Origin of the sequence: Streptomyces sp. NPDC091287, from assembly GCF_044768525.1 — a bacterium.
In the GTDB taxonomy this organism is placed as follows: Bacteria; Actinomycetota; Actinomycetes; order Streptomycetales; family Streptomycetaceae; genus Streptomyces.
The window spans coordinates 56,770-114,046 of record NZ_JBIVUV010000003.1; the positions used below are offsets into that span (position 1 = coordinate 56,770).

A 57,277-nucleotide genomic window follows, 5' to 3' on the forward strand; every position below is an offset into this window, starting at 1 on the left:
GCCGGCACGGACGAGGCGGCCGGGCTCGCCCACGACCTCCTGCGCGGCTTCCCCGGGGAGATCGGCGGCCGGGAGCGGGCCGGCCTCCTGCTGCTGGACCTCGTCCGCGAACTGCGCACGGGCGCCCCGGAACCCGGCTGGGCTGAGCGCGTCCGCACGCTGTGCGCGCAGGCCGAGCCGGTCGAGCCGGCGCTCCGGGAACGGGCGTACGCGGCCTTGGTCGAACGCCTGCTGGCCCCCGACCGCCCGGGGGCCGAGCTGTACGACTTCGTCCACGGCGACGACGCCGAGCTCATCGCCGCGTACGACCGGTCTGCCCGGACGGAGACCGTACGGGCGAGGCTGCGCGCCCAGCCCGCCTACGCGGCGGACTGCTTCACCGTCTGGACGGCCCACCCGCACGCGGGCTCCGCCTGGCCCCCGGTGGCCGCCGCCCTCCTCGACGACGTCCTGCGCCCCGCCGTACGCGGCATGTCGGCCGAGGACGTCGCGGAGGTTGAGGCGACGGTGGGCCGCACGGGCAGCAGCGGCCGGGCCGACGCCTTCCGCGACTGGAACCGGGTCAGCGCCCTGGGGCGGCTGGGCCGCCGGATCGCGGGGCGGGTGCGGCGGGGGTGAGCCCCGCCCCCCGCCCCATCGACGCTGTGCGGCTCGGCGCCGATGGGGCCTGGAGGGTGGGATCAGGGCAGGAAGCCCGTTACCCGAACCGCACTTCCGAAGGTGTGCTCGTCCGCCCTTTCCGCCTGGAAACCCGCCGAGGCGAGGATTCCCAGAAGAGCGTCCCGCATGCAGGTCTGCACGGTTTCGTAGTGGCGGATCGCGTGGGGCAGATTCGAAGGATCAACCCCACTCTCCAGAAGGTTCACAGCCGCGGTCGCCAGTTCCTCCCGGGTGTTCCATTCCACCAGCACACCGCCGTCGGCGAGCGGGTCCACTTGGACATCCGCCCCCGGTCTGTCTGCGGAGTCCTCTCCGAGGTCCCCTCGGTGAGCGGGAATTCCCGCCCGGTCCAGCGCGAGACAGGCCTCATCGGCCAGTGCCTCGCGCCGGCCGATGACATCCGGCGGGGCTTTCGGCGGCACATCGAATCCGTGCTCGCTCACGCGTCCCTCACTCCCCTTCCTGCTTCTGACCTGCCGACGAGAGCGCCGAGCGTCCGCCGCCGGCTTGCTTGACGTACTTTGCCAGCAGTTGTTTCGCCGCACTTTCGATGCCGGCGTAGTAGGGAACCGACCAGGTGACCGGCGTGCCCCCCTTGAGAGCGCCGGCCAGTTCGGAGGCACAGGCCGCACACGGTTGCCGCTCCGTGTAGAGAGCAGTGATTTCGCTGGGGTCGATCTTCTTCGCCTTCAGCATGTCCAGGATCGCCGTCTCCGAGTGGCCCGCGAAGCTGCTGCTCGCCACCACCAGATCCCCGGTCTTCGGGTCGTTCCATCCCGGCACCCTGGCGACAGCGACATTGTGCTGTGCCCCGAAGAATCCAGATTCGGTCCTGAACTGGTAAGCCATGCGGCTCAGGTCGTCGCTGTTGTAGCGGATCAGACCGCCGCACCCGTCGGCGGCCGCGGACGCCCGTACGGCGAAGCCCTTACTGCTGCGCGTGCAGAACTCGACGAACTCGTCCATCGCCCGGTACCCGATGCGAGCGACGACGTCGTCGGCCAGACCCAGGGCACGGAGCCCGTTCAGTGCGTCGAAGAAGCCGATGCCGGTCCTGGCTGCGGCGTCAGCCGCCCTGACGGCGTCCGCGATGGGACGAAGGATCTTGCCGGCGAACAGGGTCGCCACATCCACCGCGGCCCAGGCGCAGCCGCCCCAGCTCCCGTTCTCACCACCGGGGGTGAGTTTCTGGGCGCATCGGATCCAGCTGCCGAAGAGGATGTCGATGGGGTCGACGCCCTGCTGGTACTCCCCGATCGTGATGGTGTGCGTGACCTCGGTGTACAGAGTGTCCGTCTTGTGCTCGCCCAGATGCAGCGTGTCAGCCGAGGGGCACGAGTTCGCCCACACCTCGCTGGTGCACAGGTACAGGTCGAGGTCGGCCTTGTACCCGATCTTCTGGGTCATCGTGCAGTCGCCGTCGTAGGCGAGCTGGTCCCACCAGCCGTCGCAGCCGTCGGTCTTCTTCAGGACCTGGGGCTTGCCGACCTGCTCGATGCGGTCGACGACGTAGAAGACGCCACCGATGGGACCGCCGGCCCCGTCCGGGACCGTCCCGGTCTCGATCTGCTCGGTGTTCCCCGCGTTCTCGGCCTGCGTCGCGGCTTCCTGGGCGGACTCGGCGTACGCCTGGGCGTCCTTGGCGGCTTCCTCCGCGGCCGTGGCGGCGACGTCGGCCCGCTCGGCGGCGGCTCGGGCCTGGCTGGCGGACTCCTCCGCCTGCGTGGCGGCCGTGCGGGCGGCGTCGGCGTCGAGAGCTGCGGCGTCCGCGGAGGTCCGGGCCGACTCGGCGTAGCCTTCGGCCCGGCCGGCTGCCGCGTCGGCGGCCGCCGCGTCGGCGGTGGCCTGGGACTGGTAGCCGATGGTGCGGGCCAGCGACTGCTGCGCCTTCGCCGCCGCGGTCGCCGCGGCGGCCGCGTAGGTCAGTGCCTCCTTCGAGTAGCCGCGCGCGTCCGCGGCGTGCTTGGCGGCGTTCGCCGCGTGCTGGTAGGCGGCCTTGGCGTCGCCCTGTGCCTGGTTGGCGATGATCTGGGCGGCCGCGGCCTCCTCCGCCGCGTTGGCGGCGTGGGCGTCCGCGACGGCCTTCTGCTGCTCGGCGATGGTCTTCGCCGCCTGGCCGGACAGAACCACGAGAGAAGCGGCCGAGTCCTTGGTGACGTACGGCGAGCCGAGCTGGATCGCGTCGTTCGCGGGAGCCGCGACCTGCGCCGCTGAGTTCCCGGCGTCCACCGCCGCCTGCGCGGTGACATAGGCGAACCCCGCCGCCTTCGCCGCGGCGACGGTGGCCTTGTTGGCCTCGGCCCGTGCCGCGTCCGCCTGGGCCTTGGCCGTCTTCGCCTGAGCCTCTGCCTCGTTGGCCGCCTCGACCGACAACGCGGCCTCGGCAGAGGCGTGCTCGGAGGCGTCGATGGCGTCGGCGGCGGAGCTGGTCGCGGTGCGCACCGCGGCGTCCGCCCGCAGCTTCGCGGCCTGCGCTCCGTCCGAGGCTGCACGGGAACGCTTGGCTGCTGCCTCCGCGCGGGTCGCCGCCGCGTCCGCGTCCGCTGCCGCCTGGGTGGCCGCGTCGGCCGCGGTCCGAGCCCGGCCGGCCGCCGCCTCGGCGTCGTCCGCGTGCCGGTCGGCGTCGTTGGCCGCCGTCCGCGCGGCGTCCGCCGCGTCCCCTGCATCCAGGGATTCGGCGTAGGCCTCCTTGGCGTCCGCCTTGGCGCGCGACGCGTCCGCCTTCTGCTGCGCGTCCCAGGCGTCGTCGCGCAGTTCCTTGGCCCGGTCCCGGGCGCTCTCGGCGTCGTTCTTCCGGGCCACCGCCGTGGCCTCCGACGCCTCGGCCTTGCCCTTGGCGGTCTCGGCGTTGGCGGCTTCGGCCTCCGCCGTCTGCCGGTGCTGTGCCGCCTCCGCCTTCTTGAGGTCGGCGGTCCCCTTCTCCTTCTTGGCCGTGGCCTCTTCGGCCTCGGCCTTCAGCCGCTTGGCGTGCGCGTCGGCCGCCGCTGCCTTCGCGTCCGCCTCCGCGACCAGGGTCGCGGCGAGCTTGGCCTCGGCCAGCTCCTTGTCCTTCTTGGCGTTGTCGCGGTGCAGCTTCGCCGCGTCCGAGGCCGCCTTGGCCTGTAGTTCGGCCCGGTAGGCCGCCTGCTTGCGGAACTCCGCCTTGGACTGCGCTGCCTGCGCCAGCGCCCGCTGGGCGATCGTGTCGCTGTCCGCGGCGGCGGCCCGGGTGGCCGCCTCGGCGGTCTCACCGGCCTTCACCAATGCGGCGACCGCGGCCGCGGAACCCTGGGTGACCTGTGCCTTCTGCTGGCCCACCAGCAGACCGCGTCCCCGCGGAGCCCCGTTGGCGTCCGCGATCGCGTACGCCGCCTGCTCGGCGGTGACGCTGGCGCTCTGGGCGGCCGTCGCGGCCGTCGCCTGGCGCTTCAGCTCGGCCAGCTCGGCCTTCGCCCCCGTACGTGCCGCGGTCAGCCGCTGCGACGCCTTGGTGAACTCCGCCGCCGGCGGAACGGTGCCGTTGTGCGCGGAGACCTTGAACAGCACCTTCTGCGTGGCAGCGGTGCTACAGGTGGCCGCGAGCGCGTCCTGTCCCGCGGTGTACGCGGGGAAGTTCAGGCACTTGGCCGCCCCCAGGTTCTCCAGGGTGGCGCCGGCCCGGACGCTGAACTTCCACACCTGCATGGGCGTGCCGTTGCAGGTGTAGATCTGGATCTTCGTCCGGTTGGTGGCGACGTCGAGGCACTTCTGCGAGTTGACGTTCTGCAGGCTGTAGCCCTCGCCGTAGCCCCCGTTGACCCTCCACTGCTGAGCGGCGGAGGAGGAGCAGGCGACGACCTCGACAGCCGTGCCGTTCGCGGTGCCGGAACCCTGCACGCCCAGGCACTTGCCGGTCGCGCCCGGGATCTGGACGGCCATCGGCGAGGAGCCGATCCAGCCGATGCCGCCCGAGGACCAGTAGTCCTGCCAGCGGGTGATGTGGTCGGCGACCCACGAGTGGCCGAGCATCTTGCCCATCGACTCGGAGGCCGCGGTCAGCGCCTGAACGGCGTTCTTGTTCGCGGTCAGGATCTCGTTGCGCTTGGCGGCCTGCGAGCCGATCTCCTGCTGCCACTCCGCGGCGGCGGTCGCGGAGACCTCGCCCAGGACCTTCTCCGGGTCCATCGGATCACGCCACGCGCAGGCGGCGAAGCGGGACTTGAGATCCTCGACCGCGACCCTGTGCTCGGCGGTACCCGGTTCGGGCGCTTTGTTCGGGAAGCCGCCCGAGCTCAGGAAGAGGCGGGCGTTGTCCGCTCCGGTCGGCTCCAGGCTCCAGTCCGTCAGGTGCTCGTAGGCGTCGTTCAGGGTGACCTGTCGGTTCCAGTCCGGCAGGGACGGGTCCGGGTCACTGCCGTACAACGGCTGCCCCAGAGCCTTGACCGCCGCGACGGTCTCGGCGTCGGCCGGCGGAGTCGCGTCCTCGTAGAAGTCGCTCTCCCCCTTCCAGAACCGGTCGGCGATCCACCCCGTGAGGCCGGTCTGGGAATGGAAGTCCTCACCGTCGTCACCGCTGGTCCCGGGCGGCCACTCGAAGTCGGCGACAGAGCCGAAGCCGCCCGGCGTCTCCAGTCCGGATATCTTCCAGCTGTCGTGGAGCGCGTGGAGCCGGTCCAGCTCCGTGCTGGCGGCATCCTTGTCCGACGTGTACGCGGCGGCGAGCGGCGTGTCCTCCCAGAAGTCCCGGTCGGCCAGCTCCCGCAGCCGCTCAGGAGTCTGGTTGAGCCCGTCCTTCGCGGTGGTGGCCATGGTCGGCCCGCCCAACCGCAGGACGTCGCTCATCAGGCACTGGTCCTGCCGCAATTCCTCGGCGGGAGTGTCCTCGTACCAGTCGTAGTCGCTGACCGGCGCGGTGGCCGGCGTGGCGTACCGGTCGATCAGTTCCGGGCTGACGCCGATGCCGGCCAGAAGGGCCGCGGCGAGCAGGGGCGGGAGGGTTCGGGCGGACAGCCGTGACAGTGGTGACAGGGATCTGGGCAACACCCATGGTCTGGAACGCACGTGCGCATCCTCTGCGTGATGGTGAAGAAGAGTGGAGAGTGGAGAACAGCCGGTAGCGGCAGCCGAGATGACAGAAAGGGCCACTCGGCCCGTCGCTGCGTCAGGAGCGACGGGGCCTGGCTGAAATGGGATGCACGGAGTGCGGACACCGCACCATGACGATGCGCCTTCTTCCCCCGACGAAAACTGCTGCCCCGGCCACTCAGTTGACGTACGCAAGCTCGGAGCAGTCAGTATCCGGTCCAGCGCGGCGTCATCTTAGAGAGACATCTGCGCAGGTGAACAGAGGGCGAGACCCTCAATGCGCAAGTTGACGGAAAGTCTCCCCGTCCAGGGCCGGCCGAGTAGATGCCCTCACCATCCGGGTCGGCCCGCACTTTCCAGGGGATTCCTGTGTGCGAGATGTGTTCAAGCGGTGAGAGCGGGGCCTGAGACGTGCACCCGGATGGCTGAAACTCGTCGGTAGCTTCAGCCTTTCAGTACAGCAGGTCCAGCTCCACCCGGACCGTCTTGCCCGGGCTGCGGTCGAGGACCGCCCAGCGGTCGGCCAGGGCATCCACGATCAGCAGCCCGCGCCCGGTGTCGGAACCGTCGGTGGGCGCGGTGATCTCGCCGGGACCCGGCGGCCGGCACTCGCCCCGGGTGTCGGACACCTCGATCCGCAGGAGGCCGGGTGTTTCCCGGTCGCCGGGCAGGTGCGACAGGCGCAGTTCGAAGTCGCGGCCGGGAACGCGGCCGTGGGTCGCCGCATTGGCCGTCAGCTCACCGATGATCAGGGCCGCCGACTCCGAGGCGTCACTGAGGTACGGGATGCCCCAGGTGTGCAGCTTGTGGAGCCCGACGCGGCGGGCGAGCCGGGCACCGCGTGGATCCGCGTCGAATTGACGCTTGAACACACGTACGGTTACCTCGGGTTGGGGCTTCGTGAGTGCTTCCATGCCCCCAGATTCCGGGCTTCACCGCTCTCCCCACCAGGTCAGCTACCCGTACGCTGAGTCAGCGTACGGGTGCGAAGGGTAGACGGTACGGGTCACGTTCCGTGAGCATGGACGGGTCGCGGACCAGGACAGGCGCATGGGGAGGTGGCCGTACATGACGCACGGCACGGACGGCATCGACAGCATCACGTACGGGACTTTCGGCAACGGCGGCGCACGCAGCGCCGAGCCCGAACCGCAGTACAGCCTCAAGATGTTCGGAGAAGTCGTCAAGACCTTCCGCAAGCGGTCGCGGCTGACGCAGGAGCAGTTCGCCCCGCTCGTCGGGTACTCCCCCGAGACCGTCGCCTCCATCGAGCAGGGCCGCCGCCTCCCGCCGCCGGACTTCGCGGAGCGCGCGGACAGCGTGCTCGACGCGTTCGGCGTGATCCTGGCGGCGGCAAAGCATCTGACGCGGCGGAAGGGGCTGGCGAGTTGGTTCCGGCAGTGGGCGGAACTGGAGCTGACCGCACTGAGCCTGTACACGTACGAGTGCCGGTTGATTCCGGGGCTGTTGCAGACGGCGGCGTACGCGCGGACGCTGTTCACCGACCAGTTGCCGCCGCTCGCCGACGAGCAGATCGAGGCACAGCTCGCAGCCCGCCTGGAGCGCCAGCAACTCCTGCGGAGCCGGCCGAACACCGCGTTCACCTTCATCCTCGAAGAGCACCTATTCCTCAGGGACTTGGGTGGCGAAGAGGTCACCAGGGAGCTGATCGACCACATCCTCGCCCTGTCCGAGCTGCGCAACGTGGACATCCAGATCATGCCGCTGGTACGGCATCACCACGCGGGTCTGCACGGGCCGATGCAGCTGCTGGAGACGCAGGATCACCAGTGGTTCGGCTATCTGGAAGGGCAGGAGCACGGGCAGTTCGTCTCCGACCCCAAAGTGCTCAGCGCCCTCCAGATGCGGTGTGCCAGTATGCGTTCACAGGCTCTCTCGTTGGACGACTCCAAGGGCCTGATGCGGCGGATGCGAGGAGCGAGATGAGCACCACACCCCTGGCCTGGTTCAAGAGCAGCTACAGCAGCGGCGACGGCGACTCCTGTGTCGAGGTCGCCCTGGAGTGGCACAAGTCGAGCTACAGCAGCGGCTCCGGCGACTCCTGTGTCGAGGTCGCCGCCTGCCCCTCCACCGTCCACGTCCGCGACTCCAAGCTCGACGAGAGCCCGCAGCTCGCCCTCGCCCCGACCGCCTGGACCCGCTTCCTCGCGTACGCCGCGCAGGACTGATCGGCCACGGGACCGACGATCGGTCTCTGTACTCGGCGCGGCTGGTCCAGGACCTGGAGCTGTCCCCCGCATCGGTGGTCGGCATGCTGGCCGGGGACGAAGAGGCCTGCCTGCGGGCCTGCGAGGTCCTGGAGCTGCTGGCTCTCGCCGGTTCCGACGAGGCCAGGGAGGGGCTTCGGGCGTACGTCCGGAACGGCGAGCACTGGGTCCGCGTGCTGGAGTCGATAGCGACCGGCTGGCCGCCCGAGTGGTGGGACGACCTCGGTGACGTCGCGCGCACCCGGATCGGTGCGGAGCCGGAACTTCCGTGCTTCTTCGAGCCATGGACGCGGTTCGGGATCGAGACGCGGGGCCGCCCCTTCGTTCCCCGGCCGTCACTGGCCGGGCTCGGCACCGGGGAGCTCCTCGTCCTGCTCGCCGACGCCCGTACGGAGCGGGCCACGAAATTCGACGCGCTGCGTGCTCTGAACGGGCGAGAGCCCGCCGAAGGGCTGATCCCGCTGGTCCCCTCGCTGGCCGCGCTGGGTGCGGACGTGCTGGCCGATCATTCCGGCCCGGAGGCTCTGCCGGGGCTGGTGGACGAACTCGTCGAGCAGTGGTCGGCCCGGGAGTGGTGCGGGCCCGACCGGACGGCCCGGCGGCTGGCCCGGTTCGGCCCCGACGCCGCGGGGCGGCGCCCTGCCTGCGGCGCTTCTGGCTGCACACCCCGCACTCGTACGAACGGACCGCCTATCTCCAGGCACTCGCCGCGATCGACCGGGACGGCCTGGAGCACCTGTACGCCGAATCCCTCTGGGACTGCGAGGAGACGACGCGGCTGCTGGGGATCGCCTCGGCGCCCACGAGTCCGGAAACCCTGGGGCGGATCGCCATCCTGCGCGACGATCCGATGGAGACGCCGGAGGTACGGGCCGCGGCCCGGGATCGGCTGCTGGCCCCCACCGGCCCCACCTGAAACCCTCCCGGTCCGTGCGCCGGTGCCGGGCGGGTAACGTAAAGAGGTACTGACTGATTGACTCATGGGCCTCCTGGCGGGCTGCGTGAACCCAGGAGGAGCAACATGACGACCAACCGTGGACGCAAGGACGTCATCCGTGACCGGATGGCCGCCACCGGCGAGTCGTACAACGTCGCCGCCCGCAACCTCAAGGCCATGAAGGACATGGGCGCGACCCGCGAGGCCGTCCTCGTGCAGCGCTGGACGCCCGCCGACAGCTTCGACGTGCCGTGTCCGTGCGGCGGGACCTGCGAGCCGGGCGAGACCTGCGATCACTGCCACGCCCGCCACCGGCACGTGAAGCGCTACCCGGGCTCCACCACCGAGGTCGAGACCTGGGCCGACCGCTACGAGTGCACCGGCTGCTCCTCCTCGTACACCCTGACCATCCACCTGACCGGGCGGCCCTGGGGCGTCGCCGAGACCGTCGTCCAGGGCGGGTCGGCCGAGGAGGTCGTGCGGGCCCGGGTCTTCCCCGGCGTGATTCACCCGCTGCTGCGGTCCGAGGCGTCCGACAGCGGGGACGACGACGAGCAGTGATCCACTGTCCGTAAAGGGCACGTGCGTACGGTCCCTCTGCTGCTTGGATGAGCCGTATGAGAATCGACCAGTCCGTAGAGACACCCTGGGGCATATCCGTCTTCGGCGCGGCGAGCATCGACGCCGCCCCTGATGTGGCGCGACTCCGGGTGGCGATCAAAGAGACCCGGCAGCAGGCCGGCGAGGCGTTCGAGGTCACCCGGCGCGGCGTCAACCAGGTCCGGGAGGTCGTACGTGGCCACGGCGTGCCGGACCGGCACGTCTCCACGTCCCGGCTGAACCTGGAGTCCTCCTACGTCTACGGCGGCGAGCGCAAGTTCGTCGGCTACGAGTGCACGGCGTCGTTCGTGATCGAGCTGCGTGCTCTGGACACACTGGAAGCCGTACTGGTCGACGTCGTGGAGGCCGGGGCGAACGAGGTCGGCGGCGTCGAGTTCGACGTGAAGACGAAGAAGGAGCTCCGTGCCGATGCGCGCAGGGCCGCCGTGGCCGCCGCTCGTGAGAAGGCGGCGCTCTACGCGGAGGCCGCCGGGGTCCGGCTCGGTGCGGTCGTCCACATCAAGGACGTGGACTCCGAGCAGCTGCAGAACAGCTACCGCTCGCACGGCACGAGCGCGGGGGGCGGCGGCGAGGGAGACCTCACGCCCGGCAGGGTCACGGTGACTGCTGGGGTGGTCATCGGCTTCTCGATCATCGAGAGCTGAGACGCCCAGGTCCGGACGGCACCGCCGGAGCCCTCAGCCCCACAGAGCGGGGCTCGGGCTCCGGGCGGCCGTCCGGCAGCGTCAGCTCTCGTCCGGCGCCAGGGTCAGCGAGATCGAGTTGATGCAGTAGCGCTGGTCCGTGGGGGTCGGGTAGCCCTCGCCCTCGAAGACGTGGCCCAGGTGCGAGCCGCAGCGGGAGCAGCGCACCTCGGTGCGGACCATTCCGTGGGCGCGGTCCTCGACCAGCTCGACCGCGTCGGTGTCCTTCGGGTCGTAGAAGGACGGCCAGCCGCAGTGCGACTCGAACTTGGTGTCGGAGCGGAACAGCTCCGCCCCGCAGGCCCGGCAGGAGTAGACACCCGCCGTCTTGGTGTCGGTGTACTCACCCACGAAGGCGGGTTCGGTGCCGGCCTTGCGCAGCACCGCGTACTCGGCGGGGGTCAGCTCTTCCCGCCACTGTTCGTCCGGCTTCTCGACGTCGTACGACACGTCCCGCTCCTCAGCTCGACAGGTGGTCGTTCGTTCCGGTCGCCACTCGGCTACCGGCCGCTCGACAGGTGGTCCAGGATGCGCGGGCCGAGGTCGGTGACATCGCCCGCTCCCATGGTGAGAACCAGATCGCCGGGCTTCGCCATTCCCGCGACGGCGGCGGGGACGTCGGCCTGGTCGTGGACGGCGGTGACCTCGGCGCCGGCCTCCTTCGCCGCGTCGATGATCAGGGCGCTGGTGATGCCCGGGATCGGGTCCTCGCGGGCCGGGTAGATGTCCAGGACCACGGAGGCGTCGGCCAGGGCGAGGGCCTGGCCCATCTCGGTGCCCAGCTCCTGCGTCCGGGAGAACAGGTGCGGCTGGAAGACGACCAGGATGCGGGCGTCGGCGGCCGCGCCGCGCATGGCCTCCAGGTCGGCGGTCATCTCGGTGGGGTGGTGCGCGTACGAGTCGATGACCTGCACGCCCGCCGCCTCGCCCTTGAGCTGGAGGCGGCGCTTGACCCCGGTGTAGCTGCCGAGCGCGGAGGCCAGGTTGTGCGCGGGGATGCCGAGGGCGACCCCGGCAGCGAGGGCGGCCACCGCGTTGTGGGCGTAGTGGCTGCCGGGGACCGAGACGGTGAAGGTCAGGAACTTGCCGTTGAGCAGGACCGTGACCTCGCTGGTCAGGCCGCGCGGGGTGACCTTGTGGACGCGTACGTCGGCGCTCGCGGCGGAGCCGTAGGTGACGACCTTGAGGTCGGAGAGGTCGCGGACCCGGCGGGTCAGCTCGATGGCGCCGGGCTGGTCGGCGGAGATGACCAGGGTGCCGCCGGGGACGACCTTGCCGACGAACGTCTCGAAGGAGTCGTAGATCTCGTCCATCGAGGCGTAGTTCGCGTGGTGGTCCAGCTCGACGTTGAGGACGATCGCGACCTCGGGGTCGTACTTCTGGAAGCTCCGGTCGCTCTCGTCCGCCTCGGCGACGAAGATGTCCCCCTCGCCGTGCGTGGCGTTGGTGCCGGGGCCCTCCAGGTCGCCGCCGATGGCGTACGAGGGGGCCAGGCTCAGCGAGGAGAGGGCTACGGCCAGCATCGACGTCGTGGTCGTCTTGCCGTGGGTGCCGGCGACCGCGATGGCGCGCAGGCCGTTCATCAGGGAGGCCAGTGCGTCCGAGCGGTGCACCACGGGGATCGACAGCTCGTTCGCGCGGAGCAGCTCCGGGTTGTCGGCGCGGATGGCGCTGGAGACGACCACACAGGACGCGTCGTCGGCCAGATGGCCCGCCGCGTGTCCGATGTGCACGGTCGCCCCCAGCGCCCGCAGGGACTCGGCGGTGGCGGACTCCTTCGCGTCGCTGCCCGCCACCTTCGCCCCGCGCTGGGCGAGGATCTTCGCGATGCCCGACATTCCGGCGCCGCCGATGCCGATGAAGTGGGGTCGTTCCATGGCGGCGGGAATGCCGGGTGCCATCTGTGCTCCTGCGTGGTCGCTGCGGTTCGGACGGCGGCCGGGGGCCGACCCGGACCGCGGGGCCAGCCTATTCGCTGTGCGCGAAGAGCTTGAGCACCGGGACGCCCACCTTGTGCCGGGCGCGGGAGGCCCAGTCGCGGTGGAAGAACTCCTCCACGTAGTGCGGGGCGGTCAGGACGATGACCTCGTCCGCGCCCGCCTCCTCGACGACGGTCGTCAGTTTGTCCAGGGGGTGATTCTCGATCACTTGCCCGACCGCTGCGGAGCCCGCGTCGCGCAGGGCCCGGAGGGAGTACTCCAGGCCGATCTGGGCGGTCTCGCGGGCCTCGTCGCCCTCCGGCTCCTCGCCCTCGCGGACCGCTTCCTTCAGCTCCCCCATCGCCACGTCGTCGATCGCGCGCAGCAGGACATCGGCCTGGTCACCGCGCGGCTGCAACAGAACGACGAACGAGATCCGCTCCTCGCCGTGGAGGGTGGTGACGAATTCCACGTCCTCGGGAGTGAGCGGCTTCTCGATCATCAAAACGCTTGTGAACACGACAGGCGCCCTTCCGCTTCTTCGTCTCGTCGACTGCCGACTCGACCGTCGACGGTCGTTTGCTGAAACCATCCTTCCCCGTGCTTCCACGGGGACTGCAGGGGTAAGTGTGCCCAGCCGGAGCTAAGCGGAACGGTAAATTCCGCTATCTGTCGGTCCGACGGTACCGAGTGAAGAGGAACCCGGCCTCTTCCAGTAGCGATGCCAGGAAAAAACGTTCCGGCACGGTGACCCCGGGGCCGCCCGCGATCCGCTGGGCGTCACCGGCGGTCAGCATCGGGGACACCGTCAGGCACAGCTCGTCCAGCACACCGGCCGCCACGAACTGGCCGAGCAGCCGGGGCCCGCCCTCGGTGAGCTGCCGGGTCAGCCCCCGGTCGGCCAGCTCGCGCACGGCACGGGCCGGGTCCACCCGGGCGCCCTCGCCCGCGATCACCACCTCGGCGCCCGCCGTCCGGGCCGCGGCGATCCGGTCGGCCGAGGCCCCGGCCCCGGTCACCACGAGCGTCGGGACGAGCGGCTCGGTGAACAGCGGCAGCGAGAAGTCCAGGTCCAGGGAGCCGGTCACCACCGCGACGGCGGTAGCGGGGCCCTGTCCGGCGGCAGCCCGCCGCGCGGCGAACGCCTCCCGGGCGCGGGCCGGACGGTACCCCTCCAGGCGTACGGTCTCGGCACCGGCGATCACCACGTCGGCCAGGCCCCGCAGGGTGCCGAAGATCCGCATGTCCGCCGTGCAGGAGATGGGCTGCGAGCGGCCGTCGTGCTGGGCGGCCCCGTCGAGGGTGGAGACCATGTTGGCGCGCAGCCAGGGGGTTGCGGACCCTTCGGCCGAGGGGTCGGCGGGGTAGGCGTAGGCGTCCGCCAGCTCGTCGAGGCTCCACTCGCGGTCGATGGGCGGCCCGGACGGGTCCTCCGCTCCCGAGGCGCTTTCTGTCAGGTCCGTCACAGGGAACAGGCTTCGCATGGGTTGCAGTCTGGCATGAGCCTTAGGGTGGAGAGTTGTGTCGTCATCCACCGCGTTTCCGGGGCAGAGCCCCCTTGCCGAAACGGCCCCGCTGTCCCTGTGCGCCCGTGAGCCGCACGTTCCCGCAGACCGTCTGGTCGCCGAGATGGTGCCTCCGCCGCGCTTCGACTCGGTGCGCTTCGACACGTATGTCCCCGACCCGAACCAGCCCAGCCAGAGCGAGGCGGTCACGGTCCTGGCGGGCTTCGCCGCCGGGCTCGGCGGGGCGCACGCGACGGGCTCCGGGCGGCGCAAGTGGTTCAGCAGGAAGCCGGCCGCTCCGACCGGGCCGCGCGGCGTGTATCTCGACGGCGGCTACGGCGTCGGCAAGACCCACCTGCTGGCCTCTCTCTGGCACGCCACGCCCGCCGAGCCGTCGCTGAAGGCGTTCGGCACGTTCGTGGAGCTGACAAACCTCGTGGGCGCGCTGGGCTTCCAGCAGACCGTGCGGACCCTCAGCGGGCACCGGCTGCTGTGCATCGACGAGTTCGAGCTCGACGACCCGGGCGACACCGTGCTGGTGTCCTCGCTGCTCAGCCGGCTCGTGGAGGCCGGGGTGGCGCTCGCCGCGACCTCGAACACGCTGCCGGGCAAGCTCGGCGAGGGCCGGTTCGCCGCCGCGGACTTCCTGCGCGAGATCCAGGGCCTGTCCGCGCACTTCCGCCCGCTGCGCATCGACGGCGAGGACTACCGGCACCGCGGTCTGCCCGAGGCCCCGCCGCCGTACGACGACGAGCAGGTCACCCGGGCCGCGTACGCCACTCCGGGCGCGTCCCTCGACGACTTCCCCGGGCTCCTTGACCACCTGGCCCGGGTCCACCCGAGCCGGTACGGCGCGCTGACCGACGACATCCGCGCGGTCTGTCTCACCGGGGTGAGCGCGGTGCCCGACCAGTCGACCGCGCTGCGCCTGGTGGTGCTGGCGGACCGGCTGTACGACCGGGAGGTCCCGGTGCTCGCCTCGGGGCTGCCGTTCGACCGGCTGTTCAGCGACGAGATGCTGAACGGCGGGTACCGGAAGAAGTACTTCCGGGCGATCTCCCGGCTGACAGCACTGGCGCGTGACGCGAAGGGGCTGGTGGCGCAGTAGGTTCGGGGGCGTAACGCAACGGGACACCGCACGCTGTGAGGTGCCCCGTCTTATCCCGTACACCCACGCACACCGTTCGAAGGGATCCAGCATGGCTACCACGCGTCAGGCGCACACGAACTGGGAAGGCAACCTGATCGAGGGCAAGGGGGTCGTCACCTTCGACTCCTCCGGCATCGGCGACTACCCCGTCTCCTGGCCCGCCCGCTCGGAGCAGGCGAACGGGAAGACGAGCCCCGAGGAGCTCATCGCCGCCGCCCACTCCAGCTGCTTCTCGATGGCGCTCTCCCACGGTCTCGCCGGGGCCGGCACCCCCTCGACCCGGCTGGAGACCAAGGCCGAGGTGACCTTCCAGCCCGGTACGGGCATCACCGGCATCCACCTCACCGTCGTGGGCGAGGTGCCCGGTCTCGACGAGGACGCCTTCCTCAAGGCCGCCGAGGACGCCAAGGCGAACTGCCCGGTCAGCCAGGCGCTCACCGGCACGACGATCACCCTGACGGCCTCGCTCGCCTGACCTTCCGCGTACGGCCGCTCCCACCGGGGCCGCCACAGCGGCAACACGGGGCGCGGGGGCACGCATGGTTCCCCCGCGCCTCCGTGCGTGCTACACACGTGCGGGTCACTTCACCTGTCCGCCAACAGGGAGTCACCTCATGTCATCCGCACCCCGCTCCACCGCGACACGACGCCAGGTCCTGGCAGGCAGCGGCGCAGCCGCCGCGATCGCCTTCACGGGAGCCTTCTCCGAACTCTTCGCGGGCACGGCCGCCGCACGCGGCCACGACGGCTACGGCCCCCTCGTCCCCGACCCCGACGGCCTGCTCGACCTGCCGAAGGGATTCCGCTACCGGGTGCTGTCCCGGGAGGGCGACCCCCTGCGCTCCGGCGAGGGTCCGGTGCCGGGCAACCACGACGGGATGGCCGCGCTGCCCGGCCGCAACGGCCGGGTCCACCTCGTCCGCAACCACGAGAACCGGCACACCGCCAAGATCGGCGTGCCGACCGTCGAGGGGCTGACCTACGACCCGGCGGCCAAGGGCGGCTGCACGTCCCTGGAGCTGGACGGCCGCAACAAGGTGCTCGGCGAGCGCGTCGCCATCGCCGGTACGGCGGTGAACTGCGCGGGCGGGCCCACCCCCTGGCGCACCTGGCTGACCTGCGAGGAGAACGAGGACAAGGCCGGGACCAACGGGTACACCAAGGACCACGGCTTCATCTTCGAGGTGGACGGCGCCGATCCGCGCCGCACCGGGGCCGTCCCGCTGACCGCGATGGGCCGCTTCCAGCACGAGGCGATCGCCGTCGACCCGAAGTCCGGGATCGTGTACGAGACGGAGGACGCGTTCGACAAGCCGTTCGGGCTCTTCTACCGCTTCCTTCCCGAGAAGCCGCTCGGCGGCACCGGTTCGCTCCGGGCGGGCGGGGCGCTGGAGGCGATGCGGGTGCCGGGCGTGCCCGACCTCTCCTCCGTCCAGGAGACCGGTACGAGCTTCGACCGCATCGAGTGGGTCCCCGTACCGGATCCGCTGGCCGCTCAGACCCCGATCCGGCTCCAGGACTTCGGCCCGAAGGGCGTCACGCACGCCCAGAAGCTGGAGGGCTGCTACTGGGGCGGCTCGTCCGTCTACTTCGTCTCCAGCTTCGCCCGCAGCGAGGAGGGTTCGGCGGCCGACCATTACGGCCAGGTCTGGCGCTACGAGCCGAAGAAGCGGCGGCTCACCCTGGTCGTGATCTTCGGCCCGGACACCGACATCCAGCTGCCCGGCGAGTCCCCCGACAACATCTGCCTGGCGGCCGACGGCGGGCTGATGGTCTGTGAGGACGGCGGCGGCGCACAGCACGTGCTCGGGGTGACCCGGCGCGGCGAGGTGTACACCATGGCGCGCGGGCGGCAGAACATCGGGACGCCCGAGGAGCCGGAGTGGGGGGAGTTCGCGGGGGTCGCCTTCTCCCCGGACGGCTCGACGATGTACGTGAACTGCTACACGCCGGGGACGACGTTCGCGGTGACGGGGCCGTGGTGCTGAGGTAGCCGGGGTGGGCGATCCGGAGGCAACCCGGGCGGTGGCACTCCGCCGGACACCGGAATGCCACTGCCCGATATAACCCGATTATCAGACATTTTCCGTTATTTTCCGTGAGTGATCACTGCTGCGCGGAAGATGCGGAAGACGACGACTCTGACGGTCGCGGGGGTACTGACCGGCGCCGCCCTGGCCGGGTGCGGGGGGCCTGCCCCCGCACCCGTTCCCCCACCCACCCCCGCCGCCTCCACTCCTGCCTCCGCCGCACCGGAGAAGCCGCCCACGATGGCCCCCGGTCCGGCGGGCCGCACCCCGATCTTCGAGCGGAGGCCGACGGGCGGGGGCGCGGCCGGCCGCGCGGCGGAGAAGGTCGTGGCGCTGACGTTCGACGCCGACATGACGGCCGACCAGGGCCCCCGGGCGGCCTCCGGCGAACGCTTCGACAACCCGGAACTGGTCGCGCTGCTGCGCCGGCTGAAGGTGCCCTCCACCGTCTTCATGACCGGGCGCTGGGCCGAGGAGTACCCGGCGCAGGCGAAGGCGATCGGCACGGACCCGCTGTTCGAGATCGCCAACCACTCCTACAGCCACCACGCCTTCAGCTCCCCCTGTTACGGCCTGCCGGTGGTCGGGAAGGCCACGATGGCCCGCGAGGTGGAGCGTGCCTTCACGGCGTTCCGGAAGGCGGGGGCGCGGAACGTGGTGCCGTACTTCCGTTTCCCCGGCGGCTGTTACGACGAGACGGCGCTGCGCGCGCTGGCCCCGGCGAACGTGACGGCCGTGCAGTGGGACGTGGTCAGCGGCGACGCCTTCGCCACGGACGCGGACGCGGTGGCCGAGCAGGTGCTGGACGGGGTGCGGCCGGGCTCCCTCGTGGTGATGCACTGCACCCGCAGCGCGGCCCCGGCCACCGAGGCGGCCGTACGCCGGATCGTGCCGGAACTGCGCGAGCGCGGCTACCGCTTCGTGAAGGTGTCGGAGTTGATGACGGGCTGACCTCTTCGAGCAGGGAGTTTCGCATTTTGCTCGTGAATCTTTGTTTTTTGCGCAGACTCATAGACTTCATGCGGGGTGGCTTCTAGCCTTCTGGCATTCACCACCCCCACACGCCTCAGAGCCGCATGACGTGAGCCCGCTCCGCTCTCCCTTCGCTCCCCACTCGAAAGGACGTCACCATGGCACTCTCCAGACGGACCGTCATAGCCTCCGCCGTCGCCGGGACCGGCACTCTGGCCGTAGGTCTCGTCCCGTCCGCGGCGCAGGCCGGACCCGTTCCGCGGGCCGTGCCCGCCGCCTCCCCACCCGGGGACGTCGTCGGCAAGATCACCGTCGGGTAACAGGGCTGGTTCGCGTGTTCCGGCGACGGCGCGCCGATCAACGGTTGGTGGCACTGGTCGCACAACTGGGGCCGGCCCCCGTCGCCTTCCAACACCGCCATCGTGAGCTGGCCCGACGTGCGCGACTACACCCGCACCTATCGCAGCGCCTATCCCGCCCTCGGCGACGGACAGCCCGCGACGCTGTTCTCCTCCTACGACCAGCAGACGGTCGACACCCACTTCTCCTGGATGCGCGAGTACGGCATCGACACCGCCGCCCTCCAGCGCTTCACCCCAACGGCGGCGAGGGCGCGACCCGCGACGACATGGCCGTCAAGGTCCGCGAGGCGGCCGAGCGGTACGGGCGGAAGTTCTACCTCATGTACGACGCCACCGCCTGGACGAACATGCAGCCGGAGATGAAGGCGGACTGGACCGCGAAGATGCGGGCGCTCACCGCGTCCCCCGCCTATGCCAGGCAGAACGGCAAGCCCGTCGTCGGCATCTGGGGCTTCGGCTTCAACGAACCGAACAAGGCCTGGTCCGCCGAGGTGTGCCTGGACGTCGTCAACTGGTTCAAGGACCAGGGCTGTTACGTGATGGGCGGGGTGCCGACCCACTGGCGGCGCGGGGTCGAGGACTCCCGGCCCGGTTTCCTCGGCGTCTACCACGCCTTCGACATGATCTCGCCCTGGATGGTCGGCCGGATCGCCTCCATCGCGGACGCCGACCACTTCCACGCCAACGTCAACACCCCCGACCAGGCCGAGTGCGACGCCCATGGCATCGACTACCAGCCGTGCGTACTGCCCGGCGACCTCCAGTCCGGGCACCGGGCGCACGGCGACTTCATGTGGCGGCAGTTCTACAACATGAAGCGGATCGGCGTGCAGGGCATCTACGTGTCGATGTTCGACGAGTACAACGAGGGCAACCAGATCGCCAAGACCGCCGAGACCGCCGCCCAGGTGCCGGCGGGATCCGGCATCCGCGCCCTCGACGAGGACGGCACCCCCTGCTCGTCGGACTACTACCTGCGGCTCACCGGGGACGGCGGCCGGCTCCTCAAGGGGGAGCTGGCGCTCACCCCGGTCCGCCCCACCCCGACCACCACCGGCGGCCCCGTCGACCCGCCGCCGACCGGCGACCTCGCGCTGCGCAGGCCGGTCACCGCCACCAGCCACACCCAGAACTACGGGGCGGGCAACGCGGTCGACGGTGACCCGCACAGCTACTGGGAGAGCGCCAACCAGGCCCTGCCGCAGTCGATCCAGGTCGACCTGGGCACGGTGCGTCCGGTCACCCGGGTGGTGCTCACACTCCCGCCGGTCGCCGCCTGGGACGCTCGCACCCAGACGCTCGCGGTGACCGGATCGGCCGACGGCGCCGTCTATTCGGCGCTCAGCGCCTCGGCCGGCCGCCGCTTCGACCCGGCGACGGGGAACACGGTCACGGTGACGTTCCCGCAGGCTCCGGTGCGGTATCTGCGCGTGCAGATCACGGCCAACACGTCATGGCCCGCCGCGCAGCTTTCCGGGGTGAGCGTCTACGCGACGCCCTGACGGTTCGGCGGGACGCCCCCGGGCAGGTGCCCCAGGGTGCCCCTCGATCCGGGCCCCTGAGAACGCGTCCTAGCCGGAGCAGGCCTGAGAACGCGTCCTAGCCGGAGCAGGCCGTCCGGCCCGCCTCCTGCCAGGCGCAGACCGGGCACAGCGTGGCGCCCTTCGTCGACTCCGGGTGTTCGGTCGGCTCGCGGCACAGCACACACTCGGCGTACGGAGGGCCTTCGGCGGCACCGCCCGGCGGGGCCGGGGCGATCGGCCCCGGCGTCTCGCAGTACGTGTCATCGGTGTCCACGCCCACGAGCCTACTCACCCGCGCCGGGCGGCGGTCCGGCAGACGAGGAACGCCACCGCCACCGCGAGGACCACCGCCCCGAGCAGGGGCAGGACGGGTAGCTGGACCGTTCCGGTCCGCGATCCCGTGACCAGGGAGGCGACCGCGTGGCGCGCCGGGGATCCGGTGGTCACGAGGGCGAGGAGCGACCCGAGCACGGCAGCCGCGACGGACCAGCCCCGGCGGAGCGGCACCGGACGGGTGGTCAACGCCCCCACGGCCGCGCCCAGCAGCACGCAGCACAGGACGGCGAGCAGTCCGGCGAGCGCGGCGGCGGGCCGGGAGACGGCGCGTGCCCCGTCGTCGGTGACCCGCCCCGGCGAGGCGTCGCGGGTCGTGGTCGACGAAGACGACGGTGGCGCCCGCCGCGACGCGTTCCGCCACGGCGTGGTCCAGTTCGGCGCGGGCGGCGGTGTCGAGTCCGGTCCAGGCCTCGTCCAGGACCAGCAGCTCCGGTTCGGCGAGCAGCGACTGGGCGACGGCGACCTTCTGGCTGGTGCCCTTGAAGAGTTCGGCGAGCGGGGGTAGGGCCTGTCGTCAAACTGCCGTCGTCGCCCGGAGGGCGGCAGTTTGACGACAGGCCCTGCGGGCGTGGTCCGCCGCCCCGAACCGGGTCAGCCACTCCCCCGCCCGCCGCCTCGCCTCGGCACTCCGCAGCCCGTGGATCCGGCCGAGGTGGACGAGGTAGCCGGTGGCGGTCAGGGGCAGCGCCGCCGGGAAGCGCTCGGGGACGTACGCCATACGGGCCCGGCGGCCGGTGATCCGCCCCTCGGCGGGAGCGTCGACCCCGGCGAGCAGCCGCAGCAGGGTGGACTTCCCCGCGCCGTTGCCCCCTTCGACCCGGACCAGCGTCCGCTCGGGCAGCGTGAGATCGACCCCGCGCAGCACCCAGGCGCCGCGGAGGCCGTACCGGTGGCCCACGCCCTTGAGTTCCAGGGTCAGTTGGAGGTCTTCTCGGGCCTGGCCTCGCTGGGCCGCACGATGACGAAGCCCTCGCCCTGGAGCATCAGCTGGACGGCCTCGCCAGATCCGCCGCGCACCATCGAGCCGACGCTCTGCGAGCGGTTCAGGCTGGTCGTGAGCTGCTGGCTCCAGCCGACGACCGCGTCCGTGTCCACGTACACCGGCTGGGCGCCGGTCACGGGGATCACGATCGGGGTGCCCTCACACATCAGGCCGAGCTTGCCGTAGCCCGTGAACACGCTGTTGAAGAGGCCGCCGCCGACCATTCCGGCGCCCTTCACGGTCTTGATCTCGTAGGAGAGCGTGGGGTCGAAACAGAGGACGTTGCGGCCGTTGATGGTGATGGAGTCGCCCTGGTCCAGCTCGACGATGAAACAGTTCGCCGCCTCGTGCGCGAACCACGCCTCACCCTGGCCCCGGACGGCCATCAGCGCCAGGCCCTCGCCCGTCACCGCGCGCTTGAGCATGCCGCCGATGCCCTGGCCCTTGCGCTCGAACTGGAGGTTGCCGCGGAAGGCGATCATCGAGCCCTGCCGGGCGTGCATCTCCCCGTTGACGGCGTACTTGATCGATTTGGTGTTCTGCAGGGTCATGCCGGGGGCGGTGGCCGGCTGGGCCATGTGGTCGCTGGAAAAGAGATCGCTCTTCATGCGGAGCATCCTCACCCGGACCCGGTCGTTCCGCCAAGCAGGTGACGGGTCCGGCCTGGCAGACTGGGACGGTGACCAGCAATGACACCCCCGCCCCCGCCCCCGAGAGCCCGTTCCACGAGGGTCCGGCCGACCGCGACCAGGCGCGGCAGTTCGTGCTGCCGCTGGTGCTCCACCTGGAGAAGACGGACCCGCCCGCCCGCACCGACGCGCTGCGGAGCGCCGCCCGTGCGGTGCTGACGATCCTCTCCGACGAGCGGTCCCTGGGCGACGGCGAGTGGTCCGGGGCGATGCGGGACTGGCAGGACGCCCGGATCCGTAAGGTCGTGCGCCGGGCGCGCGGCGCGGAGTGGCGCAAGGCCGAGGCCCTGGACGGCATCACGGTGACGGGTGAGGACGGCGCGGAGGTACGGGTGTTCCCGCCGATCCCGCTGGACGGCTGGCCCAAGGAGCTGGCCAAGCTCCAGGTGTCGGGCACCGATCTGGAGGACCCCGAGCCGCCCGCCGCGCCCGATCTCTCCGGGCCGGTGCTGTTGCTCAACCCCGAAGTCGACATGTCGGCGGGCAAGACGATGGCCCAGGTCGGGCACGGGGCGCAGCTCGCCTGGTGGGAGCTGTCCGACACCGAGCGCAAGGCGTGGCGCGAGGCCGGTTTCCCGCTCTCCGTCGCCACCCCCGGTGCGGAGCGCTGGCGGGAGCTGACGGTGAGCGGGCTGCCGGTGGTGCGCGACGCGGGGTTCACCGAGATCGCTCCGGGGTCCTGCACGGTGGTCGCCGACCACCCGGCGCTGCGCCGCTGAGCGGAAGCGAAGGGATCGCCGCACCGCTGAGTGTTTCCGCTCCCTTCTCCGTATCTCCCGGTACTGCCCCCATCGGCGTTACCGCCAAGTAGCCTGCAGGCCAATGCGGTTGGCGACGCCTCGGCCCGGGAGACACCTTGCTGCGACGCATCAACGGAACGGCCCTCATCATCGCGGCGCTGGTCGCCACGCTCGGCGCGCTCGCGTTTCCGGTCTGGTCCTACGCGGACCGTTCGGGCACCGGCGAGGCGAATCTCAACGCCTCCAGCGTCGCCACCCAGTGGGGGCCGCTCTCCGCGACGGACCGGGACTTCCTGGTCAAGGTGCGGCTCGCCGGACTGTGGGAGCTGCCCGCCGGGCAGCAGGCGATCGAACGGGCTCCCAGCGAGGCGACGAAGGCCGCCGGGGACCACCTGGTCGTCGGGCACACCGACCTGGACCGGCGGGCCCGGGACGTGGCGGCGAAGCTCGGGGTGGAGCTGCCCAACCAGCCGACCGCCCAGCAGCAGGCGTGGCTGCGGGAGCTGACGGCGGCGAGCGGGGACGCGTACGAGCGGAAGTTCGCCAATATCCTGCGGGCCGCCCACGGCAAGGTCTTCGGCCTGATCGGCCAGGTCCGCCACACCACCCGGAACGCGCTGATCCGGCAGCTCGCGAGCGACGCCAACCAGACCGTGCTGGACCACATCACCATGCTGGAGGCCACCGGCTTCGTCGACTTCGACGCCCTGGCGCGCGAGGCGGCGGGCGGGTCGACGGCCAGCCCCTCGGGCCCGTCGATGCCCCAGGACGGGCAGGCGCCGCAGGTCCCGCTGCCGGTGACGCCGACCGGCGACCAGTCCTTCACCTCGCGCCCGGTGCCGCCCACGATGATGCCGATGCCGTAACGAGGGCGGCGGTACGGGAACCTCAAATCCAGCTCTGAACGTCCCCCCGGTCGGGTTCATCGCCGCGTGACGGGGCCATGACCTCTGAACAGAACGAGGTGAGCAGGGGGACGGGGGAAACGCCATGGAACTGGGTATCGGCATCGGCTGGCGGCCGGAGATCGCGGACGAGGTGGAGGCGCTGGCGGGGATCGACTGGGTCGAGGCGGTCGCGGAGAACCTCTGCGCCGACCATCTCCCGGACTCCCTCGTTCGGCTCCGGGAACGGGGCGTGCGGGTCGTACCGCACGGCGTGGCGCTCGGGCTCGGCGGCGCCGACCGCCCGGACCCCGCGCGCCTCGCCTCCCTCGCGGCGCGCGCCGAGCTGCTGGGGACGCCCCTGGTGACCGAGCACATCGCGTTCGTACGGGCCGGGGGGCCGCTGACCGCGTCGCCGAGGCTGGAGGCGGGGCATCTGCTGCCGGTGCCGCGCACCTGGGACGCGCTGGACGTGCTGTGCGAGAACGTGCGGATCGCCCAGGACTCGCTGCCGGTGCCGCTCGCCCTGGAGAACATCGCGGCGCTGATCACCTGGCCGGGCGAGGAGCTGACCGAGGGGCAGTTCCTGGCGGAGCTGGTCGAGCGGACCGGGGTGCGGCTGCTGATCGACGTGGCCAACCTGCACACCAATCACGTCAACCTCGGCCAGGACCCGGCGAAGGCGCTGGACGAGCTGCCGGTGGAGGCCATCGCGTACGTCCATGTGGCGGGCGGGGTCGAGAGGAACGGCGTCTGGCACGACACGCACGCCCACCCGGTGACCGCTCCGGTCCTTCAGGTGCTGGCCGAGCTGCGCTCCCGGGTCGACCCTCCGGGCGTGCTGCTGGAGCGTGACGACGCCTTCCCGCCGGCCGCGGAGTTGGCGGGTGAACTGGACGCGATCCGGGCGACGCTGCGGAATGCCGCGCTCCCGGCTCCGGCGGAGGGTCCGCGCCCCGCTGTACGGAGCGAGGGCCCTCCGCCCGCCGCCCCCGTGCCGGCCGGGGCCCGCGACCGTACCGCCGTCGCGCAGACCGCGCTGCTCTCCGCGCTGGTGGCGGGAACGCCGGCCCCCGAGGGCTTCGACCACCGGCGGCTGCGGGTGCAGAGCCGGGCGCTGGCCGCCAAGCGCGCGGACGTCGTCGCGAAGGTCGCGCCGGAGCTGCCCGAGATCCTCGGCGACGGCTTCCGCGCCGCGTTCCTCGCGTACGCCGGGAGCCGTCCGATGTCCGGCGGGTACCGGCGCGACGCCCTGGACTTCGCGGAGCACGTGCTCATCGCGGGCGGCCCCGCCGATCCGGTGGCGCGGCGCCGGCTGACGTACTGGTGGCAGGACCGGTCGGGCGCCCGGCCGCCACGTCGTACCACCCGCCTGGTCCGGGCGGCCCGTGCCGCCCTCGTGAGGAAGTGAACGCCGTGAACGTGCTCGCTCTGCTGGCGACCCTCGCGGTCGTCGTCTCCACCGTGCTCCTCATCACGAGTTGGGCCGTCTCCCGGTCCCGCATCCCGTCGGCCGGGCGTTTCCCCGCCGTCCACGACGTCTACGAGGCGGCCTTCCTGACCGGCGGTCCGGCCGGGGTCGCGGACACCGCGCTCACCGCCCTGCACACGGACGGACGGGTGCTCATCGGCGGTCCCGGCATCATCTCCGTACGGCATGCGCAGGCGAACGACCCGGTGGAACGTGCCGTGTTCCAGGAGCTGTCCACCGCTCCGAGCGGCGCCCTGCACCTGGTGCGGGACGCGGTGATGCGCCACCCGGCCGTGCAGGAGGTCGGTGACGGGCTGGCGCAGCGGGGCCTGCTGGTTCCGCCCCGCGAGGGCCGCCCCGTACGTCGTTGGGGGCTGATCCAGGGAGTGAGCTGCTTCGTCGCACTCCCGCTGTCGATCGTCCTCACCGTCCTCCAGTACGTGACGATGGACGTGAGCCTGAGCATGCCGGTCCCGTTCGTCCTCAAGGTGCTGCCCGCGATCCTGCTCGGCGGGATCAGCGGACTCGTCGTCGCCTCGGCCGCGGCCAAGCGGATCACCGGAGCGGGCCGCCGGGCCTCCCAGGCGTGCCGGGCCGCCCGGGTCCACCCGGAGACCCCGGCCCACCTGGTCGCCACACGGGGGCTGCGCGCGCTCCCGGACCGGGCGCTCTGGGAGCAACTGGTCGCGGCGAGTCGCCTGACCGCGTCGGCGAGGCGGTCGCGTTCCGGCCTCGCGGGGAGCGGGCGGCCCGAGTACGCGGGGAGTACGGCAGGGGCGTCGGCCTTCGCGGTGGCGACGGTCTGGTGCGCCGCCTCCAGTCCCGGCGGCTCTAGTTGCGGAGGGTCCAGCGGAGGCGGCTCCGGATCGAGCTGCGGGGGCGGCTCCGGCTGTTCCTCGGGATCCGGCTGCGGGGGCAGCAGTGGATCGAGCTGCGGCGGCTCCAGCTCGGGAGGTTCCAGCTGCGGCGGCAGCTCGGGCGGGTCGAGCTGCGGCGGGGGCGGCGGTTCCTGAACCGGGCCCGCCGCCCCGGCAGCCGACCGCCCATCAGGGTCACGAACACGGACATGCTCGGGCGGTGCTGGACATCACGTCCCGCCCGCCGGACCATCCCTCTCCGCATCCGCAGAGAGGCACCGCGCGTGAGAACTGCTGCGCTGTACACATCGATCGGCTCCCTGGTCCTGTCCGCCCTGGCCGTCGCTCCCGCCGGGGCCTGGGAGGGCCGGGGCTCCGCCGAGGCCCGGGGCACCGCGATCGCCGCCGCCCGCGCCACGGCCGCCGGGATCGATTTCGTCTCCTGCCCGGAGAAGGAGATGCTCCCGGACTCCCTGAAGTGCGGCACGGTGAAAGTGCCCCTCGACTACGCCGAACCGGACGGGAGACAACTCGAACTGACCGTCAGCCGCACGCCCGCCACCGGCCCGGCCGAGGAACGGCAGGGCGCGTTCGTCTACAACCCGGGCGGCCCCGGCGCCTCCAGCGTCACCTTCCCGATGGCCGGGGAGCTGCCGGAGTGGAAGGAGATCGCCGAGGCCTACGACCTGGTCGGCTACGCCCCGCGCGGGGTGAACGGCTCCTCAGCCCCGCTGACCTGCCAGGACCCGGCGGCGTACACGAAGGGCCCGACCGACGCGCCGACGCACCCGACGCGGGAGTACAAGGAGCGGCGCGTCGCCCGGGCGAAGGCGTACGCGCAGGGCTGCGCGGACCACGCGGGCGAGACGCTGCGGCACTACACGTCGCTGAACAACGCCCGTGACCTGGACGTCCTGCGGGCCGCTCTCGGCGAGAAGCGGCTGACGTTCATGGGGGCGTCCTACGGGACGTACTTCGGCGCGCTGTACGCGACGCTGTTCCCCTCCCACGTGCGGCGCATGGTCTTCGACTCGGTGGTCGACCCGGACCCGGAGCAGATCTGGTACCGCTCCAACATGGGCCAGTCGCTGGCCTTCGAGGCGCGCTGGGAGGACTTCCGCCGCTGGGTGGCCAAGCACGACGACGTCTACCATCTGGGGGCCACCCCGGAAGCGGTGCAGAAGCACTACGACGAGGTGCGCGCGGAGTTGGCGGAGAAGCCCGCCGGCGGGAAGGTCGGGCCGGGGCAGCTGCACTCGGCGTTCCTGGGGGCCGGCTACTACGACGACTACTGGGCGATGCGGGCGACGGCGCTCTCCGAGTACGTCCGGGGCAACCCGGAGCCGCTGGTCGCGCAGGCCTCCCCGCGTGCGGTGGCGGCGAAGGACAACGAGAACGCGCAGGCGGTGTACACGGCCGTCGAGTGCAACGACGCGCCCTGGCCCGAGGACTTCGAGGTGTGGGATCGCGACCACACGGACCTGGCGCGTGTCGCGCCGTTCGAGACCTGGGACAACGCCTTCGCGAACCTGCCGTGCGCCTTCTGGCCGGCGCCCCGGCAGCGGCCCCTGGAGGTCGGGACGCGGTGGGGCGAGCTGCCGCCGGTGCTGATCCTGGCGGCGGAGCGGGACGCGGCGACCCCGTACAAGGGGGCGCTGGAGCTGCGGAAGCGGCTGCCCGGGTCGTCGCTGGTGACCGAGCGGGACGCCGGGACGCATGGCATCGGCGGGGCCGGGAACACCTGCGTCGACGACCATCTGCGCCGGTATCTGCTGACCGGTGAGGTGCCGGGGCGGGGTGCGGACTGTGCCGCGCACCCGGAACCGAACCCGGTGTCGCTGGACTGACGTCGAGCGCGTACGGAGCGGGGGCCGCCGCACCATGACGGTGCGACGGCCCCCGAAGCCGAACCCGGTGTCGCTGGAGGAGCGGACGGCACGATCGGTGCCCGGTGCCCGCCCTTCTGATCTTCCGGGTTGGGGTGGTGCGGGACTCGCTGGTTATGCGAGCCCGGCCACCAGGTCTGCGACGCTCTTCCTGCGGCCCGTGTAGAACGGGACCTCCTCGCGCACGTGGAGACGTGCCTCGGAGGCGCGCAGGTGACGCATCAGGTCGACGATGCGGTACAGCTCGTCCGCCTCGAAGGCGAGGACCCACTCGTAGTCGCCCAGCGAGAACGAGGCGACGGTGTTGGCGCGGACGTCCGGGTAGCCCCGGGCCATCTTGCCGTGGTCCGCGAGCATGCGGCGGCGGTCCTCGTCGGGCAGCAGGTACCAGTCGTAGGACCGGACGAAGGGGTAGACGCTGATGTAGTCGCGCGGCGTCTCGTCGGCGAGGAACGCCGGGACGTGCGACTTGTTGAACTCGGCCGGCCGGTGCAGCGCCATGTTCGACCAGACCGGGTCGAGGGCGCGGCCGAGCTTGGTGCGCCTGAAGAGGTTGTACGCCTCCTGGAGCTCGTCCGAGGTCTCGGCGTGCCACCAGATCATGAGGTCGGCGTCGGCCCGCAGCCCGGACACGTCGTAGGTGCCGCGGACGGTGATGTCCTTGGCCGCGAGCTGGTCGAACAGCTCCTGGACCTCGTCGGCGTATCCCGCGCGGTCCAGCGGGAGCACGTCGCGCAGTTTGAAGACCGACCACAGGGTGTAGCGGATGACCTCGTTGAGGTCCTTGGCCTTCTTGCCGGCGTTCGGACTCTTGCTTGATGTCACAGTCTCAGGAGCACTCATACGGCTATTGTCCCGCCTCGCTCCCCGTGCCCCGAACCAGGGTCGACGTGGCGATGATCTCTCCCGCGATCTCCCCCGTGATCTCCCCCGCGATCTCGTCGGCCGCCCGGCGCGCGCTCGCGATGCAGGCGGGGATCCCGACCCCGTCGTAGACCGCGCCGCAGACCCGCAGCGCGGGGAGCTTGGCGACCTCGTCGCGGATCCGGGCGACCCGGGCGAGATGGCCGACCGGATACTGCGGCAGGCCGCCGATCCAGCGGGTGACCTCGGTGTCCACGGGCCGGGCGGTGAGCCCGGTGGCCGCGGCGAGGTCGCGCAGGGAGACGGCGACGAGCTCCTCGTCCTCGCGGTGCAGATGGTCCTCCTCGCCGTACCGGCCGACGGAGGTGCGGAGCACGAACAGGTCGGGGGCGCTGTCCGCGACCCACTGCCACTTGTTGCTGGAGAACGTGGACGCCTTGATCGTGTGCCCGTCGACCGGCGGTACGAGAAAACCGGAGCGGCCGCGCAGGGCCTCGTACGCCTCGATGTCGGCCCGCCGGAAAGCGAGGGTGACCAGGGCCATCGAGGCGTACTCGACGCCGGACAGCTCGGCGGACGCGGCCGGGGACTCGGCGGCCAGCAGGGTGCCGGCGGACCAGGCGGGGGTGGCCAGGACGATGCCGTCGGCGGCGATCGTCCGGGTGTCGGTACGGACGGCCCAGCCCGACTCCGTACGGGTCAGGCCGAGGACGGGGGTCCGGTCGAGGATCTCGCCGCCACCGGCCCGTACGGCGTCGGCGACGGCGGCCGGGAGGGTGCCGATGCCGCCCTCGATGCCCTGGAAGACGGGCCCGGTCTGCTGCCGAGCGGCGGCCCGCTCCTGGATGCGGCGTACGCCCTCCAGCAGCGGGCCGCCCTCCTTCACCGCCTCGAAGAGCTGGGGGACGGCGGCGCGCATGGAGATCCGGTAGGCGTCGCCGGCGTAGACCCCGCCGAGGAGGGGCTCCACCAGCCGGTCCACGACCTCGCGGCCGAGCCGGTCGGCGACGTACGCGCCGACCGCGACGTCGTCGCCGACGGGGGTCGGGGTCAGGTCGCGCTCCTCGGCGATCCGGGCCAGTCCCTCGGGGGACAGCACCTCACCGAGCACCGCCGGGTCGCCGGGGACGCCCATGACGTGCCCCTTGGGCATGGGGCGCAGCGCGTCGCGCGTCCACAGCGAGGCGGTGGCGGTGGCGGGCGGCTGGAGGCGATCGGCGAGGCCCACCTCGCGGGCCAGGGCGACCGCCTCGGGGCGCCGGGCGAGCATCGACTCGGCCCCCAGGTCGACCTGGACGCCCGCGACCTCGCCGGTCATGAGCTTCCCGCCGAGCCGGTCCGTCGCCTCCAGGAGGGTGACCCGCAGTCCGGTGGCGACCAGGTGGTGGGCGGCCGCCAGGCCGGCGATGCCGCCGCCGATGACGACGACGTGGCCCGGGGGCGTTTCCGCACGCTGTTGAGAACGCTGCATGGGTCCACTCTCTCAAACCCGTACCGCGTCCTGACCGTGACCACTTCGAAACCGCCCACCGGCAACCGGTCCCGGAGCGGGTGCGTCGAACCGGCACCATCAACCACCGTCCTGGGGGGACCAGTTATGGAATTGGGCAGCAGAACCGATCGATCCTTCGCCCGTGGGCGGGCCGCGCTCGCCGCCGGGGTGCTCGGCCTCCTGCTCGCCGTCGGCGGCTGCGGGGCGTCGGGCGACGCGTCGGACGGCGCGAAGGCGGCGGACAGCAAGTACGCGCCGTCCGGGGAGCGGGCGGGGGCCGGCGCGGACGCCGACGGGGCCGCGTCGTCGGCCGAGGAGCGGGCGGACGGGAAGCCGTCCGGGGCGAAGGCGGCGCCGAAGCCGGGGGCGGCGGCCACCCACGTCATCCGTACGGCCACGCTCTCCGTCGAGGTGAAGAGCGTGGCGAAGGCGGTCGCCGCCGCGCGCGGTGCGGCCGAGAGCGCGGGGGGCCTCGTCGCGACGGAGGAGACCGAGCGGCTCGACGACACGTACGAGACCTCGCACCTGGTGCTGCGGGTGCCGCAGGACCGGTACCAGGAGGTGCTGCGGGAGCTGGCCGGTTCCGGGAAGCTCCTGTCGCGCACCTCGAACGCGAAGGACGTCACCGACCAGGTGGTCGACGTGGACAGCCGGATCGCCACGCAGCGCGCGAGCGTGGCCCGGGTGCGGGAGCTGATGGACCGGGCGGAGAAGATCAGCGATGTGGTCGCCCTGGAGGGCGAGCTGAGCAGCCGTCAGTCCGACCTGGAGTCGCTCCTCGCCCAGCAGTCGAGCCTGAAGGACCGCACCTCGCTGGCGACGATCACCCTGGACCTGACGCCGCCGGACGCCCCGGACGACGACGGGCGGGAGGAGGACACCGGGTTCCTGGACGCGTTGGGCGGCGGCTGGGACGCGTTCGTGACGATGCTGCGGTGGATCGCGGTGGCGTTCGGGGCCGCGTTCCCGTTCCTGCTCACCGCCGCTCTGGCGCTGGTGGTCTGGCGGGTGCTGCGGGCCCGGCGGGCGGCCCGCAGGGCCCCGGCGGCACCCCGGCCGGAGGCGGAGGGCGCTCCGGCCCCCTGACCGCCGTAGCGTGGGGCTCCGACTTGGTGATGCGCCTGACCGGCGCATCGGCGAAAGGGGACCCGGCATGGCAGCGGAGCGACTGGTGGTCATCGGCGGTGACGCGGCGGGCATGTCCGCCGCGTCACAGGCCCGCAGGCTGAAGGCGGCGGACGCGCTGGAGATCGTCGCCTTCGAGCGCGGCCACTTCACGTCGTACTCCGCGTGCGGCATCCCGTACTGGGTGAGCGGCGACGTCGCGGCGCGCGACGACCTGATCGCCCGCACCCCGAAGGAGCACCGGGAGCGGGACATCGATCTGCGGATGCGGACCGAGGTGACGGAACTCGACGTGCCCGGGCGGCGGGTGAAGGCGCTGGACCGGGAGAGCGGGAAGACGTACTGGACGGGCTACGACAAGCTGGTGATCGCCACCGGGGCCCGTCCGGTGCGCCCGGCGCTGCCGGGGATGGACGCGCCGGGGGTGCACGGGGTGCAGACCCTGGACGACGGGCAGGCGCTCCTGGACTCGCTGGACGCCCTGGGCGCGAAGGAGAGCCGCCGGGCGGTCGTGGTGGGGGCGGGGTACATCGGCGTCGAGATGGCCGAGGCGATGCTCAAGCGGGGCTTCGAGGTGACCGTCCTCAACCGGGGCGAGCAGCCGATGGCGACGCTCGACCCGGACATGGGGCGGCTCGTCCACGACGCGATGGACGGGCTGGGCATCACCACGGTCAACGGGGCCGCCGTCACCAGGATCATCACCGGTCCGGACGGGCGGGTGAGCGAGGTGGCGACGGACGCGGGGACGTATCCGGCGGACGTGGTGGTCCTCGGCATCGGCGTGGAGCCGGAGACGGAGCTGGCGCGCGACGCGGGGCTGCCGATCGGCCCGCACGGCGGACTGCTCACGGACCTGTCGATGCGGGTGGTGGGCCACGAGAACATCTGGGCGGGCGGCGACTGCGTGGAGGTCCTGGACCTGGTGGCGGGGCGGACCCGGCACATCGCGCTGGGCACACACGCCAACAAGCACGGCCAGGTGATCGGTTCCAACGTCGGGGGCGGCTACGGCACGTTCCCGGGTGTGGTCGGTACGGCGGTGAGCAAGGTCTGCGACCTGGAGATCGCCCGGACCGGGCTGCGGGAGAAGGACGCCCGCGCGGTCGGGCTCCGCTACGTCACGGCGACCATCGAGTCGACGCAGCGGGCGGGCTACTACCCGGGGGCGAAGCCGATGACGGTGAAGATGATCGCGGAGCGCCGTACGGGCCGGCTGCTCGGGGTGCAGATCGTCGGCCGTGAGGGGTCGGCGAAGCGGGTCGACGTGGCGGCGGTGGCGCTGACGGCCGGGATGACGGTGGAGCAGATGACGGCGCTCGACCTGGGGTATGCCCCGCCGTTCTCGCCGGTCTGGGACCCGGTGCTGGTGGCCGCCCGCAAGACGGTGACGGCGGTGCGGGGCGCGGGGAGCTGAGAGCTCTGGGGGTGCCTTGTCGATCAGGCCGGATCAGGGAGCGGGGTCTGGTGCCGTGCATCGCAAGGCGGAGGAGGGAGTAGACGCGGAGCGTCGGCGAGTGACGACAACGCCGCGAGGTGCGGTGCCAGACCCCGCGAGCCCGGCATGATCGGCAAGACACCCCCTGGGGGGGCCGGCTCCTGAGGCCGGCCCCCGTACGACCGGTCGTTCAGCGCGCGGTCTGCGTGTGGACGTACTCCACGAGCCGGGTGAGCGCGTCCGGGTCCATGGTCGGCATGACGCCGTGGCCCAGGTTGAAGATGTGGCCCTCCAGACCGGCGGCGGCGTCCAGCACCTCGCGGGTCTTCTCCTCGACGGCCGGGGTCGGCGCGAACAGCACCGCCGGGTCGAGGTTGCCCTGGAGCGCCTTGCCGGGGCCGACACGGCGGGCGGCCTCGTTCAGCGGGACCCGCCAGTCGACGCCGACGACGTCAGCGCCGGCCTCGCCCATCAGGCCGAGCAGTTCGCCGGTGCCGACGCCGAAGTGGATGCGGGGGACGCCGTAGGGGGCGACGGCGTCGAAGACCTTCGCGGAGGCGGGCAGCACCGCGCGGCGGTAGTCGGCGGGGGCCAGCGCGCCGACCCAGGAGTCGAAGAGCTGGACGGCGGAGGCGCCGGCCTCGATCTGCACCTTGAGGAAGGCGCCGGTGATCTCGGCGAGCCGGTCGACGAGGTCGGCCCAGAGCTGCGGGTCGCCGTACATCATGGCCTTGGTGCGCTCGTGGTTGCGCGAAGGGCCGCCCTCGACGAGGTAGCTGGCCAGCGTGAACGGGGCCCCGGCGAAGCCGATGAGCGGGGTGGAGCCCAGCTCGGCGGTGAGCATCCCGATGGCCTCGGTGACGTACGGGACGTCCTCGGGGGTGAGGTCGCGCAGCCGGGCCAGGTCGGCGCGGGTGCGGATCGGCTCGGCGATGACGGGGCCGACGCCGGGCTTGATGTCGAGGTCGATGCCGATGGCCTTCAGGGGCACGACGATGTCGCTGAAGTAGATCGCGGCGTCGACCTTGTGGCGGCGTACGGGCTGGAGGGTGATCTCGGCGACCAGCTCCGGCATCATGCAGGAGTCGAGCATCGCGATGCCCTCGCGGACCTTCAGGTACTCGGGCAGCGAGCGCCCCGCCTGGCGCATGAACCAGACCGGCGTGTGGGAGACGGGTTCGCGGCGGCAGGCCCGGAGGAACGCCGAGTCGTGGGTGGCGTGGCGGACCGCGTCGAGGCTGGCGGAGGTCGTCGTCTGCTGGCCCGAAGGGCTGTCGTTGGCACTCACGCACAGAATCTTCGCACGCGCGCGGAAGGAGCCCGGCCCCGCACGGGTGTCTCTCCCTGCGCGGGGCCCGGCTTCCGCCTACTCTTCCCCGCATGGCTCCGGCTCAGGGACAATATTCCGATCATTCCGACGGCGTTGAAGGCAAGGACCGCGCGGAGGGACCTACCGTGCCGCCCGCGTTCCTGGCGGCGGTCGACGCGCTGCGCTCCGCGCGGCTCCGCCCGGAGCTGGAGGTGGAGGTGACCAGGCCGCCCCAGCGGCTCGCCCCGCACGCGTACGCCATGGAGGCGGCGGTGGTGGACGGCGAGGACGATCTCGCGGACGGCAGGCTGGTCCTGCTGCACGATCCGGCGGGGCACGACGCCTGGCAGGGCGCGTTCCGGCTGGTGACGCTGGTCCGGGCGGAGCTGGAGCCGGAGATGGCGGCGGACCCGCTGCTCCCGGAGGTGTGCTGGTCCTGGCTGACGGGTGCGCTGGACGCGCGGGGCCTGTCGTACGGAGAGGCCGGGGGGACGGTGACGCGCGCCGGATCGCACTACTTCGGTGCGCTGTCCACGCGCCGGCCGGCGACGCAGATCGAGATCCGGGCCTCGTGGACGCCGAGGGAGTCGCGCGGCGGTGTGCCGGACGCGGCGTCGCACCTGATGGCCTGGGGTGATCTGCTGTGCCAGATCGCGGGACTGCCGCCGTCGGATCCGGCGGACGCGGCGGTGGTGACGTTGCCGCAACGGCGCGGGCCGCAGGTTTCGTAACACTCCGTCACCCGTTTCGCACAAGCACCGGCTCTCTTTTCGTACAATCGATCGCGCGTCCTATTTGCCCGAATTGTTACTCACCAAATAGCGATCTTCCCCTAAAGGAGGACGGGTCCGCTGCCGAAGAGGTCAATGACCCTTCAAGCACGGTTCGCCCCCGGCTTCACCCCCCGAGCCGGCCCGTCCCGCCACTCCCCCAGGAGGCCTGGTGTCCGTTCTCCTTGAGCAGCCCGCAAGCCTGGTCGCCTACCGCCCGAACAAGCCGACGGCCATGGTCGTCGTGGCCGACCCGCGCGTCCGTTCCACCGTCACCCGCCATCTGTGGGCCCTCGGAGTACGTGACGTCATCGAAGCGTCGTCCATCGCGGAGGCACGCCCCCGCGTCGGCAACCCGCGCGACATCTGCATTGCCGACGTCCACCTGCCCGACGGTTCCGGGCTGACCCTGCTGTCCGAGACCCGCGCCGCAGGCTGGCCCAACGGTCTCGCCCTCTCCGCCGCCGACGACATCGGCGCCGTTCGCAACGCCCTCGCGGGCGGCGTGAAGGGCTACGTCGTCACCGGCACCCGAACCAACATCGGCCACCCCACCCGCCCCGGCGTCGCCCCCATCGGCGCCAACGCGGCCCGTATGCACCGCAGGCCTCCCGGTTCCCCGAGCCACCCGGGCGGCTACCGCGAACTGTCCGGACGTGAGGTGGAGGTGCTCCGCCTGGTCGCCGAAGGCCAGTCCAACAAGGCCATCGGCGTCTCGATGGGCCTCTCCGCCCTGACCGTCAAGTCCCACCTCGCCCGCATCGCCCGCAAGCTCGGCACCGGAGACCGTGCCGGAATGGTCGCGGTCGCCCTGCGGACGGGCATCATCCACTGACCGCACCCCGCCGGGACGTGCACCGATGCGCCTCCGGCTGGAATACGCGCATGGCCGCCCGTCGACGGAACGTTCCGTCGACGGGCTCCGTGCATACACAGATACCCTTGACACGTGACCGACGCCCAAGAGACCGCAGCAGACACTTCACTGCGAACCACCGGGGGCGCTCCCCCGGACGACGTCGCCCCGGCGCCGATCCCCTTGCTCGAACCGCGCGAGGGCATTCCCCCGGTGGTGACGTCCGACGACGCCCTCGCCAAGGTGATCGCGGCCTTCGCCGCGGGCACCGGCCCGGTGGCCGTCGACGCCGAGCGCGCCTCGGGATACCGCTACGGCCAGCGCGCCTACCTCGTACAGCTGCGCCGCGAGGGCGCGGGCAGCGCCCTGATCGACCCGGTCGGCTGCCCCGACCTCTCCGGCCTCGGCTCCGCACTGTCCGGCACGGAGTGGATCCTGCACGCGGCGACCCAGGACCTGCCGTGCCTGCGGGACATAGGCATGACCCCCACCTCGCTGTTCGACACCGAGCTGGCCGGACGGCTCGCGGGCTTCCCGCGCGTCGGCCTCGGCGCGATGGTGGAGAACGTCCTCGGATACGCCCTGGAGAAGGGCCACTCCGCGGTCGACTGGTCCACCCGCCCACTGCCCGAGCCCTGGCTGCGCTACGCCGCGCTCGACGTGGAGCTCCTGATCGACCTGCGCGACGAGCTGGAGGAGGAGCTGGCGCGGCAGGGCAAGCTGGAGTGGGCCCGGGAGGAGTTCGACGCCATCGCCTCCGCGCCGCCCGCGCCGCCCCGCAAGGACCCCTGGCGCCGCACGTCGGGCATGCACAAGGTGCGCCGCCGCCGTCAGATGGCCGTCGTCCGGGAGCTGTGGACCGCCCGTGACCAGGTCGCCCAGCGCCGCGACGTCTCCCCGGGCAAGGTGCTCGGCGATGCCGCGATCATCGAGGCCGCGCTCGCGCTGCCGGTCGACGTACAGGCCCTGACCGCGCTGCCGGGATTCGGCCACCGCATGGGACGCCGTCAGCTGGAGCAGTGGCAGGCGGCCGTGGAGCGGGCCAAGGCACTGCCCGAGACGGCGCTGCCGCAGCCCGGTCAGCAGCCGGCCGGACCGCCTCCCCCGCGCTCCTGGGCCGACAAGGACCCGGCCGCCGCCGCCCGGCTCTCGGCCGCCCGCACCGCCGTCTCCGAGCTGGCCGAGCGTCTCCACATGCCCCAGGAGAACCTGATCACCCCGGACACCGTGCGCCGGGTCTGCTGGGAGCCCCCGAAGAACCCGACCCCGGGCGCCGTCGAGGACACCCTCGCCGGGTACGGGGCGCGGAACTGGCAGATCCAGCAGGTCGCCCCGCTCCTGGTGCGGGCGCTGGACGCCTCCTGATCCCGTGACGCAGCGAACGCCCCCGGTCACCGACCGGGGGTGTTCCGCGTCCCGGACCCTGTCCACGGACCGAACCGATGGGCGAAATCGCGCCAGGTTCAGGGCCCTTTCTCCCGCCGCGCGGCCGCTGGGGCGGCCGGTACCGGGCGCCGGGACGGTGTGACCTTCGACGCTCCGGCCGCGAGGGGTGGGCAGTCTGGTTACCCGCAAGTAGCATGAGGGCAGGCGGCGCGCCCCCGTGGCGTGCCCCGCAGCAGTGCCATCCCGCACCCTGGAGGAGAGCCACCGTGCCTCGTACCATCCGGGACGTCGTCTTCGTCGACGGCGTCCGCACCCCGTTCGGCAAAGCGGGCCCCAAGGGCATCTACCACGAGACCCGCGCCGACGACCTCGTCGTGAAGGCCATCCGGGAGCTGCTGCGCCGCAACCCGGACCTGGACCCCAAGAAGATCGACGAGGTCGCCATCGCCGCGACCACGCAGATCGGGGACCAGGGCCTCACGCTGGGCCGTACCGCCGGAATCCTGGCCGGTCTGCCGCAGTCCGTCCCGGGCTACTCGATCGACCGCATGTGCGCGGGCGCGCTGACCGCCGTCACCTCGACAGCCGGTTCCATCGCCTTCGGCGCGTACGACGTCGTCGTGGCCGGTGGCGTCGAGCACATGGGCCGCCACCCGATGGGCGAGGGCGTCGACCCGAACCCGCGCTTCGTGTCGGAGAAGCTGGTCGACGAGTCCGCCCTGTTCATGGGCATGACCGCGGAGAACCTGCACGACCGCTACCCCACGATCACCAAGGACCGCGCCGACGCGTACGCGGTGCGTTCGCAGGAGAAGGCCGCCAAGGCGTACGCCAACGGCAAGATCCAGCAGGACCTGGTGCCGGTCTCGGTGCGCCGCACCAACGCCGAGGCGGGCGAGACGGGCTGGGGCCTGGTCACCGCCGACGAGCCGATGCGCCCGGGCACCACCATGGAGTCCCTCGCCGGTCTGAAGACCCCGTTCCGCGCCCACGGCCGCGTGACGGCCGGTAACGCCGCGGGTCTCAACGACGGCGCCACCGCCTCCCTGCTCGCCGCCGAGGACGTCGCCCGCGAGCTGGGCCTCCCGGTCAAGATGCGCCTCGTCTCCTACGCCTTCGCGGGCGTCGAGCCGGAGGTCATGGGCTACGGCCCGATCCCGGCGACCGAGAAGGCGCTGGCCCAGGCCGGTCTCTCCATCGAGGACATCGGTCTCTTCGAGATCAACGAGGCGTTCGCCGTGCAGGTGCTCGCCTTCCTGGAGCACTACGGCATCGCCGACGACGACGCCCGCGTCAACCAGTACGGCGGCGCGATCGCCTACGGCCACCCGCTGGCCTCCTCCGGTGTCCGGCTCATGACGCAGCTGGCCCGGCAGTTCGAGGAGCAGCCCGAGGTCCGCTACGGCCTGACGACCATGTGCGTCGGCTTCGGCATGGGCGCCACGGTCGTCTGGGAGAACCCGCACTTCAATGCTGACGGAGGCAACAAGTGAGCGAGCGCAGCGAGCGAACCAACAAGGGGTGCAGCTTGAGCGCATGCTGGGCCGAGCGAAGCGAGGGTCAGGCATGAGCTCCACCACTGAGCTTCTGAAGGGTGCGGCCGAGCTGTTCCCCGGCGAGGTCGTGACCCAGGCGCACGTACGCCACCTGGACCTTCCGGCCGGTGCGGGCAACTTCGCCCTCATCACGCTGGACAACGGCCTGGACCACACCAAGCCGACCACCTTCGGACCGCAGTCGCTGGCGAACCTGAACGCCGCGATCGACCAGGTCGAGAAGGAGGCGTCCGAGGGCACCATCACGGGCGTCGGCATCACCGGCAAGCCGTTCATCTTCGCCGTCGGCGCCGACCTCAAGGGCGTCGAGCTGCTGAGCCGTCACGAGGACGCGCTGGCCATCGGCAAGGGCGGCCACGACGTCTTCCGCCGCCTCTCCGGCCTCGCGGTCCCGACCTTCGCGTACTACAACGGCGCGGCCATGGGCGGCGGTGTCGAGGTCGGTCTGCACTGCACCTACCGCACCGTCTCCAAGGCGCTCCCGGCGTTCTCGCTGCCCGAGGTCTTCCTCGGCCTGGTCCCCGGCTGGGGCGGCTGCGCACTGCTCCCGAACCTGATCGGCGCGGACCGCGCGGTCTCGGTGATCATCGAGAACTCGCTGAACCAGAACCGTCAGCTCAAGGGCAAGCAGGTCTTCGAACTCGGCATCGCGGACGCGCTGTTCGAGGGTGCGGACTTCCTGGAGCAGTCGCTGATCTGGACCGCGAACGTGCTCAAGGGCACGGTCGCCGTCGAGCGCGCCGAGGTCGACCGCGGCGATGCCTGGGACCAGGCCGTCGCCCGCGGCCGGGCCATCGCCGACTCCAAGGTGCACGGCGCGGCCCCGGCGGCGTACCGCGCGCTGGACATCATCGCGGCGGCGAAGGACGGCGACCTGTCCGCCGGCTTCGACGCCGAGGACCAGGCGCTGGCGGACCTGATCATGGGCGGCGAGCTGCGCAGCGGCATCTACGCCTTCAACCTGGTCCAGAAGCGCGCCAAGCGCCCGGCCGGCGCCCCGGACAAGAGCCTGGCCCGCCCGGTCACCAAGGTCGGCGTCGTCGGCGCGGGCCTGATGGCCTCGCAGCTGGCGCTGCTGTTCCTGCGCCGCCTGGAGGTCCCGGTCGTCCTCACGGACATCGACCAGGAGCGCGTCGACAAGGGTGTGGGCTATGTCCACGCCGAGATCGAGAAGCTGCTCGGCAAGGGCCGCATCAACCAGGACAAGGCCAACCGCCTCAAGGGCCTGGTCTCGGGTGTCCTCGACAAGGCCGAGGGCTTCGCGGACGCGGACTTCATCATCGAGGCCGTCTTCGAGGAGATCGGCGTCAAGCAGCAGGTGTTCGCGGAGGTCGAGGCGGTCGCCCCGGCGCACGCGATCCTCGCCACCAACACCTCCTCGCTGTCGGTGACCGAGATGGCGTCGAAGCTGAAGAACCCCGAGCGGGTCGTCGGCTTCCACTTCTTCAACCCGGTCGCGATCCTCCCGCTGCTGGAGATCGTGCGCGGCGAGCAGACGGACGACGCCTCGCTGGCGACGGCGTTCGGTGTGGCCCGCAAGCTGAAGAAGACCGCTGTCCTGGTGAAGGACGCCCCGGCGTTCGTCGTCAACCGCATCCTCACCCGCTTCATGGGCGAGATCCAGAACGTCATCGACGAGGGCACCCCGGTCGAGGTCGCGGAGAAGGCCGTCGAGCCGCTCGGCCTGCCGATGTCCCCGCTGGTGCTCCTGGAGCTGGTGGGCCCGGCCATCGGCCTGCACGTCTCCGAGACCCTGAACCGCGCCTTCCCGGAGCGCTTCACGGTCTCGCAGAACCTCGCGGCGGTCGTGAAGGCCGGCAAGCGCGGCTTCTACGTCTACGATTCCGGCGCTCCGGTCCTGGACCCCGAGGTCGCGGCGCTCCTCAAGCAGGGCGACACCGTCCTCACCGAGGAGCAGACCCGCGACCGCGTGCTCGACGCGGTGGCGCAGGAGATCGGCCTGATGCTGGGCGAGGGCGTCGTCGCCGAGGCCCAGGACATCGACCTGTGCCTGATCACCGGCGCGGGCTGGCCCTTCCACCTGGGCGGCATCACGCCGTACCTGGACCGTGAGGGCGTCTCCCAGCGGGTCAACGGCAAGCCGTTCCTGGCGCGGGGCGTGGCGAGCGTGCCGGCGTAACGCTCGATTTCACGACGGACGGGCCGTACGGGATGATCTCCCGTACGGCCCGTCGGCATGCACGGCCCGGCACGGGCGGAGGGGCGACGGAGATGTGGCGCGTTGCCGGGGCGCGGGATCCGGGGGTTCCGGGGAGGGCACGCCCCGTGCCGGTCCGGCTGATCACGGCGGTGGCCGTGGCCCTGTCGGCGCTCCTGTCGGCTTCGGTCCCGGTCCCGGCGCTGCCGACGGCCGGCGAACGCCTACGGGTCGCCACCTGGAACATGTGCGGTGTGGAGCAGTGGAACTGCGACGGCACCGGCAGCGGTGACCGCAAGGTCCGGGCGCTCAGGGATCTGGCCGGTGCCGATGGCGCGGACGTGCTTCTGCTGCAGGAGGTCTGCACGGAGGATCTGGCCGCGGCCCGCCGAGCGTTGGGGCGTGACTGGGACGCGGCCTTCCGGGGCTACGCCCATCGCACTCCCGACGGGCGGTTCACCCCGGTCGGCTGCGCGGCCGGCCGTGGCCGGGCCGGTATCGCGGTGCTGGCCTCCTCGCCGCTGACCCGGGTCACGAGGGTGAACGCCCAGGAGCCCGAGGTCGGCCTGCACCGCGGCATCCTCTGCGCGACGGTGTCCGAGCCCGGGCTCCGGGTGTGCTCCGCCCACCTGAGCCTGCCCGGCAGCGACCGGGCGCATCCTCAGTGGGAGCTGCGCGACGACCAGTTGGCAGCGATGGTCGACGCGGCGGGCGCCCGTACGGTATTCGGCGGCGACCTGAACACCACGCCGCCCACGGCCGCGAACGACCGCGGCTGGATCTGGCCGCACCAGGCCTTCCGTCGCTATCGGGAATGCGACCAGCGAGGGCCCGCCGCACGTACCGGCCGCCCGACTCTGGCCACCGGCGGCAAGATCGACTACCTGTTCACCGATCTGCCGCGCACCGGCTGTTCGGTGCGTGACACGTCCGCGTCGGACCATCTGGCCCTGATCATGGAGGTCGAGGCGGGCTGAGGCCCGGGCCGCCGGTGCCCCGTGTGCGGCGCTCCGGTCGCTCAGCTCCGGTAGGCGTGCACCACACCGAACCGCACGGCGGTTCGCGGGGATTCCTGGCCGGAGTGGTCGACCGCGTGACACTCCACGGTGTGCTCCCCCTCGGCCCACGACCATCCCGGCTCGAAGGACCAACGGGTATCCGGTGCCACCGGGGCGACGCCCAGCCGCATACCGTCCTCGACGAACTCGACCCGGGCAGCGCCCTCGGCGTACCCCGCGATACCGATCAGCGGTCCCTGGACCTGCTGACCGGAGACGGGCCCGACGACCACCGGTGCCGGAGGCGGGCCGCCCACCGCCGGCTGGGGAGCCACGCCCGGCCCCGTCGGCTGCGATCCCTCGGGGGCTTCGGCGACGGTGAACGTGATCTCGGCCCGCTGGGAGTGGTAGCCGGCCGCGTCCACTCCGAGGATGCGCACCGGGTGCTCACCCACGCTCCAGGGGCGGCCGAGGTCCCAGCTCCAGGAGCCGTCGGGGGCGACCTCCGGGGCGCCGAGGAACTTGCCGTGCTCCCAGACGCTCAGCCGTACCGCGCCCGGTGCCACGCCGGTGAACATCACCGAACGTCCGTACACCGTGCCTCCGGCCGCCGGGGTGTAGGCCACCGGCGCGGCGAACGCCTCCTGCACCTGAGAGGTGGTCCTGAGGTACGAGTCGATGGCCGAGGTGTCCGCGTCCGGCTGCTCGCCCCCGCTGCGTACGAACCCGATCCTCGGCGCGATCCCGTCGATCAGGAAGTTGACCAGCCCCATCAGGACCGGGAGGTTCCGGCCGGTCACGTGCGCGTGATCGACGATGTGAGGGGAGTCGCTGAAGATGAAGTTGAGGTTCTCGTAGCCGGTGAACAGCGGCAGGAACGGCTCCACCTGCTCCTTGAACTGTTCGTCCTGCGGCGACGAGAGGAGGTAGATGTTGGCGTTGCGGTTCGCCCCGGCCCGGACCAGGGCCGGTATCGCGTCGTCGATGATCTGCGTGTTCTGCTCGGTGACCTCACCCATCATGTGCTCGGCGATGGACGGGTACTGCAGGACGTAGCTGCCGATCCTGAACTGCGGGACCATCGACACGATGTTCCGGAAGCCGTACTTCAGTCCGAAGTAGAGCGCCGCGCTCCCGCCCTTGCTGCCGCCCCACATGGTGCACTGGTCCGGCGTGAGACCCAGCGAGTTCAGGACGTTGGAGATCAGGGAGACGACGGACCGCTCCAGTCCGAAGTCCATCCCCTTGCACAGGTAGTAGCTGTTCTTTCCGTGGAAGCGGTCACGAATCCACAGGACGTTGGACCGGAGCGTGTCGAACACCCCGTTGGACCATCCGTAGTCGCCGGGCACGGAGAAGTTGGCGAAGACGACGACCAGGTGCCGGTTGCCGTTCCGCGCGTGCGCGAACCGGTACTCGACCGGGAAGGTCCCGGAGTTGTCGATACCGGTGTGCAGCGGACGGCCCGGGGCTGCTTTGGACACGGCGCGGGATTTCCCATCTCATGCAGGGGCGGCGTACCGACGCGTCCGGGATCTTCCGGACCGCGGCCGCCGGAGGTCAGGCGTGCTTCACGGAGAAGGACAGGTCGTTGTCGTCGGTGATGTAGGCGACGGTCCGGTGCACGACACCGAGGTCGGAGCGGTCCACCGCCGTGGGGAAGCGGTCGGTGTGCTTGCGGCGGATGATGTCCCCGCCGATCCGGCCGGCCCGCATCTCGGAGCCGTCGCCGGTCCGTATCCACAGGTCCCAGATGTCGGTGGCGCCGAGGCGGCGGGCCAGGAACTCCCGGTGCGGAACGGCGAACGTGACGGAGGTTCCGCCGACCGCCTGTACGGGGACGGCGAACTCGGTCGTCCGGTCGTTCCGGTGGCGCAGCACGGCGTGGACCGCCGTCCCCGCCCGGACGGGCGCGGGCAGCAACAGGCTGAGGTGGAAGCCGGTCCGGCCCTCGTCGACGACGACCTGGCCGATCTCCGCGTGGGCGGGGCGGTACCACGTACGCAGGGCGATGAAGTCGTCCATCGTCCGGTACGGAATGGCCGACGAGACCCCCTGGCCGTCCAGCCAGGGCGCCTGTCCGCTGAGGTACTGGGTCTCCACCCCCTCGGCCACCATCCGCTCGTCCTGGCCCTCGGGTCCGTGCAGTCGCAGGTCCCAGGTTCCTTCGTGCGGGCGCAGCAGCCGGGGGTCGATCATCGTCTCGGCCCAGAGCTGACCGCGGGCGTCCTTGACGACTGTCCCCGGTTCCAGCGGGACCGTGCGGAGCTCCGGGCTGTCGCGGAGCTTGATTCCCACGGCGTAGCCGGTCGCGCCCTCGCCGGTGACCTTCAGCTGGAGCCGGAAGCCGCCACCCGGGGCAGCTATCAGGCGCCCCTGGGCCAGTACGCGGGCGGTCTGCCGCACCGGATTGCGTACCCGGTTGGTGAGGAGGTGGTCGAACAGCTCCTCGTACCGTTGGGCGATGACATCGGGGGCGAAGCGGTAGGCGTTCTGGCGGGCCGCCTCGCTCATGCGCAGCCGCAACTGGTCGTCGTTGATGATCGCGAGCAGGCCCTGGGCCACCGACTCCGGGTCTCCGGGAACGGCCAGGAACCCGTCGACCCCGTGCTGGATGATCTCGCGGGGCCCCAGCGGGCAGTCGGTGCTGACGACGGGCAGGCCGGCCTGCATGGCCTCGACGATCGTCATGCCGAAGGACTCGTTGTCGGAGGTGACGGCGGCGATGTCGCCCTTGGCCCACTCGCTCTCCATCGGCGCGTGCGGTCCCATCAGGCGGACGTGGTTGTACAGCCCGCGCTCCATCACCAGCTCGCGCAGGGCCTGTTCCTCCTTGCCGGAGCCGTAGATCCGCAGGCTCCAGTCGGGCCGGCTGCGGACCACGATCTCGAAGGCGCGGACGAGCACGTCGTAGCGCTTGACCTTCACCAGGCGTCCGGCGGCCACGACGATGTGCTGACCGCTGCGCGCGGGCATCACGCTCGGCAGGGTCACCGGGTTGGGGATGGAGAGGATGCGGGAGGCGGCGTGCGGCAGGACCCCCCGGTAGATCTCGGCGTCGGCGTGGGACACGGTCACGAAGGCGTCCATGTCCGGGACGATTCTGTTCTGGCACGCACGCTGCTCGGGGATCTGCGAATCGTGGGTCAGGTGCTCCTGCCCGATCCTGAGGTAGTCGCGTTCGCCGAAGTGCGCCAGGTACATGAGCAGCACCGGCCGGGTGGCGATGACGACGTCGGCGGTGGTTCCGTCCAGGTAGCCGCCGATCCGCTGGTCCGTGAGCGCGTTGTACAGCTGCGAGAACGAGGGGCTCCGCGGGCTGACGACCGACGCCTGCCGGGACAGCTGGTGGTCCTTGTCCGCGCTGTTGGCGCGGATGTCCACCAGCGGGGTCAGCCGGACGCCGGGCTCCAGGTTGCCCTGCGGGGTGTCGCGGGTACGGAAGACGGAGACGATCTCGACCTCATGACGCTTGGCCAGCGCTCCCGCCAGGTTGAGGGTGGCGCTGACCGTACCGCCGATTCCGTAGGCGTCGTGCAGCAGAAAGGCGATCTTCATGGGTGGCGGTCTCCGTGGTCGGGCGGCTCATGTCGTGCGAGGGGCTGGATCCGTTGCGGCGCGGCGCCGCGCACCGGACCGCCACGGGTTCACATGATCATTCCCTCGTAGACGCGCTCGCCGGAAGCGGTCGTCCGGTGCTGCGGTGGTGTCGTGTCCCCGATCGCCCGGCGTCCGTCGGCCGGGAAGTACCGCTGGGGTTCCTGCCGGATGATCGACTGCTGAGGCGCCTGGAACTGCTGGATCGGCTGTGTCTGCTCCAGCATCCGGCGCGCCGGGGGGCTCTGGCGGACCGGTACGGTGCCGACCGCCGGGGCCTTCGCCCGGTCGGGGGTGAGGTCGCCCCCGGCGATCAGGACGCGGTCGGTCAGCCGGGCCGCGGCGTATCCGTCGTCCAGGTCGCAGAACTGGTCCTGGAACCACCGGTAGCGGTCGGCGTACGCGTCCTGGATGCGGTCGATGTTCCGGACCGCCGAGATCAGTTCGGCCGAATCGGACACCAGGGGGCCCGGGGCGCTCTCGGCGAACTCGAAGTAGAACCCGCGCAGGGTGTCGCGGTAGTGCTCCAGGTCGTAGGTGAAGAAGAGGATCGGCCGCCCGGTGTTGACGTAGTCGAACATCAGCGACGAGTAGTCCGTGATCATCACGTCCGTGATGAGCGAGAGATCGGCCATGTCCGGGTAGTCGGAGACGTCGAAGACGAACCCGTCACCGGCACCAGGAACCGGGTCCACCACGTTGGGGTGGCGACGAACCATCAGGACGTGGTCGGCGCCGAGCCGGGCGCGGGCGTCGCCGAGGTCGATCCGGAAGTCGAACTTGTACTTCCCCGGGGCGTAGAACTGGTCGTCGCGCCAGGTGGGGGCGTACATGATGATGCGCTTGCCGGGCGGAAGTCCGATGCGTCGCCGGATCTCCGCGGCCCGTCCTTCCGTTCCGGGGCGGCGCAGCAGGTCGTTGCGCGGGTAGCCGCATTCGACCATCTCGCCGGGGAACTGGAAGGCCCGCTTGAGGATGGGCGTGGAGAAGCTGTTCGGCGAGACCAGCATGTCCCAGTTCTGGACCTCCTTCGCGACCCGCTCCAGATAGCGCTGGTCGGCGAAGTGGACGGCCTCGATGTCGTGGCCGATCTTCTTGAGCGGGGTGCCGTGCCAGGTCTGGACGACGACCTGCTCCGGACGCTTCTCGAACCAGTCGGGGAGGTGGTTGTTGGCGACGATGTAACGGGAGGTGGCGAGTGCCTCGTACCACTCCTGGGACCACATCCGTACGGACCGCGCCGTGGGCGGCAGGTCGATCTGGTCGTCGCGGACGACCCAGAGCTGCTCCACGTCGACGCCGCGCCGGACCATCTCCTCGTGGACGGCGCGCGGACTGTCCGAGTACTGCGTGCCCTTGAAGGCGTCGAAGAGCACGGCGGGCCTGATCGCCTGGCGCCGGGCCTGCGCGTAGGTCTTGGTGCGCAGCAGTTTCTGCCGGTAGGGGCCCCGGGCGTCCTCGGCCATCGCGGAACGGACGAGGAGGGAGAGCCGGTCGTAGCTCTCCGCCTGGAGGTCGTAGCCGCGCCCGCCCATCTCGGCCTCCTGGGGGAACCCGGGTATCAGGTCCTGCTCGATCTTGAGCATCAGGTCGGGCGAGCGGTCGGCCGGAGCCACGGACGAGGGGTCCTGGCGGCGCAGGAAGAAGTCCCAGCGGCCGGCGGCCAGCGGAATGGCTCCGGCCAGGGTGCGCATGGCCGCGGGGGTGACGACGCAGCGGAAGCGGTGTCCGTCCCACTCCAGCGGGACCGCGCGCTCGGCCCCGTGGGCCCGGGACCTGACGACGACATGGGCGCTGGTGTACTCGGCCGGGGGCAGCAGATCCACGCAGGAGTAGCTGCCGATGAGTTCCAGCGAGCCGTCCTCGTGCCAGCGGACCTCGCCGACCAGCGGGAGCGCGTCACGTTCGAAGAGGACGGCGTAGCCGGAGCCGTTGCGGTGGACGACGATCTCACGGTCGCCCTGCTCGGTCTGGATCCTTTCGGGCATGCGGTAGTGGCCGTCGCCGGTGCCCTCGGCCATCACCGGGTACAGCGGGGCCTTGCGGCCCTCCATGTGCACGGTCAGCTTCCAGCCGTTGCTGCCCATGGTCCACGCCTGGGGCACGGAGTTGTCGCCGTCGGCCCGCGAGCCGGGGACGAGGTTGCGCAGCGGGACCCGGGTGGTGAAGGTGCACCAGCCCTCTCCCCCGGGCTTGAACGACAGCCAGGAGTCGTGCCGGCCGGCGCCGTTCATGCTGACCACCCGGAGCTTCCCCCACTCGGGGACCTTGGGGCTCAGGTAGACACCGCCGAGTTCGAGGTGTTCGCCCACGATCCGGTGGCGGGTGATGCGGCACCGGACGATCTCGACGCGGAGCTTCAGGGAGCCCTGCACGAAGAGGGGGACGATGCGGGTGTTCTTGTCGACATAGCGGTACGGAGGGTTGGCGGCGGCTCCCGCTCCGCCCCGGCCGACGCTCTTGTACCGGAAGAGGCCGCGGCTGAACACACCGGCGGCGACGTCCCAGGTGCCCTCGACCCACTCGCCCTTCTTCTTGAGCCGGGTGGTGTCGAACCGGCTCTCGAAGCCGGCCCAGTCGTAGCAGTAGCGGTTCTGGTTGGAGTATTCGGTCGCCTGCGGGTAGTACGTGGTCTTCGCCAGGTTGATGATCTTGCTGCCGGACTTCTTGTTCCGCAGCGCCAGCGCCTTGGTCGACATGTGCTTCTTGTGCACATTGATGAAGCGCACATAGGCCGAGCCGGTCAGCGTCAGCCACTCCTCGTCCCAACGCGCCCCGGTGAGCGAGCTGGCGGGCGAGAGTTCCCTGTCGAGGCGGTAGTCGCTCTTGTACAGGCCCGTCTTGCGGTTCTCCAGGTGCGGGTAGTTCAGATACCGGCGCAGCCGACGGCGTACGGGCAGGGGACCGCCCTTGCGCTCGAACTCGATGACGTCCAGCAGCTCGCCCAGCCGCCCCTGATGGACCAGGAGCCACTTCACCCGGGCGTCGGCCGGCAACTCCTCGATGAGGTCGTCGTCCGCCTCGCCCAGGAACTCCTGGGCCGCGTACATGAAGGCGTCGCGGTACTCGTCGTCCGCGTCGGGGAGCACCTTGAGGTGGAGCATGAGGTCGGACTTCAGGCAGGCCAGGTCGTACTTGCGCTTGTGCTCCTTGAACGAGCGCGACCGGTGCTGCCCGAGGAACCGGCTGACGGACTGCACGGCGGCCACCCGGTCGCGCAGATTGTCGATCTCGGTGTGCCGCTGGGTGATGGAGGGCGCCGCGCCGCCCTCGCGACGGCGCCAGAAGTAGACGATGTCGGTGATGACATCGACCTTCCGCGCCTTGAAGTGCGCGAACATGTTGACCCAGGAGTCCTCGTAGAGGACCCCTTCGGGGAAGCGGATGAGGTGGTAGTCCCAGAAAGCGCGGCGGAATACCTTGTTCCACACGGTCCGGTCGTAGATCAGCGCCTCGAACCGGGTGATGTGGGTGCCGCGGCGGTCCTTCTGCATCGGCCCCTTGTGCAGGGGGGACTGCCACTTCTTGGTGGAATTCATCATCTGGACGTTGCCGGAGACGAAATCCGAGCCGGACTCCGAGACGGTGCGTATCAGCAGTTCGTAGGCGTACTCGGGGATGACGTCGTCGCCGTCCGCGAACACCAGGAACTCGCCCGCGGGGTGCATGGCGTTCAGCCCCGTGTTCCGGGCGTGCCCCGGCCCCCGGGACTCCTGGCGTATCAGCCGGAAGCGCGGATCGCGGGCGCAGAACCCCTCGGCGATTTCCGTGGACCGGTCGGTCGAGCCGTCATCGACCATGACGACCTCGAAGTCGCGGAACGTCTGTCGAGCGATGGACTCCAGGCACTCGTCGAGGTAGATCTCAACGTCCTGGAAGGGGACGATGACACTCAGACGCGGCCCAGGGGCCATGCTTCACTCTCCAGTTCACGGCAGTGGTGAGCACACGGCCACCACCAAGATCCAACTCTGCTCAGCACCCTCGCCCGAGCCCCCGTTGGCCCAGAGTCGGTCCTCTTCGATCACTCGCGTTCAGCTCTCGAAGCTGTAGCACCAGACGCAAATCTTAAGTGAACATTAAAGGATGTCAATGTGCAGATGAAGTGATGATCATGTATTAGGCCTGGACCGATGTGCGTGATGTATGTCATGGGTCGCGCGCTACAACCATCCGCGCGGGTGCCACGCTTCAGACGGATCGCCAGTCGTCGAGCGTGAGACCGGGGCCGTCCGTCTGTCGGGCCAGTCGCGGCTCGCCGTCCTCGCCGATCACCGCCACCACCAGTCGGCCGTAGGCGTCGTGTGCCAGCGCGGGCGTGCCCAGACACCGGATCCCGGTGTCCGACCACCACACTCCGTTGGCCTCGTTCTCGGTGACGCCGAGGCCCACCGCCGCCGTGCCGTCGACTCCCCGGTGAGCCAGCACCGTGCAGTCGTAGCCGTCCAGAGCCACCCGGATCGCCGCGTGCGGCCCGTCCCCCGGAGCACCCCCGAGAGCCATCGGCCACGCCCCCGCGCGGAAGGCGACGACCCCGCCCGCCGGGTCGGTCCAGTAGAACGTGGCCCTGCCCGGAGCGGTCTCCAGCGCGGCGGACGTACCCGCCCGCACCGCCAGGCGCGAGGGCTGGGCCTCGTGCCAGCCGCCACCGGCCTCCTTCTGCTGCCAGTGCAGCGTGCCCCCCTCGACCGCCGCGAAGAACTCCACCACTCCGGACGCGAGCGCGACCGCCGTGGGATCACCCTCGATGCGTGAGCCCCTGAGGTCCTCCCAGCCGCGCCACTTGCCGTCGGCCCGCTCGCGACGCAGCATCAGCCCGCCGCCCGCGTTGCGCAGGCCTATGTGGACCTCGCCCGACCCGCTCACCGCGACGGCGGGAGCGCCGATGCGGTCGCCCCCCGGCGCGTCCTTGTGCGGGTTGCCCAGCGAGTGCCACGCGCTGACCGGCCGACCGGTCTGGTACTGGATGGCGTACACGATGTCGACGGCGACGGCGGAGCCGGATGCCCGCTCCCGCCGGCCGACGAAGTGCACGTAGGCGTTGGCGTCCTGCACGACGGTCAGGTGGGTGAGACGGCCCCCCGTCGCCAGCTCGGAACCGGTCCAGGGGCCGCCGCCGGGGCGCGCCTGGATCCAGCGGCGCAGGCGGCCGTCGGCGCTGTGGACGTACACCGTGAGCCGGCCGTCCCTGCCCCGGGTGAGCCAGATGCCGTTCAGTGCCTGAGCGGTGGGGGCGACCTCCGAAGTCGCGCGGGCATCGCGTCCGAGCATGGTTCCGCCGTCACCTTTCCAGAAGTGGCATCCGCTACGTCACGCCATGACATATCGTGCACGATTTCGAATCTGCCATATCTTAGACCCCGCCAGTGACACGGATCCGACACGCGAAACCACGTCAACGGGCTCCACCGAGGGCGACGCACCACCCGCACGCCCCGGCGACCGACCGGCTCTCCCGCACACGCGCTCGACTGGCTGTCTATAGTTCTCGTCCACCTATAGTTCATATCCACCACCGCATACGGACCGGCCCCTCCCCCCACCCGAGTCCACCCGCCACAGCCCCACGGGGCCGCGAGACCTAGGGACTCGAAACAGGATGAGCAACGACGTCATGCCTCCGGGCCCGCGCGCCTCCCGACGTGCGGCCAAGCCCCGCAAGCGCCGCCGCGGACTCAAGATCACGCTCGGCGTCCTGCTCGTCCTGCTGCTCGCCGCCGGCGGCACCGTGTACTGGCTCTACAGCCAGCTCGACGGGAACATCAAGGGCGTCGACATCAACAAGGCGCTCGGTGAGGACCGCCCGGAGAAGCTGCCCACCAGCGGGCAGAATCTGCTGGTCCTGGGCTCGGACTCGCGTGCCGGGGCGGAGAACAAGGAGCTGGGCGGCGGCGCGGGCGTCAGCGGTGCGCGCTCCGACACGGCGATGGTGGTGCACATACCCGAGGGCCGGTCGAAGGCCGTCGCCGTCTCCATCCCGCGCGACACCCTGGTGACCCGGCCCGAGTGCGTCGGGGACAACGGATCCACGGTGTCCGCCAAGGAACGCGTCATGTTCAACTCCGTCTACTCACAGGTCGGCCCGGCCTGTGTGGTGAAGACGGTGGAGAAGATGTCCGGCGTCCGCATCGACCACTACCTGGAGATCAACTTCGCCGGGTTCAAGGACCTGGTCGACGCCATCGGCGGGGTCACCGTCGACGTACCGCAGGACATCGACGACAAGGCCTCCGGGCTGAGCCTCGCCGCGGGGCCGCAGAAGCTGAACGGCACCGAGTCCCTGGCGTACGTCCGGACCCGGCACGGCATCGGCGACGGCAGCGACCTCGGCCGCATCGGGCTCCAGCAGCAGTTCCTGATGGCCCTGCTGAGCGAGGTCAAGTCACAGGACCTGCTGGGCAGTCCGGCGAACTCGTACAAGATCGCCAAGTCGGCCACCAAGTCGCTCACGACCGACTCGGGGCTCGCGTCGCTCACCTCGCTGGCGGAGTTCGCCCGCTCGATGAACGGCGTCGACCCGGCCTCGATGGAGACGATCATGCTGCCGGTGGCGTACGACAAGATCGACAAGAACCGGGTGATCGCGGCCCAGCCGCAGGCGGGTCAGCTGTGGAAGGCGATCCGCGAGGACACCGCGATCCCCGAGGACGCGAAGAAGTCCCCCGCCACCGGGGGCTGAGGCCCCGTCGTGCCGCACCGCCCGTGACACCCTGCCGGGATGAGCGATGACGATGCGGTGCTGGTGATCGTGGACGCCGCCAACGTGGTCGGTTCGGTGCCCGACGGGTGGTGGCGGGACCGGCGCGGGGCGGCGACCCGGCTGCGTGACTCGCTGGTCCCGTACGCGGCTGCCGGGCTGCCGGGGCTGCCCGGCCCCGTCGAACTGGTGCTCGTCGTGGAAGGGGCCGCCCGGGGCGTCGGTTCCGTGGCCGGAGTGCGGGTCGACTCGGCCGCCGGCAGCGGCGACGACCTGATCGCCGAGCTGGCGGCCGGGGCCGCCCCGGACCGGGACTGCGTCGTCGTCACCGCCGACCGGGGACTGCGACAGCGGGTCGAGGCGTACGGGGCCCGCTGCGTGGGACCCCGCACGGTCCGGCCGTCGCCGGACGCGTGACGCTCCCCGGCCCGCACCTTCTGAGTCCGGGTTCTCCGGCCCGTACGTTCCGAGGCCTGCTTCTCCGGCCCGTACCCCCTGATGCCCGCCTTCTGGTCCGTAGCTCCTGATGCCAGTGCCTGCGGTCCGTAGCTCCTGATGCCGCTTCTCAGGCCCGTGCATTCCAAGGCACTGCCTCCGGGCCGGGGCACGCTGGCCCTCGTCGCGCGCGGCCGTCCCCGCCCACCGCGCCCGGCCGCCCTTCTCGGCCTCCCGGCCGCGCGCCGACGTGCGGTGGGCCGACACGTGTCCACGGTCCTGCACCGAGCCCCCGCACCGGATTCCCGTGCTGCAACGTGCCCGTGTCATGGGCCGCATACCGGCGTCGGGCCGACGATCAGGCGTTCCCATACCGCGCGTCCGTACGTTCCTTCTCAGCCGGTGCAACCGACACCGCCGACAGAGGAGAAGAACATGCCTGAGAACCAGAGCCAGGAGCCGACCGAGTCCGAGGACTTCGAGGTCGTCGCGCACAGCGAGGACGGCGAGGACGAGGCGGGCAACTGCCTCACCAACAACAGCGACATGCTGCAGTAGCTCGCCCCGTCGAGTCCTGTGCACCGCACGGGCCTCCGGAGCTCGGACAGATCGTTCCGGGCGACGGAGGCCCGGCCGCCGTCAGGGCCGGCCGCGTCACGCGCCCGGCCGCCGTGCGGCCCTCTCCCTGTCGGCCCTCCCGCCCGTTCAGGGCCGCCACCGCCCGCCACGCCACGAGGGAGCACCGAGTGACCCCCGCCGCCCCGCCGGCACAGCGCCCGCGCCCGCACCGGGCCCCGCAGCACGCGGTGCGGGAACTCCCGGCACCGGCCGCTCCGCTCCGGCACGCCTTGTCCGGCATCCGGCCGGCCCGCCCCCGCCGGGGGGCGTCGTGAGGATCCTGCTGTGTCCGCTCAGCGACGGCGGCTACCTCTACCCGACGATCGCGGCCGGCCGTGAGCTCCGGCGGCGCGGCCATCACGTCAGCGTGCTGGGCAGATCCGGCGCCGCCTCGGTCGCCGCCGACGCCGGACTGCCGTTCGCGGCGACGGAGGACTTCGGCGAACGGCGCGCGTTCTCCGTCGCGTGGTGGGGCACCTGCGCCATGGCGCAGTACCGGGCGACGGTGCGCGCCGCCCGCGCGGACCGGGCCGACCTGCTCATCACCTCCGTGCTGTGCCACGGCACCCTGCTCGCCGCCGAGGTGCTCGGCCTTCCCGTGGCGGTCGTCGGGCTCTCGGTCCACCTGTGGGACTACCGGGCGGGCGGGGACGACGAGCCGCCGCTGGGCAGGCCCCGCCGGAACCGGACCCGTGAGATGCGTCAGCAGTACGCCGAGGTGCGGGAACAGGCGGGGCTGCCGGCGCGTGGCTCCCGGTGGGGGGACGACCCGCTGCCGGGCGACGCCCTGCTGCTGCGCGGCGACCCGGAGCTGGAGTACCCGGGCACCGAACTGCCCGACCGGGTCGTGCACGTGGGGCCGCTGCGCTGGGAGCCGACGCCCGGGCCGGGCGAGGTCGACGCGGTCAGGGACCGGGTGGCGCGGTCCGGGAAGCCTGTGGTGTACGTCCACCTCGGGCGCGTGTTCGAGGGCGGCAGCCGGTGGCCCCACCTCAACGAGACCTTCACCGGCGGCCGGTTCCAGGCCGTGGTGGAGCAGGGCCGCTCCCCGAGCCCCCAACCCGCCCCGGACGCCGACATCCTGACGGTGCGCAAGCCATGGATGGGCCCGCTGATCGACCTGGCCGACCTGGTGGTGACCAGCGGCACATCCGCCCCCGTACTGGCCGCCCTGCTGCGTGGCCGCCCCCTCGCGGCCTCGCCCAACGGATCCGAGCAGCCGCTGCTCACCGGTGCCTGTATGCGGGCCGGCGTGGGCGTGCACCTGCCGAAATCCGCGCTGTCGGACTGGCCGGCGCTGCTGGACTCCGCGTGGCGGGACGACGCCCTGCGGGACCGCGCCCGGACCCTCGGCCGGAGGCTGGCAGCGGTGGACGGCGCCGCCCGTGCGGCCGACGTCGTCGAGCGAATGGCCCAGCACTCCATGATCCCGAAGGAGGACCATGACTACGCGAACGTCAGCCCCTGACACGGACGGCGGGACAGCCGCCGCCGAGGAGACCGTCGCGATCCTGGCCGCGGGTACGGGGCGGTGGCTGGGGCTCCATGCCGGCCGTCTCGACTCCCCCGCCGGCCGTGCCGAACTGCCCGTGACGCCGCGGGTGAAGGCCCTCCTGCAACTCGCGCTGCTCTGCCGCTGCTGGCAGAGGGCCGCGCCGGACGACAACGCCCTGGAGCCCGTGCTCGCGGTCGTGGAACACGCCTGGCGACGAACCGACTTCCCGCACCTCCTCGCCCATTCCCCCGACAGCGCGCGGCCGTTCGGTCTGATCTGGGCCGCTCTGGCACCGGCCGGGTCCGTCACCGACGCCCGACGCCGCGTGCTCGACCAGCTGTCCGCCGACGGTTATCTGACGCCGCGCCTCAAGTCGCCCTACCTCCACCTGGGCACCAGGTTCTACGCCGAACTCGCGGGCCTCGGGCACGAACTGGCCTCGTACGAGGAGCTGTACGCGTGCAGCATGCTGGCGCGCGCCGAAGGTGTGCCGGTGGCCGAACTGGACGTCTGCCAGGTGACGGACACCGTGTTCTACCTCTCCGACTACGGCTTCCGCGACACCGGCCTGGACGCGGAGGACCGGGAGCGGGCGCTGCGCGTGGTGGAGCGGCTCACCGAGCACTGCGTACGCGAGGACGCGTGGGAGTACGCGGCCAAGCTGCTGCTCGCCCAGCACTGCCTGGGCTCGGACCCGCTGCGGACGCCTTCCGGGACAGCGGCTCTCGGGATGCTCGCGGGGGCCCGGTCACCGGACGGTTCCCTACCCGGCAAGACCGCCCGGGGACGGGCCCCGGCGTCCGCCCCTCCCCAGCAGTACTTCAGGTGGGCCTATCAGCCGACGCTCGTCACCGCGCTGACGACGCTGCTGCTCGCCGACGGCCGCCGCCCCCACCCCGTTCCGACCACGGCACCACCCACAGCTCGGAGGACGCGATGAGCCTGCAACAGGTCCAACTCCCGGACGGCGCACGCCTCCTCGAAGGCAGACGCAACTGGTGGTTCCTCGGCCGGGGCGGGGTCGTCCGCCTCGGCGGCCGGCACGTCACCCCCGAGGGTGATCTGCGGCCCGACGCGGAGCGCCGGCTGCGCGAGCGCGGCATGTTCGCCGCCCCGCCGGTCCGCTCGTACGCGCTGACCGTCCTCACCAGCACCAACTGCAACCTGGGCTGCGGATACTGCTTCCAGAACACCGCCCAGGACACCACGGACGGCAGCCGTCCGCCCAGGATCGCCCGGACCCGTCTCACCTCGGAGACCATCACCTCGATCCTCGGGTTCACCGAGCGGCAGATGGCCGCGGCCGAACTCGACAGGCTACGGATCCTCCTGTTCGGCGGGGAGCCCCTGCTCAACCCGCGCGGCTGCCTGGAACTGCTGGAGCGGGCCTCGGGCATCGGGATGACGTCGGCCTGGATGATCTCCAACACCACCCTGCTCACCCCACGGCTCGCGCGGCAGCTCTCCGGCCTCGGGCTCGACTCCGTGCAGGTCACCTTCGACGGCGACCGCGCCGACCATGACCGCATCCGGGTCAACAGGGCCGACAACGGCGGCACTTACGACAAGATCGTCCGTAACATCGTCGCGGCGAGCGAGGTCACGCCCATCCGGTGGACCCTGCGGGTCAACGTCTCCCAGGAGACCTTCGACGGCGTCGACGCGCTCATCGACCGGCTCGCGGCGCAGCTGGACCCCTCCCGGTGCGCGCTGTACTTCGCCCGGGTCGGCGACGTGGGCATCGGATACGCCAACGACCTGCTGCACACGGGCGAGCTCTCCGCCCACTTCACCCGGTGGCAGCGCCGGGCGCTCGAACTCGGCTTCAGGGTGAGCCGTCCGGGCGCCCGCCGGCCCTGCCTCACCTGCGGCCACACCGAAGGCCGCTACGGCGCGGTGATCAGCGCGGACGGGACCCTGGCCAGCTGCTGGGAGACCGCGGGCAAACCCGACTGGGAGGTCGGCACGGTGGCGAAAGGGTACCGGCCGGCCGAGGCGACCCGCGACCGCTGGATCTCCTGCGAGGACCTCTACCGCTACGACGAGGACACCCGCAACCTCATGCGGTTCCGCGACGACGTGGACGCCACCCTGCTCGACTACCTGGACGAGACGGAGCGCCTGTAGCCATGACGTCATCTCTCGACCAGCTCTCCGCCGGCACGCTCGACTGGTTGGGAGCGAACCTGGACCACTTCGACCCGTACGCGGCCGACGCGGGGACGGCGACGCACCGGCAGTCGAAGGCCGTACTGGAACTGGCGCTGCTGTGCCACTGCTCACCCCGGCCCGGCGGATCCCACGACGAGCGGCTGGACGGGGCGACCGCCCTCCTGCGCAAGCTCTGGCAGCGCCCGGAGTTCCCGCGGCTCTTCGACGCCCACCCCCCTTCCGCCCCCACCTACGGACTGGCCTACGCCGGGCTCGCCCCGGACGGGATCGACGACTCGGCGTGCCGGGCCACGCTCGGGCGGCTCGCTCCCGACTTCCTCTCGCCGGCCGGCAAGTCGCCGCTCAAGCGCATGGAGATCCGCTTCTACGCGGACAAGGCGGGTGTGGACCACACGATCGAGCCGTACGCCGAACTCGTCGGACAGAGCCCGCTCGTCACCCTGACCGCCGCCGCGCCGGGGAGCGCGGCGACGGGGGACGTGGCCACGGACGACGTGGTCACGGGGGGCGTGGTCACGGACGACGTGGCACCGCTCACCGACTCCGAGGGATACTCCCTCACCCACGCCGCGTTCTTCCTCGGCGACTACGGGCGGGCCCCGACCGGTCTGGACGGGGACGCCCTGGCACACGCGCGGGAGCTGGTCCGCCGGATGCTGGACCACTGCGTCGGGCAGGACCGGTGGGACCTGGCCGCCGAACTCGTCATCACGCAGTTCATCCTCGGTCTTGAGCCGCTGCGCACCCCTTCGGGGGCCGCGGCCGTGGAGTGCCTGGGGCGGGCCCAGCGGTCGGACGGGGCGATTCCCGGGCGGTCGGCCGCGCTCATGGCA

The 57,277-nt window shown here is 71.6% G+C and carries 49 protein-coding genes and 2 pseudogenes (2 of these 51 running past the window's edge); 32 read left to right on the forward strand and 19 right to left on the reverse strand.

Annotation, left to right across the window (positions count from 1 at the left end; translation table 11 throughout):
• A protein-coding gene (locus ACIQRW_RS05090) for a GTPase-associated protein 1-related protein (protein WP_403754574.1) crosses the window boundary here: on the forward strand, positions 1-618 show its 3' portion. The gene continues 1,875 nt to the left of window position 1, outside the view; the window shows 618 of its 2,493 coding nt (coding positions 1,876-2,493); its start codon lies off the left edge, out of view; it ends in the stop codon at positions 616-618.
• A gap of 62 nt (positions 619-680) precedes the next feature.
• Here ACIQRW_RS05090 and ACIQRW_RS05095 read toward each other — a convergent pair whose 3' ends face one another.
• From ACIQRW_RS05095 to ACIQRW_RS05105, 3 genes are all read right to left on the reverse strand, one after another.
• On the reverse strand, positions 681-1,103 hold the full coding sequence (locus ACIQRW_RS05095; protein ID WP_403754577.1) for a hypothetical protein: 423 nt from the start codon (positions 1,101-1,103) through the stop codon (positions 681-683).
• Between the two features lie 7 nt (positions 1,104-1,110).
• Positions 1,111-5,460 (reverse strand): RICIN domain-containing protein, encoded by a 4,350-nt coding sequence (locus tag ACIQRW_RS05100; protein ID WP_403755314.1) that lies wholly within the window; start codon positions 5,458-5,460, stop codon positions 1,111-1,113.
• A gap of 695 nt (positions 5,461-6,155) precedes the next feature.
• The gene (locus ACIQRW_RS05105) at positions 6,156-6,617 is read right to left on the reverse strand and encodes an ATP-binding protein (protein ID WP_403754579.1); all 462 of its coding nucleotides are present in this window, start codon (positions 6,615-6,617) and stop codon (positions 6,156-6,158) included.
• 154 nt (positions 6,618-6,771) lie between these two features.
• Between ACIQRW_RS05105 and ACIQRW_RS05110 the strand changes: the two genes are divergently transcribed.
• Both ACIQRW_RS05110 and ACIQRW_RS05115 read left to right on the forward strand, forming a co-directional pair.
• Positions 6,772-7,650, forward strand: a complete 879-nt coding sequence (locus ACIQRW_RS05110) for a Scr1 family TA system antitoxin-like transcriptional regulator (protein WP_403754582.1) — start codon at positions 6,772-6,774, stop codon at positions 7,648-7,650.
• Positions 7,647-7,892, forward strand: a complete 246-nt coding sequence (locus tag ACIQRW_RS05115; protein WP_403754585.1) for a DUF397 domain-containing protein — start codon at positions 7,647-7,649, stop codon at positions 7,890-7,892. Before ACIQRW_RS05110 ends, ACIQRW_RS05115 begins: the two co-directional genes overlap by 4 nt.
• A gap of 374 nt (positions 7,893-8,266) precedes the next feature.
• On the opposite strand, the gene ACIQRW_RS05120 is transcribed toward ACIQRW_RS05115, so the two are convergent.
• Positions 8,267-8,440 (reverse strand): hypothetical protein, encoded by a 174-nt coding sequence (locus tag ACIQRW_RS05120; RefSeq protein WP_403754588.1) that lies wholly within the window; start codon positions 8,438-8,440, stop codon positions 8,267-8,269.
• A 65-nt stretch (positions 8,441-8,505) separates the two neighbouring features.
• Between ACIQRW_RS05120 and ACIQRW_RS05125 the strand changes: the two genes are divergently transcribed.
• The 3 genes from ACIQRW_RS05125 (at position 8,506) to ACIQRW_RS05135 (ending at position 10,133) form a co-directional block, all read left to right on the forward strand.
• Positions 8,506-8,847 (forward strand): hypothetical protein, encoded by a 342-nt coding sequence (locus tag ACIQRW_RS05125; RefSeq protein WP_403754591.1) that lies wholly within the window; start codon positions 8,506-8,508, stop codon positions 8,845-8,847.
• A gap of 105 nt (positions 8,848-8,952) precedes the next feature.
• Positions 8,953-9,429: a hypothetical protein gene (locus ACIQRW_RS05130; RefSeq protein ID WP_403754594.1), complete on the forward strand. Its 477-nt coding sequence runs from the start codon at positions 8,953-8,955 to the stop codon at positions 9,427-9,429.
• Positions 9,430-9,485: 56 nt separating this feature from the next.
• The gene (locus ACIQRW_RS05135) at positions 9,486-10,133 is read left to right on the forward strand and encodes an SIMPL domain-containing protein (RefSeq protein ID WP_403755317.1); all 648 of its coding nucleotides are present in this window, start codon (positions 9,486-9,488) and stop codon (positions 10,131-10,133) included.
• Positions 10,134-10,214: 81 nt separating this feature from the next.
• Here the strand turns inward: ACIQRW_RS05135 and msrB are convergent, their stop codons facing one another.
• From msrB to ACIQRW_RS05155, 4 genes are all read right to left on the reverse strand, one after another.
• The gene (msrB, locus tag ACIQRW_RS05140) at positions 10,215-10,622 is read right to left on the reverse strand and encodes a peptide-methionine (R)-S-oxide reductase MsrB (RefSeq protein ID WP_403754597.1); all 408 of its coding nucleotides are present in this window, start codon (positions 10,620-10,622) and stop codon (positions 10,215-10,217) included.
• Positions 10,623-10,672: 50 nt separating this feature from the next.
• Positions 10,673-12,073 (reverse strand): UDP-N-acetylmuramate--L-alanine ligase, encoded by a 1,401-nt coding sequence (gene murC, locus ACIQRW_RS05145; RefSeq protein WP_403754600.1) that lies wholly within the window; start codon positions 12,071-12,073, stop codon positions 10,673-10,675.
• Positions 12,074-12,140: 67 nt separating this feature from the next.
• A complete protein-coding gene (locus ACIQRW_RS05150) occupies positions 12,141-12,593 on the reverse strand; it encodes an indole-3-glycerol phosphate synthase (protein WP_265598516.1) in 453 nt (150 codons plus the stop codon).
• Positions 12,594-12,756: 163 nt separating this feature from the next.
• A complete protein-coding gene (locus tag ACIQRW_RS05155; RefSeq protein ID WP_403754602.1) occupies positions 12,757-13,575 on the reverse strand; it encodes a pyrimidine reductase family protein in 819 nt (272 codons plus the stop codon).
• A 37-nt stretch (positions 13,576-13,612) separates the two neighbouring features.
• Here ACIQRW_RS05155 and zapE point away from each other — a divergent pair, with 37 nt between their 5' ends.
• From zapE to ACIQRW_RS05185, 6 genes and pseudogenes are all read left to right on the forward strand, one after another.
• Entirely contained in the window at positions 13,613-14,704 is a 1,092-nt protein-coding gene (gene zapE / locus ACIQRW_RS05160; RefSeq protein WP_403754605.1) for a cell division protein ZapE, read from the forward strand.
• 91 nt (positions 14,705-14,795) lie between these two features.
• On the forward strand, positions 14,796-15,221 hold the full coding sequence (locus ACIQRW_RS05165) for an OsmC family protein (RefSeq protein ID WP_018956892.1): 426 nt from the start codon (positions 14,796-14,798) through the stop codon (positions 15,219-15,221).
• A 139-nt stretch (positions 15,222-15,360) separates the two neighbouring features.
• Positions 15,361-16,734 (forward strand): alkaline phosphatase PhoX, encoded by a 1,374-nt coding sequence (locus ACIQRW_RS05170; protein ID WP_403754608.1) that lies wholly within the window; start codon positions 15,361-15,363, stop codon positions 16,732-16,734.
• Between the two features lie 135 nt (positions 16,735-16,869).
• The gene (locus tag ACIQRW_RS05175; protein WP_403755320.1) at positions 16,870-17,727 is read left to right on the forward strand and encodes a polysaccharide deacetylase family protein; all 858 of its coding nucleotides are present in this window, start codon (positions 16,870-16,872) and stop codon (positions 17,725-17,727) included.
• A 179-nt stretch (positions 17,728-17,906) separates the two neighbouring features.
• Complete coding sequence (locus ACIQRW_RS05180; RefSeq protein ID WP_403754611.1) at positions 17,907-18,068, forward strand: hypothetical protein; 162 nt, start codon at positions 17,907-17,909, stop codon at positions 18,066-18,068.
• A 36-nt stretch (positions 18,069-18,104) separates the two neighbouring features.
• Positions 18,105-19,612 (forward strand): annotated as a pseudogene (locus tag ACIQRW_RS05185) (discoidin domain-containing protein).
• A 97-nt stretch (positions 19,613-19,709) separates the two neighbouring features.
• Here ACIQRW_RS05185 and ACIQRW_RS05190 read toward each other — a convergent pair.
• From ACIQRW_RS05190 to ACIQRW_RS05205, 4 genes and pseudogenes are all read right to left on the reverse strand, one after another.
• Positions 19,710-19,913, reverse strand: coding sequence for a hypothetical protein (locus tag ACIQRW_RS05190; protein ID WP_403755323.1), 204 nt, complete (start codon positions 19,911-19,913; stop codon positions 19,710-19,712).
• An 8-nt stretch (positions 19,914-19,921) separates the two neighbouring features.
• A complete protein-coding gene (locus ACIQRW_RS05195; protein ID WP_403755368.1) occupies positions 19,922-20,155 on the reverse strand; it encodes a hypothetical protein in 234 nt (77 codons plus the stop codon).
• Positions 20,076-20,882 (reverse strand): annotated as a pseudogene (locus tag ACIQRW_RS05200) (ATP-binding cassette domain-containing protein); the annotation flags it as partial. The gene ACIQRW_RS05195 and the pseudogene ACIQRW_RS05200, both read right to left, overlap by 80 nt.
• A 2-nt stretch (positions 20,883-20,884) precedes the next feature.
• Complete coding sequence (locus ACIQRW_RS05205; protein WP_403754614.1) at positions 20,885-21,559, reverse strand: AIM24 family protein; 675 nt, start codon at positions 21,557-21,559, stop codon at positions 20,885-20,887.
• Between the two features lie 71 nt (positions 21,560-21,630).
• Between ACIQRW_RS05205 and ACIQRW_RS05210 the strand changes: the two genes are divergently transcribed.
• The 5 genes from ACIQRW_RS05210 to ACIQRW_RS05230 all read left to right on the forward strand — a co-directional run bounded on the left by ACIQRW_RS05210 (position 21,631) and on the right by ACIQRW_RS05230 (position 27,439).
• Positions 21,631-22,359 carry a peptidyl-tRNA hydrolase gene (locus ACIQRW_RS05210; protein WP_403754616.1) on the forward strand — a complete coding sequence of 243 codons (729 nt, stop codon included), beginning with the start codon at positions 21,631-21,633 and terminating at the stop codon, positions 22,357-22,359.
• Positions 22,360-22,499: 140 nt separating this feature from the next.
• Complete coding sequence (locus ACIQRW_RS05215; RefSeq protein ID WP_403755326.1) at positions 22,500-23,246, forward strand: DUF4142 domain-containing protein; 747 nt, start codon at positions 22,500-22,502, stop codon at positions 23,244-23,246.
• A gap of 124 nt (positions 23,247-23,370) precedes the next feature.
• Positions 23,371-24,675, forward strand: a complete 1,305-nt coding sequence (locus tag ACIQRW_RS05220; RefSeq protein WP_403754619.1) for a DUF692 domain-containing protein — start codon at positions 23,371-23,373, stop codon at positions 24,673-24,675.
• 5 nt (positions 24,676-24,680) lie between these two features.
• On the forward strand, positions 24,681-25,748 hold the full coding sequence (locus tag ACIQRW_RS05225) for a TIGR04222 domain-containing membrane protein (protein WP_403754622.1): 1,068 nt from the start codon (positions 24,681-24,683) through the stop codon (positions 25,746-25,748).
• Positions 25,749-25,876: 128 nt separating this feature from the next.
• On the forward strand, positions 25,877-27,439 hold the full coding sequence (locus ACIQRW_RS05230; protein WP_403754625.1) for an alpha/beta hydrolase: 1,563 nt from the start codon (positions 25,877-25,879) through the stop codon (positions 27,437-27,439).
• A 153-nt stretch (positions 27,440-27,592) separates the two neighbouring features.
• Here the strand turns inward: ACIQRW_RS05230 and hemQ are convergent, their stop codons facing one another.
• Positions 27,593-28,321, reverse strand: a complete 729-nt coding sequence (gene hemQ, locus ACIQRW_RS05235; RefSeq protein ID WP_026290345.1) for a hydrogen peroxide-dependent heme synthase — start codon at positions 28,319-28,321, stop codon at positions 27,593-27,595.
• Positions 28,322-28,325: 4 nt separating this feature from the next.
• Positions 28,326-29,813: a protoporphyrinogen oxidase gene (gene hemG, locus ACIQRW_RS05240; RefSeq protein WP_403754628.1), complete on the reverse strand. Its 1,488-nt coding sequence runs from the start codon at positions 29,811-29,813 to the stop codon at positions 28,326-28,328.
• A gap of 126 nt (positions 29,814-29,939) precedes the next feature.
• On the opposite strand from hemG, the gene ACIQRW_RS05245 reads away from it, so the two are divergent.
• Positions 29,940-30,920, forward strand: a complete 981-nt coding sequence (locus tag ACIQRW_RS05245) for a DUF4349 domain-containing protein (protein WP_403754631.1) — start codon at positions 29,940-29,942, stop codon at positions 30,918-30,920.
• Positions 30,921-30,987: 67 nt separating this feature from the next.
• Positions 30,988-32,376, forward strand: a complete 1,389-nt coding sequence (locus ACIQRW_RS05250; protein ID WP_403754634.1) for an FAD-dependent oxidoreductase — start codon at positions 30,988-30,990, stop codon at positions 32,374-32,376.
• Positions 32,377-32,587: 211 nt separating this feature from the next.
• Here ACIQRW_RS05250 and hemE read toward each other — a convergent pair whose 3' ends face one another.
• Positions 32,588-33,685, reverse strand: coding sequence for a uroporphyrinogen decarboxylase (gene hemE, locus ACIQRW_RS05255; RefSeq protein WP_403754637.1), 1,098 nt, complete (start codon positions 33,683-33,685; stop codon positions 32,588-32,590).
• Between the two features lie 92 nt (positions 33,686-33,777).
• On the opposite strand from hemE, the gene ACIQRW_RS05260 reads away from it, so the two are divergent.
• The 6 genes from ACIQRW_RS05260 to ACIQRW_RS05285 all read left to right on the forward strand — a co-directional run bounded on the left by ACIQRW_RS05260 (position 33,778) and on the right by ACIQRW_RS05285 (position 41,409).
• On the forward strand, positions 33,778-34,437 hold the full coding sequence (locus tag ACIQRW_RS05260; RefSeq protein ID WP_403754640.1) for a DUF3000 domain-containing protein: 660 nt from the start codon (positions 33,778-33,780) through the stop codon (positions 34,435-34,437).
• 211 nt (positions 34,438-34,648) lie between these two features.
• Positions 34,649-35,311 (forward strand): response regulator transcription factor, encoded by a 663-nt coding sequence (locus ACIQRW_RS05265; RefSeq protein ID WP_003965521.1) that lies wholly within the window; start codon positions 34,649-34,651, stop codon positions 35,309-35,311.
• Positions 35,312-35,425: 114 nt separating this feature from the next.
• The gene (locus ACIQRW_RS05270; protein WP_403754643.1) at positions 35,426-36,697 is read left to right on the forward strand and encodes an HRDC domain-containing protein; all 1,272 of its coding nucleotides are present in this window, start codon (positions 35,426-35,428) and stop codon (positions 36,695-36,697) included.
• Positions 36,698-36,984: 287 nt separating this feature from the next.
• Positions 36,985-38,211, forward strand: coding sequence for an acetyl-CoA C-acyltransferase (locus ACIQRW_RS05275; RefSeq protein WP_056698408.1), 1,227 nt, complete (start codon positions 36,985-36,987; stop codon positions 38,209-38,211).
• 73 nt (positions 38,212-38,284) lie between these two features.
• A complete protein-coding gene (locus ACIQRW_RS05280) occupies positions 38,285-40,414 on the forward strand; it encodes a 3-hydroxyacyl-CoA dehydrogenase NAD-binding domain-containing protein (RefSeq protein ID WP_403754646.1) in 2,130 nt (709 codons plus the stop codon).
• Positions 40,415-40,560: 146 nt separating this feature from the next.
• The gene (locus ACIQRW_RS05285; protein WP_403754649.1) at positions 40,561-41,409 is read left to right on the forward strand and encodes an endonuclease/exonuclease/phosphatase family protein; all 849 of its coding nucleotides are present in this window, start codon (positions 40,561-40,563) and stop codon (positions 41,407-41,409) included.
• Between the two features lie 41 nt (positions 41,410-41,450).
• Here the strand turns inward: ACIQRW_RS05285 and ACIQRW_RS05290 are convergent, their stop codons facing one another.
• The 4 genes from ACIQRW_RS05290 to ACIQRW_RS05305 form a co-directional block, all read right to left on the reverse strand.
• Positions 41,451-42,914, reverse strand: coding sequence for a hypothetical protein (locus ACIQRW_RS05290; RefSeq protein ID WP_403754651.1), 1,464 nt, complete (start codon positions 42,912-42,914; stop codon positions 41,451-41,453).
• A 76-nt stretch (positions 42,915-42,990) separates the two neighbouring features.
• On the reverse strand, positions 42,991-44,988 hold the full coding sequence (locus ACIQRW_RS05295) for a glycosyltransferase family 4 protein (RefSeq protein WP_403754654.1): 1,998 nt from the start codon (positions 44,986-44,988) through the stop codon (positions 42,991-42,993).
• An 89-nt stretch (positions 44,989-45,077) separates the two neighbouring features.
• Positions 45,078-48,941 (reverse strand): CDP-glycerol glycerophosphotransferase family protein, encoded by a 3,864-nt coding sequence (locus tag ACIQRW_RS05300; RefSeq protein WP_403754657.1) that lies wholly within the window; start codon positions 48,939-48,941, stop codon positions 45,078-45,080.
• 277 nt (positions 48,942-49,218) lie between these two features.
• Complete coding sequence (locus ACIQRW_RS05305; protein WP_403754659.1) at positions 49,219-50,298, reverse strand: hypothetical protein; 1,080 nt, start codon at positions 50,296-50,298, stop codon at positions 49,219-49,221.
• A 328-nt stretch (positions 50,299-50,626) separates the two neighbouring features.
• On the opposite strand from ACIQRW_RS05305, the gene ACIQRW_RS05310 reads away from it, so the two are divergent.
• From ACIQRW_RS05310 to ACIQRW_RS05340, 7 genes are all read left to right on the forward strand, one after another.
• Positions 50,627-51,706: an LCP family protein gene (locus tag ACIQRW_RS05310; protein ID WP_403754662.1), complete on the forward strand. Its 1,080-nt coding sequence runs from the start codon at positions 50,627-50,629 to the stop codon at positions 51,704-51,706.
• Between the two features lie 39 nt (positions 51,707-51,745).
• Positions 51,746-52,141 (forward strand): NTP pyrophosphohydrolase, encoded by a 396-nt coding sequence (locus ACIQRW_RS05315; RefSeq protein ID WP_403754665.1) that lies wholly within the window; start codon positions 51,746-51,748, stop codon positions 52,139-52,141.
• Between the two features lie 453 nt (positions 52,142-52,594).
• Positions 52,595-52,717, forward strand: coding sequence for a hypothetical protein (locus tag ACIQRW_RS05320; RefSeq protein WP_257132553.1), 123 nt, complete (start codon positions 52,595-52,597; stop codon positions 52,715-52,717).
• 331 nt (positions 52,718-53,048) lie between these two features.
• Positions 53,049-54,245 (forward strand): glycosyltransferase, encoded by a 1,197-nt coding sequence (locus ACIQRW_RS05325; protein WP_403754668.1) that lies wholly within the window; start codon positions 53,049-53,051, stop codon positions 54,243-54,245.
• Positions 54,220-55,212 carry a DUF6895 family protein gene (locus ACIQRW_RS05330; protein WP_403754671.1) on the forward strand — a complete coding sequence of 331 codons (993 nt, stop codon included), beginning with the start codon at positions 54,220-54,222 and terminating at the stop codon, positions 55,210-55,212. The genes ACIQRW_RS05325 and ACIQRW_RS05330 overlap by 26 nt, the downstream gene beginning before the upstream one ends.
• Entirely contained in the window at positions 55,209-56,399 is a 1,191-nt protein-coding gene (locus ACIQRW_RS05335; protein ID WP_403754674.1) for a radical SAM protein, read from the forward strand. Before ACIQRW_RS05330 ends, ACIQRW_RS05335 begins: the two co-directional genes overlap by 4 nt.
• 2 nt (positions 56,400-56,401) lie before the next feature.
• Positions 56,402-57,277, forward strand: partial view of a DUF6895 family protein gene (locus tag ACIQRW_RS05340; RefSeq protein WP_403754677.1) — the 5' portion only. Its footprint extends 114 nt past the window's final position; only the first 876 of its 990 coding nucleotides appear in the window; it begins with the start codon at positions 56,402-56,404; the stop codon falls past the right edge of the window.

Bases quoted from the DNA above. Each gene is read 5' to 3' on its own strand.
- ACIQRW_RS05100 (WP_403755314.1), bottom strand. From the start codon at position 5,460: ATGAGCGACGTCCTGCGGTTGGGCGGGCCGACCATGGCCACCACCGCG.
- ACIQRW_RS05105 (WP_403754579.1), bottom strand. From the start codon at position 6,617: ATGGAAGCACTCACGAAGCCCCAACCCGAGGTAACCGTACGTGTGTTC.
- ACIQRW_RS05110 (WP_403754582.1), top strand. From the start codon at position 6,772: ATGACGCACGGCACGGACGGCATCGACAGCATCACGTACGGGACTTTC.
- ACIQRW_RS05115 (WP_403754585.1), top strand. From the start codon at position 7,647: ATGAGCACCACACCCCTGGCCTGGTTCAAGAGCAGCTACAGCAGCGGC.
- ACIQRW_RS05120 (WP_403754588.1), bottom strand. From the start codon at position 8,440: ATGATCGGCCAGCACGTCCGCACCCAGCGCGGCCAGCGAGGGGACCAG.
- ACIQRW_RS05130 (WP_403754594.1), top strand. From the start codon at position 8,953: ATGACGACCAACCGTGGACGCAAGGACGTCATCCGTGACCGGATGGCC.
- ACIQRW_RS05135 (WP_403755317.1), top strand. From the start codon at position 9,486: ATGAGAATCGACCAGTCCGTAGAGACACCCTGGGGCATATCCGTCTTC.
- murC (WP_403754600.1), bottom strand. From the start codon at position 12,073: ATGGCACCCGGCATTCCCGCCGCCATGGAACGACCCCACTTCATCGGC.
- ACIQRW_RS05150 (WP_265598516.1), bottom strand. From the start codon at position 12,593: ATGATCGAGAAGCCGCTCACTCCCGAGGACGTGGAATTCGTCACCACC.
- ACIQRW_RS05155 (WP_403754602.1), bottom strand. From the start codon at position 13,575: ATGCGAAGCCTGTTCCCTGTGACGGACCTGACAGAAAGCGCCTCGGGA.
- ACIQRW_RS05165 (WP_018956892.1), top strand. From the start codon at position 14,796: ATGGCTACCACGCGTCAGGCGCACACGAACTGGGAAGGCAACCTGATC.
- ACIQRW_RS05170 (WP_403754608.1), top strand. From the start codon at position 15,361: ATGTCATCCGCACCCCGCTCCACCGCGACACGACGCCAGGTCCTGGCA.
- ACIQRW_RS05175 (WP_403755320.1), top strand. From the start codon at position 16,870: ATGCGGAAGACGACGACTCTGACGGTCGCGGGGGTACTGACCGGCGCC.
- ACIQRW_RS05180 (WP_403754611.1), top strand. From the start codon at position 17,907: ATGGCACTCTCCAGACGGACCGTCATAGCCTCCGCCGTCGCCGGGACC.
- ACIQRW_RS05205 (WP_403754614.1), bottom strand. From the start codon at position 21,559: ATGAAGAGCGATCTCTTTTCCAGCGACCACATGGCCCAGCCGGCCACC.
- ACIQRW_RS05220 (WP_403754619.1), top strand. From the start codon at position 23,371: ATGGAACTGGGTATCGGCATCGGCTGGCGGCCGGAGATCGCGGACGAG.
- hemQ (WP_026290345.1), bottom strand. From the start codon at position 28,321: ATGAGTGCTCCTGAGACTGTGACATCAAGCAAGAGTCCGAACGCCGGC.
- hemG (WP_403754628.1), bottom strand. From the start codon at position 29,813: ATGCAGCGTTCTCAACAGCGTGCGGAAACGCCCCCGGGCCACGTCGTC.
- ACIQRW_RS05245 (WP_403754631.1), top strand. From the start codon at position 29,940: ATGGAATTGGGCAGCAGAACCGATCGATCCTTCGCCCGTGGGCGGGCC.
- ACIQRW_RS05250 (WP_403754634.1), top strand. From the start codon at position 30,988: ATGGCAGCGGAGCGACTGGTGGTCATCGGCGGTGACGCGGCGGGCATG.
- ACIQRW_RS05260 (WP_403754640.1), top strand. From the start codon at position 33,778: ATGGCTCCGGCTCAGGGACAATATTCCGATCATTCCGACGGCGTTGAA.
- ACIQRW_RS05280 (WP_403754646.1), top strand. From the start codon at position 38,285: ATGAGCTCCACCACTGAGCTTCTGAAGGGTGCGGCCGAGCTGTTCCCC.
- ACIQRW_RS05295 (WP_403754654.1), bottom strand. From the start codon at position 44,988: ATGAAGATCGCCTTTCTGCTGCACGACGCCTACGGAATCGGCGGTACG.
- ACIQRW_RS05300 (WP_403754657.1), bottom strand. From the start codon at position 48,941: ATGGCCCCTGGGCCGCGTCTGAGTGTCATCGTCCCCTTCCAGGACGTT.
- ACIQRW_RS05305 (WP_403754659.1), bottom strand. From the start codon at position 50,298: ATGCTCGGACGCGATGCCCGCGCGACTTCGGAGGTCGCCCCCACCGCT.
- ACIQRW_RS05310 (WP_403754662.1), top strand. From the start codon at position 50,627: ATGAGCAACGACGTCATGCCTCCGGGCCCGCGCGCCTCCCGACGTGCG.
- ACIQRW_RS05315 (WP_403754665.1), top strand. From the start codon at position 51,746: ATGAGCGATGACGATGCGGTGCTGGTGATCGTGGACGCCGCCAACGTG.
- ACIQRW_RS05320 (WP_257132553.1), top strand. From the start codon at position 52,595: ATGCCTGAGAACCAGAGCCAGGAGCCGACCGAGTCCGAGGACTTCGAG.
- ACIQRW_RS05330 (WP_403754671.1), top strand. From the start codon at position 54,220: ATGACTACGCGAACGTCAGCCCCTGACACGGACGGCGGGACAGCCGCC.
- ACIQRW_RS05335 (WP_403754674.1), top strand. From the start codon at position 55,209: ATGAGCCTGCAACAGGTCCAACTCCCGGACGGCGCACGCCTCCTCGAA.